The sequence below is a fragment of the Staphylothermus marinus F1 genome, from assembly GCF_000015945.1.
GTDB lineage: Archaea > Thermoproteota > Thermoprotei_A > Sulfolobales > Desulfurococcaceae > Staphylothermus > Staphylothermus marinus.
In genome coordinates, this window is record NC_009033.1 from 634,386 (window position 1) to 691,182 (window position 56,797).

The following is a 56,797-nucleotide window of genomic DNA, read 5'->3' on the forward strand; positions in this document are numbered from 1 at the left end:
ATAAAGGCTTACCATCTATGAATATATGGGAGAAATCTATTCTATGAATACCCTTAACTAGAACTGGGGATGCATTAGCTATCATTGGTGATAGATAATATTTTAGAAACCAATATATAAAATAATATTCTGGACTAATCATGTACCCACTCAATACCCTCACCACTTATTAGAAAATAATATGATTCACCAGAGTATTCCTCAGGCTTAACAATACGAGCCGCTCTCTTAGCATCTTCCCATCCAAGATAAATTATTGTTTTAAACCAATAATCCAAAATATTCATACCACTAGCAACAACCTCGTATTCTTCATCTTCATAACCCATTCTAACTTGTGCAGAAGCAAATAAGAACCCGCCACGATCAACCGTGTTTTTCCAAAGCATACCAAGCAATAATCCATACCTAGTAATAGATTCCTCCTCAGAAGCTATTACGCGGTAGAGAGAATTAATACTATCAATAAATACTCTCCTAAACTTTAAAATGGGTAGTTTGAAAACAATGAAATCAAATAATTCATCAAAATCATATATCTCAGTAAAAAATACATTAGCATATTTCTCCGGAGACCGAGCTACTCGGTCATAGTGAAGGGTTTCCTCAGTACTAATATAGAGGCATGGATCATTTTTATCAATGCATATATTAGAAGCAATAGTTAATAGAAGAGTAGTTTTACCAGAACCTGCCTCACCAAAAAACAAGACAGACCTAGATTCACCTATAACCCTGTCAAGACCCGGATTCCCCGTTACTATTGTTTTCCTCGACAAATAAGCAAACCTCACAACGATTCAACAATAAATGCGTATTTACTCAGAAAAAATAAAACCATTTTTAATAAATATATCTTCAGGACCATAAGCATAGTGTAAAATGCTCCGCCAATAATGATTGAATAAGATGAGGTTTTGCAGGAGATTTGATTAGAAGACCACTAGTTATAGCGGTATATGAGCCTAGATGGTTTATACGGGTAATTGATATTTTAAGAAATCGTAGAATAAACTACACCGTTTATGACAGGCCAGAGAATCTACCTTATTATAGTGTTTTATATACTGATTATGAAGAGTTTGTACGTGAAGCATCTATTAGGGAAGATATTAAAATAATATATGATCCAAATGATTCACTTAGAGGTCTGGAAGAATCAATACTGGCTACAATGTTTAAGACCGAGTATAGAGAGGTATCAATAGGCATTGATCCAGGTAATAAGCCCTACATAGTAGTTATTGGTGATGGAGAAATACTGTACCATGGATATGTTTCCCTGGATAAAGTTAGCGACCAAATACTAATGTACCTATCAAGTATTCCTGCTCATAGAAGAATTGTTAGAGTAGGCGCTGGATATAATGGGTTGGAAATAGCTACAAAACTTAGGAGAAAAATAAATATTAACATAGAAATTGTAGATGAGTATGAAACAACTCCTAGAAGCAATAGATCGTCTCAGACAAGCTCCTTGAACAAAAAATTGTTAGAAATACTTAAACCATACAGGAATAAGGATGCATATGCAGCGTTAAGAATAGCTTTAAGGAAAGGTATTAGAGTTGATTAGGAATGCCTATAGTTGAGCTGAGAAAAAATGAAGCAATCAAGATATTCGGTCCTGCAGCCATAAACGTTGCTTCCGGAACAGTAGAGGTTCTAGGTAAGAGATTCAATACAAACGATAAATTCATAGTTCACAAGACTAGAAGCTATATTGTCGTTGCTCTTACTGATTCAAAACTCGACATAAACCTGGGGTCTGAAGCATCTATACAAGCTGTTGAGGAAGATGATCCGTATCATGAATGGGTCTCTATAGCTAATGAAATACTTAGTAAAGATTATCGTAAAATCATGGTTATAGGAGGAATTGACTGCGGCAAATCTTCTTTCTCAATATTATTATCTAATAAGGCTCTCGACAATAATTTGGAGCCTGCACTAATAGATGCTGATGTTGGACAAGCAGATATTGGTCCTCCAGGCTTTATTTCAATGTCTTATCCTAAACAACAAGTTATATGGATGAGAACGCTTAAACCTTATAAACTCAGATTTATCGGGGACATTAAGCCTCAACACCATGTAGACTTAATTATTGATAAATTAAAGGAACTAATCGATATTGCAGAGAAAGAACATAGAACACCCATAATAATAGATACTGATGGATGGATCGGCGACAGCTACGCATTAATGTATAAGTATAGATTAGTAGAAGAAACTAAGCCTGATGCGACAATTGTTATTGGTGAAGAATACTGGGAGTTCTTCGATAAATTATCATTGCTGAGAACACATATTTATAAGATCAATGCTCCAAGGATCAGGAAACAACGCAGCCGTGAAGAGAGAAGAGCTTTGAGAAGCGATAAATACCGTGAATTCTTACTGGATTCACAAATAGTTAAGGTATCATTGAAAAATGTATTGGTAACAAATATGCCTTTGTTCATGGGAAAACCCATTAGTTTAGACTCTCTTAATGTCTCGCCATTAGAAAAAGTATTATATGCTGCGAAAACTCCTGACACATTATATCTTGTATTATCTGAGCCAGTAAAGCTTCAGGGATTCGATGAACTCAAAACTAGATTTAATGTACAGAAAATAAGGACATTGATCAGCGGGTTCGAGAAAAACCTTTACGTTGCAATAGTTGATAAGAATGGAGATGAATATCCTGGACAAGTATTGAAGATAGATTTCCGAAACGAAACCATACATGTGAAATCCAAATATAGAGTAGAACCTTCTATAATTAGGTTTTCACATATTAGATTAACAGAAGAATATACAGAGCAGATCATGGAGTAGATTTCCATGTATATAAACGAGTACTTGTTAAAGCTTGAAAAAGAAGGAAAAGAGTCTATTCATGTAGGAGAACTAAATAGAGAATATGAACCCACTAGGATTATCAGTAAGAACAAGGACAAACTAGTATTTTTCTCCTTGAATAATTCAGTTGCTGAATGTTATGCAAATATTCTAAGTAGTAGGAAAGACTTGTATAGATTGTTTGGGTTAAGTAATGATATCGAAGTATATAATAAGATACTTGATGCACTAAATAATCCTGCAGAACTTGATGTTCGCAGCTTCAATGATTATTATAGATCAACCGATTTTGGTTTACAACAACTACCATTTATAAAGTATTATAGGGAGGATGGCGGATACTATCTTACAAGCTCAATTTATATCTCATGTATTAATAATATATGTAATGCGAGCTATCATAGAACAATGCTTCTAAGCGATGAAAAAGCTGTTCTACGAATAGTTCCGAGACACTTAGATTATATTGTGAAGAAATACCATGAGAAAGGATATGATGCTCCTGTAGCCATAGTTTTGGGGGTAGATCCATACACTGAGATCGCTGCCGCCACAACTCCTCCACTAGGAGTATATGAGGTAGCGGTTGCTGCTAAGCTTTCAGGAGATAACCGTGTTGTCAAAACGCCTATTTACCAAATACCTGTTCCAGCAACAGCTAGTATTGTTGTTGAAGGAGTTATTACTCGTGAAACAGCGTGGGAAGGGCCGTTTGTTGATATATTGAGAATACCTGATAAGCGGAGGAAGCAACTAGTTTTCAAAATGGAGGCTATATATGTTCATCGAGAAATACCTCCACTATACCATGCTATTGTACCCGGGTTATGGGAGCATATATACTTGATGGGTTTCCCTCGTGAACCACTCATATATGATTCGGTGAGGAAAATATCCCCAGGCATTAAAGGTGTTAGGTTAACAATTGGTAGTGGTGGATGGCTCCACGCGGTTGTATCAATACATAAATCTAAGCCTGGGGAAGCTAGAAATATAGGTTTAGCCGTGATAAACGGTCATCCAAGCGTTAAACATGTCATAATAGTTGATGATGACATAGACATTGATGATCCATACATGGTTGAATGGGCTCTCGCTACAAGAGTTAGAGGAAGCGAAGACATTATTATACTGAGAAATATGAGGGGAAGCACACTTGATCCTAGAGGAAATGATGGAGTAGGTGATAAAGTAGTTATTGATGCAACTAAACCATTTGATGAACCATGGGATAAATACAGGTATGCGGGGATACCATAGTGTATCTTACTCGTGAACAGGAGAGAATGATTAATGGAGAATATGGATGGGTTACTGCTAGAGCGTTAAAAGTAATAGTTAAGGTTGGAGAAGCTCTGGGGGCAGAAAAACTTATTCCAATAAGTCATGCCCATGTATCAGGCATATCTTATAGTAACATAGGCGACCCCGGCTTATTATTTATTAAAGAACTATATGAGAAGGGAGGGAGAAGCAGAGTATATACAACAGTGAATCCTGGATGCATAGACTTACTTGGATACTCACGTATAATTAGTAGAGAATACTATGATAAACAACTAGTTATTAATAATTTTTTAGAAGGAATGGGGTTTAAACCAACATATACGTGTATCCCATATTTCCATAGAATACCTGGTGTAAACGAGCATTTAGCGTGGGGAGAGAGCAACGCTGTTATCATTGCTAACAGCTTCTATGGTGCAAGAACCAATAGGGAAGGAGGACCTCTTGCATTAGCAGCCGCTATTACGGGGTATACATACTATGCTGGGCTCCACTTGTTAAATAATAGAGTTGCTGAGAAGAAAATAGTTCTTCCAAAACATTTACCCGAAGATTATTATGGTGCATCTGGTTTATGGATAGGTGAAAATATTAGAGAAATACCGATATTAGAGAATGCTCCTACGAATATATATGATTTAAAAATACTTATGGCAGCAGCGGCGGCTAGCGGTAGTCATGGATTAATTGTTATAGATGGTTTAACACCTAAAGGAACATATAAGATTAGTGATCGTGTTGAGAAAATATTTGTTGAAAAAACTAGTTTAGAGAAATACTTGGGTGAAGAGCCAAGCTGTGATCAGAGAATTCTGGGATATGTTGGATGCCCACACCTGCACCCCTCAGAACTATTCTGGCTAGTAAGATATTTGTTAAAGAAAAGTTCTCCTAGGAGAGACAATGTATTATTAGTATCTATACCGAGGATCTATGCTGAAACATATAGGGATTTATTAGAGCTTCTTAGACTGCGAGGTGTAGATGTAGCTGTAGGAACATGTCCTATAGTGTCGCGTTTGAAAAACGGCTTTGACTTAGTTGTTACGAATAGTGGTAAAGCAGCTTTTTACCTGCGTAGACTCCACGGGTTAAAAGTGAGATTGTCTTCTTTCAAGAAGGTTGTGGAGGCTGTTTATAGTTGAAGCTTTTTCCTGTAAAAATAATTGTTGACGGCGACTGTGAAGGAGAACCTGTAGTTATCAATAGAAGTATTAGTTTCTTCGGCGAAGTAGATCCAATTAATGGAATAGTTAGACCCGAAAATATATCTATTACTGGGAAAGCTTTAATTTTCCGTGGAAGTAGGGGGTCAACTGTCGGTTCATATATTATTTATGCATTAAGATACTATGGAAAATCACCATCATGCATGATTGTTGAGAATGCTGAGCCAATATTAATTACTGGATGCGTGCTCTCCGATACTCCTTTATTTGTTACTGACAATTATAATGAACTCACGAGATACGTTATGGAGAAAACGAGAACTATAGTTCACGAGAAGGGGAGGGGATTCATAGTTGTCAGAGAATAATGGTTTCTTCCTCGTACTTGAAGGTATAGATGGAGCGGGAAAAACAAGTATTGCCTTTAAGCTTAGAGATTTCCTTGTTGAGAAAGGATTTAATGTTCACTATACATACGAGCCCTATAACACATTATATGTTGAAGCATTAAAGAAAAAATATAATGAATACCGGGATGCATATCTCGACGCACTAACATATGCTGCTGATCGACTAGTCCATATTAGAACAGAAATTCTCCCATATCTTCGCAGAGGATACATAGTCATATGTGATCGCTACTATTATAGTAGTGCAGCTTATCAATCAGCTCAAGGAGCCCCTATAGAATGGGTTCTCGAAATCAACAAATACGCTCTCAAACCTGATTTAACCATATACTTAGACGTCGACCCAGCCATAGGGGTTAAAAGGCGAAAAGGGTTAAACACTCGTTTTCCAGAATATGAAAAACTCGATTTCCTATATAGGGTTAGAGAGAACTATTTATGGCTTGTAGATAAGGGCTATATGGTTCTTGTTGATGCAAATAGAGAGTTCGATAAGGTATATCGTGATGTTGAGAAAATAGTTCTTGAACACTTGGTTTTCTAGTATTATTTTTCACTAATAAGCTTCTTTATCCTCCTTATACGTTCAAGTACTTCTAACCACTCTATAAGCTCTGAGGTTTGAGGAATAGTATTGTTTGAGAGATCGTCGAGGATCAATAATACTTTGTTCTCCAATTTATCCAAAACACTTCTCAGTGAAAGCTTCTCTTTCACCTCAAGTGCTTCCTCTTCTGTTTTGACCATGTATACTTTTCCATGAACAGGACAAACTATTTCTCCGCTTGGAAGCTTAAATAATGGGAGATTACATCCTTTAACAGGACATGTTTCTGCAAGCATTGTTGCACCACTCTTTAATAGCTCAGCCATTTTCTTTACTGGATCTATTTTTCCACTCATTTTCTTCACCAACACTTATAATACTAGTATTTTCTAGTATTCTTTATAGAGGAAAATATTTATTGTCTAATACATGTCGATGATTATTTAGTTTTATACTAGTAACATATATCTAGGCAGTATATGGTGGAGGTGTGGTATAAATGGGTGTTAGAATAATGGATAATGAAACCAAGATCAGGAATGCTATGTATATGTTAATGAGCATAATTAATGATACAGCTGTTCCAAGAAACATTAGGAGAGCAGCAACTGAAGCATTGAATCACTTACGAAACCCGAAGCTCACACCCGGTGTTAGAGCTGCTAATGCTATTAGTGTATTAGATTCTATCAGCCAAGATCCAAATATGCCTATTAATACTAGGACGAAGATATGGCAAATAATAGCTATACTAGAAACGGTTAGAGACTAATGATTCTCTTATCTAGGAAGGGGTTAGTAGGAGATTGTGTACGGGTGTTAGAGTTAGAGGTATTACTGCAACTGCAGTTTCCAAGATATTATTAGATAAAGGATATAGAATAGTTCAAGCAAGCAATATTATACGTGAAAGATTCAATCTTCCCCTAGACACTTCTCCAGCTGATGTGACCGTTAAAGATGCTGATAAGGACGAATTACTAGTACTGGGCTTCTATGGCCACGCTGATAAAGTATACAATGATCTCGTGGATGAGCTAGAGTATTCTTTCAAATGGGTTTCACCAGTAGGATTACACAGTATACATCTAGGCTTGATTAGGGATAGAGTAGGGGATAAATGCATAGTTGAGATAGGAAACAATGTTAAAGGAGTGCTTCCCCGGTGTAACATGGATATTGGCAAGAAGGTTTTAGTTGGAGTAGCTAAAGCCCCTATTAAGCCAGGCGAAGAAGCTTTACTAACACGTAGTATCCGAGTAGTTGGTAAATATGTTTCCATAATATATGGAAAACCTTCACTAACAATATCGGAGCACATACGTGACCATGATAAAAGAGAGTATTTACTAGCTATTGCCATGTCTAAAATAATGGGTTCAGGGCTAGGAGTTCATTTAAGAAGCAGTAGTCAATATGCTGGAAAAGATGAAATAGAAAGGGAAATAGATGAGTTAAAACAAAAACTAAGAGAACTACTAGATAAAGCTAAACACATAGAAGATGCTCCCACAATACTTTATGAGGGAGAATTCATAGGTTTAATAGGGCTAACCAGTCTAGCAAAAGAAAAGCTTGATTCATATAGAGACAAAGTAGTTCCTACAATTACTAGGCATCATAGCCTTAAAAGCTGTGATAATGTTATGAGCGATATAGTAGATTACTCGGAGATCCTTCTAAGGCACGGCATCTCTAGGAAAATAATATATGATGCATTATCGGACTATATTTTGGAGAAGAACAGGTCTCTCCCAAAAATAAGAATTATTCATATAAAACCAGATGGAACAACTCATACATTATCTCCAGGAACAATATATGAGATAGTGAAGTCTGAGAAAGGAGTAAAGATTGTTTTAAAGAGAACATTGAGGAATATAGGAGTCTATGATGGATTAGGCGTGGAGAAGAAGCCTGGAGATATAGATTATATGGTGATCGAGGAGAACTCATGGATTATAAGCCATAACTACTACCGCGGAAACGAATGGCTTGGTTCATATATAAACATAAATACACCGCCAGAAATACTTCCTGGTATCATTAAATATCATGATCTATTAATAGATGTTATTGTGAAAAATACTGGTGAAGCACGTATAATTGATGAAGAAGAGCTTAAAACATATTATGAAAAAGAGATTATACCCGAGAAACTATATGAGAAAGCACTAGAGGTAGCTAAGTCTATTCTGGAAAACCATAGATTGTTAATTTATAGACCGAACCAACAATAGCAACTGGTTATTCTCCATATAGAAGTATTGTTCTAATAATTTAGTAATTTAGATGGTGCGGGGGGTGGGATTTGAACCCACGCAGGCCTACGCCAGCGGATCTCCCCTGGGCCGAACCACTATATGTTGGCCCTGTCTTGAGTCCGCCCCCTTTAACCTGGCTCGGGCACCCCCGCTTTTCTCCATTATTTTTACTGGTCTATAATCCCATTTTAATCCTTACCTTTATCGATGATATTGTTTATTTATGGATTTATACAGTATTCACTTGTCGAGGAGTATATGTGTTTTTACATGGTGGATTACTGTGGAACTACTATATACAGTTAATCCAGGTATTGAGGATATTGCGTCTGAAGAGATTAGAGCTGAGCTAGGCGGTGTTACTAGTTTTGAAAATATGAGTGGGCATGTATATCATGTTGTTGATAATGTTAGTTTTGAAGCTATTTATAGGCTTAGAAGCATTAATCGCGCATTCATCTTGTTGTTTAAGAGCAGAATTGGTTCTCGAACAAATGATTTAATAAAGCTTAGGGAAGAACTGTTTTCTTCTCTTGAAACAATTCATTACTATATAACTCCCTATACATCATTTGCAGTTGATACAGAACGTCTAGGTAGTCACGAATATACATCTATGGATATTTCACGTATTGTTGGAGAAATAATTATTAAGAAAGTTGAAGAGAAAACAGGTATTAAGCCAGTTGTTAATTTGAGAACACCACATATCATAGTCCACGTATTTGTGAAGGATGAGAACTTCTTTCTCGGAGTTTCGCTAACAGGTTCTAGGAGTCTTCATAGGAGAGGATATAGAATATATGATCATCCAGCAGCTCTTAAACCCACACTAGCATATGCAATGCTAACATTATCAGGTACGAGAGATAAACAAGTAATTGTTGATCCAATGTGTGGTGGGGGAACTATTCCTATAGAAGCAGCTCTTCTCCATGAAGAAGCATACATTTATGGATACGATCGAAACCCGAGACATATTAGGGGAGCGAAACTTAATGCATATGCTTCAGGTGTCTATGGAAAAGTGGTTTTTGGTGTATGGGATGCTAGGAGATTACATGAGATCTTCGATGAACAAGTGGATCATATAGTTAGTAATCCACCATACGGCATCCGCTACGGGGATCCAGTAGCTATTAGGAAACTATATAGAGACTTCTTGGATTCAACATATAAATCATTGAAACCAGGTGGTCGATTAACTATTATAACAACAGAGTATAATTATGTGTTGAATAAAGCTAACTATATAGGTTTTAGAGTAGTCCATAAGAGAACAGTTCAACATGGAGGATTATATCCTAAAATAGTTGTTTTAGAAAAATAGTGGTTGCCCGTGCTTTATGATGCACGGGCTTCCCCCTCTTGGGTTGGGGCTTCATCCCTTCACGGAGGGGGCTATCGGGGCTCCACATAGACCACCTAGAGCCCTTCATCTGCGTTTTATTAACCATTATATTATAGGGGGTTTATAAAGCGAACGCATAAACATGAACACTACAAAACTATTATAGTTTTCATAATTTCCAAAACAACCATAATATCCAAATAAGCAAATAGTCTAGAAAATAGTAAAAGGTAAGTTTAAAATACTCGGTTAAAATCTACAAAAACGATAAAGAATAATGGTTGAATGATTAGGAGATGATGATATATGCCTCTAAGACCCGCTAGATGCTATACACATTTCAGCGGACCCCCATATACTAGGAGAGAATACATACCAGGCGTACCACAGCCTAAGATCGTGAAGTTTGAAATGGGCAATGTTCATGGAGACTATGATTATAGAGCAGAACTAGTAATGATCGAGGCTGGACAAATAAGGCATAATGCATTAGAAGCCGCACGTGTTATGGCTAATAAATATTTAAGCTCAACTGTTGGAGACCAAAACTACTTCTTAAAAATACGTGTATACCCACACCATGTGCTAAGAGAGAATAAAATGATGGCTTTCGCAGGAGCAGATCGTCTACAAGATGGTATGAGACAAGCATTCGGAAAACCCATAGGAACAGCTGCTAGAGTTTATCCTGGAACAATAGTAATGGAGGTTAGGGTTAGGAAGGAACATGTTGAACATGCTAAAGAGGCTCTTAGAAGAGCAGCTTCAAAACTACCATTACCGGCGAGAATAGTTTTCAAACCATTAAAGCCTGGTTTGAAACCCATATAAAATATTTCTCCTCTACTCCATAACCGAGTAGATCTTTATGAGTGAGAGTTTTTGTGAAAGCTATGAAGTTGATTATCAAGCATTAATCAATATTATTAGGGAAAAGAATGCTTCTAGGATTTTTATACAAGCTCCTGATGGTTTAAAAAAACTATACAGGTGCATCGGAGAATATATTACAGATAAACTATCCGATATCAAGATATATTATTCGGCATCCCCCTCATTCGGGGCATGCGATATTCCTTTAGAGGAGATAGAGGCTGTAAAGCCTGATCTAATTATTCATATAGGACATAATAAGTACCCGTTTCTAAGCAGAAAAATAAACTATGATATAATATATTTGCCGGCATATTATAAGTGGAAGCCTACAAACAATATTATTAATATGTTAATTAATGAATTCAAGAAATACAATGTTAAGAGAATAGGGTTGGTAGCATCTATACAACATGTTCACTCATTAGAGGAGGTAGCTGAAAAACTAGAGGAGCACGGATATATTGCTTATATTGAAAAACCCGCATATAATGTAATGATGCCTGGCCAGATCCTTGGATGCGAATACTCAGCTGCATTGAGAATATACAGTAAAGTCGATTTATACCTAGTGGTTGCAGGTGGGATTTTTCATGCTTTGGGTTTGTCCTTGATTGTTGATAAGCCTGTTATCATACTTGATCCGTATAGGCTACAAGTAATTAATCCTAGTAGTTACATTAAGCGTTTGAAGGCGAAAAGATACTATGTTTTATCAAAGCTCCGTAACGAATTGATCAGAAATGCTGGTATAATTATTGGTTCTAGGCCGGGACAATACAGACCTACATTGATCAAATATATTGAAAAGCTCCTAGAAGAACATGGCATTAAATATTACTTGTTTACCTCAACATATCTCAGCAGAGAACAATTGATCTCCATCGATAATTCGTACAACCTAGACTTATATATTATAACTAGTTGCCCCAGATTACCAATAGATGATTTCAACGACTTCTATAAACCCGTAATTACTCCTGGAGAATTAATTATGGTTTTGAAAAATATTGTGGAGAAATATGTTTATCCATGGTAAAGATTATCTTTCATGTTTACCGTGATAGTATGGGATGTGGGGCCTGGGAATATATTCTACACCCGGCCTTTGCTGTATTGCTTGCGGATATAGGTTCATTAATAAATAGACTTCTTGAGGAACATCTGTTTTAACAGGCAACCCCAGCTCTTTAGCGTGTTCAACTGTTATTGGGTAATCATGTGTATAATATCCTTCCGTAAGCTTTTTTGCAACTTCAAAAGCTTTCTCCTCCGGCATCTTATCCTTTAATAACTGAACTATAAACTCCTGTATTTCACGTAGAGCTTTCTCCGCAATATCTGCATAAATTAATGTATCGTCGCTTGCCTTATCCCCTTTCATCTTAGCTATTTTTATCAAGCTAGGTGCTGGGAATGTTCCCTTAGGTGTTTGTAGCTGGGGATCTAGTGGTCCTAGAACAGCGTCTGGATCCATTATTGTTTCATCAGCAGCTAACGCTATAAGGGTCCCGCCGCTCATAGCATAGTGTGGTACAATAACTATTTTCTTCCCCTTATGTGGTTGCCCGTGCTTTATGATGCACGGGCTTCCCCCTCTTGGGTTGGGGCTTCATCCCTTCACGGAGGGGGCTATCGGGGCTCCACATAGACCACCTAGAGCCCTTCATCCGCATTTCATTAACCATTACATTATAGGGGGTTTATAAAGCAAACCCAACAACCATAACCCTTCTCAAGACAACCATAATTTTCATAGTTCCCTAAATAACCATAGTCTCTAAATAAGCGAATAGTCTTTTCAGAGCCATAGCTATTTGTGAAGCTGCAAGAACTAATCCTCCGGGTGTGTGGAGGATTAAAGCTATTGGTTGATTCTCTGGAGTACTACGTATTGCTCTCAATACTGCTTCAGAATCCTCTATATCGATAAATCTATACATTGGTATTCCTAAGAAGCCTATTCGTTCCTATCTATGTATCATTGTTATTACTCTCCAACCATATTTCTTCTCCATGCCTCGTATGATCTTCAACCTAGCACTTTGAAGAGACTTGTATTGTAGTTGTGGATGAATTATTAAATATAATAGTATTAGCCAAAACAGAAAACTGATTATGTCACCATAACCATCCATGTTCTCACCCTTGATAATCTGGGAAAAACCTCTACCGAGAAGGTATATGCGGGTATATCAATAAATATTTAGTTTAACAAATAGTGTTTCGGCATTGGTGAAAAATATTTGTTAATAAACAAAGCAAAACTAGAAAGAATACTGAGCAAGTATCCATCTATTAGTAGACCCAAGAAACAATATGAACAATATGAAACCCCCTCATCAATTGCTGCCTCGATGCTATGGCATGCTTTTATTAGAAAGGATATAACAGGTAAGATAATAGCTGATCTGGGATGTGGTAATCTAAAACTGGGTTATGGCGCACTTGTTCTAGGAGCAAAACTTGTTGTTGGTATAGATATTGATGAATCCCTAGTTAAACAAGCAGAATCAATACTTAGGGATCTGGGCGGAGATTATTTGGCTAAAACACTACTGATAAATAGTGACATTAGAGATTTATCAATAAACTCTGTGGATACAGTTATTATGAATCCTCCGTTCGGAGTAGTTAGAAGAAACCATGGATTAGACATATTGTTTTTGAAGAAAGCAATGGAGATTTCAGAATCCATCTATACAATTCATAAATACTCCCCGGGGCTAACTAGGATTATCGAGGAGCTAGCCAGTGCTTTTGGTTTTAGAATAGTCTATAATGAACAATTATTGTTTCCAATACCAATGTTGTTCGAAACACATAGGAGGAAGATATATAGAGTTAGAGCAATCTTTTACGTTTTGAGGAGGAAATAGTAGGGTGAGGCATGCCATGGAAAGGATTAGGCAGGGAGTACTGGTGTTGCCTGGAGATGTTATAGGTGTGGAAGAAGAATATTTTCCAGGGCAAGGAGTTTATGTGAACGGTAAAGGATATCTACGCTCCCAACTAATTGGTAGAGTATTAATAGATATTGTTAAGAGAACAATAAATGTTAGGAATATTCATGGTAAACCATATGTTCCAAAAGCAGGCGATATAGTTGAAGGAATAGTATCAAGTGTATCAGAAGATCTAGCCTTTATCGATATATATGCTATAGAAGAAAAACCTACAAGAACAACTAGTTTTACAGGTATTCTCCACGTATCACAAGCTAGTTCAGAATATATTGAAACAATGTATGATGCAATGAGAATAGGCGATATAGTCAGAGCACGAGTAATAAATAGCAATCATCCATTCCAGTTAACAACTAAGGAGCCAAGACTAGGAGTGATCGCAGCTTTCTGTACAAAATGCGGATCACTATTGAGGAAACAAGATGATAAACTCGTATGTCCTATATGTGGGAATGTTGAGAAAAGAAAAGTTAGTGCATCATATGTTTTTCGGTGAATAACTATATGCCTCTTATTAAAAGATTCTTCTATATTCCATGCAAAGGCGATGAATGCTTTAAACTTGCAGAACTTATACGTGAAAAAGCTCCACAAGTAGAACTTGTAGAGATCGATATTACTGATACAGGCTTATATATAGAAATGTATGGGTATAGAACAGATATTAAAAATGCATGGGAATACATACGTAGACTTGTTTCATCAGCAAAAGCATCGGAACAATACGGTAAACAGGGTACTAGGAGAATTAAGATCGAATATTTAGTGGAGAAGAAAAAGAAAACTTTTTCACCAGTAGTCTTATCTGAAATATTAAAGCATAAAGGATTCAAAGCAGATCTAAGCGATTACAAAGACGAAATAGTCACGGATGCACCGCTAGAGGTAATAGAAGAAATAATAGATAATATGTGGGATATTCTCGAGAAGATCAAATATGATGTTCGCGGAACAACGACGAAATATTTCGTAACGATTGCTTCTATTCTCACAAATAAGGATCCTCAAGAAGTTATTATGAAAGCTTATAGTATCGGCTTATTATTTAAAGATGAAGATGAAAAATATAGGTTGAGAAAGGAGTGGAGAAAAGCTATAAGCGAGTTTCTCAATAAGGTAATGTCTAAGTAACTATTGCGTGGTGTAGATGATATGGAGCTTAAAGTATTAAAGAAAACCGATACGGAAATTATTATTGAGATTATAGGGGAAGACGATACTCTCGGAAACCTAATTGCTAAAGAAGCAATGAAGCATCCTAAGGTAGTATATGCATCTTATAGAATTCCTCATCCTCTTCAAAACAGGCTTGAAATAATAATTAATGTAGAGCCGGGAGCTAATATCAGTGAAGTATTGCTTGAAATAACTGAGAATATACGTAAATTTTTGAGAGAATTCAAGAAAGAAGTAGAGGAAAAACTATGAATAAGATTAAGCCTGAATCTAGGATCTTAGTATATGCATATAATAATATAACCCATATATATGCTGTATATAGGAGAAATTTTTAGAAGAGCTCAGAATATTTCATACGAATGAAATCTTAGATCATATTCATGGATTAAATAAATTATTCACTAAAGAAGAACTTTCATACTATATAATCTGTAGTGATAATAAATACGAGAAAATATTTCCTAGCCTAAGAATTTTGGAAGGCTCCAACTACATGGTTTTAAAAAACATGTATTGCAATATGATTAAGCCCTTCCTTAAATGTTTAGAGTATTTCTCGGCAAAACAAGTTGGTGTGAATTCTATTATACAATGCTAATTAAGCATCGCAAGATAATATTATTAGGTATTATTTTTATTTTCATAGAGAAGAATAGCAAGAGTATAATCTCTAAAATTACAGTAAGAGATGAGAAAAAATGCCTAAGTTTTGTCCACGATGCGGAGGAATTATGAAGCCTGTAAGGAAGGGAGACACATATTATTTAGTATGTACTAGATGTGGATATAGAGTAAAAGCTACGGAGAAGGATCTGAAACTTTACCGTATATCTGTTAAGATCGAGCATAGTAATAAGGAGAAAACTGTTGTTGTAGATGAGGAGGAACGATTACGGGGACTACCTATTACTAGAGAAGTGACTTGTCCTAAATGCGGTTATCATGAGGCATATTATTGGATAGTTCAAACAAGAGCTGCTGACGAACCACCCACAAGATTCTATAAGTGTAGAAGATGTGGTTATGTTTGGAGGGAATATGAATGACAAGGGATAATAGATGTATCGATAGAGAATTATTTGAAAAGTTTCTTGACCAGCTAGACGATATATTGTTGGAAGCATATTATTCTACTCCCCCATATATAGCTTCGAAAACACTTGTTAAGAGAGCAAAAGAACTTGTCCAATCACTACTTGAAACCCTCGGCTAAATAAATCCTGATAATGGATAAAAATAATACTTTCAACCCCATAATTTTATACTTGGTTACTTATCTAAAAATGAGGTGTTACATTTATGAGGCTTAGATTCGCTGATGCTCGTGCTTGGCGTTATGCTATGAACGCTATTGGTAAAATAATAGATGAGGGAGCATATAAGATCCAGGAAAACGGTATTAGGCTCCGAGCTATTGATCCATCAAGAATAGTTATGGTTGACTTCTATATTCCCCGCGAAGGACTACTAGAATACGAATTCGATAAAGAAGAAACTATAGGAGTCAATATGGAGGATTTAACAAAAATTCTGAGAAGAGCTGTTAAAGGAGATGAGCTAGAGCTTCGAACACTAGAGGCTGGAAGATTAGCAGTAATTTTTCTAGGACGTGGAACAAGAATGTTTATTATACCAAGCCTAGAAACAATCGCTGAAGAATTACCCGAACTAAAAATACCGTTTACAGTTAAAGCCAAAATGTTGCCTTCAACTTTTAGAGATGTGGTTAAGGAATTAGAGCCTATAAGTGATGCTATAGAGTTTAGAGCTATTAAGGATGAACAGAAAATTATAGCGAAAGCTTCGGGGGACATTGTTGAAGCGGAAATAGAATTAAGCATTGAAAATGGTGCGCTCATAGATTTTGAGGCTTCAGAAGATGCTAGAGCAATATATACTATAGATTACTTATCAGATATCTCCGGAGCATCACAAGCAGCTGAGGAGCTAACATTCGAGTTTGCAACAGCTGTTCCATGCAAAATAGAATATACTCTTCCACAAGAGGGAAGGTTAACATTCTATGTCGCGCCAAGAGTCGAGTAATAAGTTTTTCATCAAAAAAATCCTTAGAGAATATTATTCGCGGAAACCATTAGAGGAACCACTGTATATTCATAAGAGAGAAATAGCTATTCACAGTCTTGAGGATGAAGCATATATTAGGCATTTATCTTTTCCTTCAATAACTCATTTATATAATTTTATATTAAACGAGAAAACCCCTCTACATCTCTATTATTCATCAGCATATTATGAATCGCCATCAGTTAATAAAATGGAGCTTAAGGGATGGATAGGATCAGATCTAATGTTTGATCTAGACTCCGACCACTATCCAGGATGCGATAAGATCTTATCAATATGCATAGAAGAGAACACAATATATGATGGAAAAATAAAGACGTGCCCAAAAACAGAATCTAAACCAGTAATTCACCCATTAATTAAAACAGAATGCATTCAGAAAGCATACCGAGACGCATTAAGAATCAAGTATATATTAGAAGACGAGCTTGGATTAAAAAATATCAAAATATATTTTTCGGGAAACAGGGGATTCCATGTGAAAGTAATCGATGAGAAAATCTGGGATCTAGAAAGTGATGAAAGACGAGAAATAGCATCTTACATATCACTTGAAAACTTTGATATCAATAAATTATTTCCAGTAATAGGTAAGAGAAAAAAATACGTTATTATCACAAGGAATGAACATGGAATAAGAAAGAGAGTCCTAGACTATGTGATCAAAAACAATATAGTTAATGGAAATGAATTATTTATTAAACTCCCCCTAAAACTTCTGGAAGAAACAATCAATGACCTAACAATACCTATAGATATAGTTGTTACAATGGATATTTCTAGATTATCCAGGTTCGGAAACTCCATAAATGGAAAATCAGGATTAATAACGAAGCTTATAGAGCCATTGGATAATTACGAGTTCGACATAAATGATTTCTGTCCTTGGAGCGGTAATATAGTTGTTAAGCCTCTGATCGATATTTCTGGTTTACAAGTTTTTGATGAAAAAATTGATTTAAAGAGAGGTGTGAAGAAGATTCTCGATTCGAAGATTGCTGTTTATCTTACTTTAAAAGGTATTGTTAAAATAATTAGTGATGAAAAATTGGTGATTAAAAATGTATGATGTCTTCCTACGATTGATTAGAGAAGAGATAGGATCAGATAAGATAACATTGATTCATCCAGCAAAGATCCAGGAATATGAATCATTTATTAAGAATAATATGGGAGACTTAATATATATGAGTAAAGACTCTAAGAAGTTATTTAATAAGGTATTAGAAAACATTGTTTATGATGCAGAATTACTTATTAGATTAAGGCTTGCCAAGAAATCTCTTGGAAGCGATCATCCAGATGAAGCTATTGATAAGTTTATATTGGATAAAATTAACAGCATAGTTGATTTCGCAAAACTATATATTTCAAAGTTTCTTCTTGGAACAGGTGATAAATTAATTGTTAAGTGTAAGAAAGAATGCTACGTTGAAAACAGAAAATATATGCCAGGAGACATTGTTTTTATGAAGGCTGAGAAAGCACTTATCAATTATATAGAGGGTAATATAGAGTTATTTATTAATCCATATTTGGAACAAATACTACATCAATAACTGTGATACTAGTAAAACATATGATAGTATCGATAACGATAATAATGAAGCTATGAGAGCTAAATAGATCGATAATGTTCTTCTGTCCCTTAACATTCTGAACCCTCTAGGTCTCAGAGATGGTGCAAAGTGTGGTATTAAATAAGCTATGAAAGCGTTCACAAGCATCAACACGGTTATTAATATTGATGTTCCAATATATCTGACACCATATAATTGGGGATTAAGAGAATAGTTTAGGAAGGTTCTATACCAGTTTGGTATAACTATTATTGTTATTAGAAACACTATTGCGAGAATAAGCGTGGATACTTTCTCTATTACATACCCATATTCTAATAGATGACCTAGCAACTCCTTTTTTATCCTAGTCATTCCAACCACACTATCCATCGGTTTATTCCTTACCGGAATAAAATACGATTTCAAGATTAAAAATAATTGTTTTATCTTATTGAAGGAAACAATTTTAATTTATTACGGCTATTTCGTATTTACTAGTTGTTAAGTAGTTGTTTGGAAGAAGGGGATAAATGATGAAGAATAATAGGTTTGTTATTGAAGTGGTTGTAGGTATTATTTTATTAGCGATCGGTGTTTTTGGCTATATTTGGATTAGTTATTATATGAATCAGTACCGAGATGTTCCTGATGATATGGTTTCATGGTTTCATCTACATGTTATCCAGTATTTTAGCGGTGGCCATAATCCTGTATCTGATACTTATCTCAGATTTATTGATGGAAGAAACTTGTTATTGTCTCCAATACTTTTAGATTTATTTGTTGTGAAAATGAATTTGTCTCCTTGGATGACTGTTGTTATTTTATCACTAGTATATATTTTCCTAGTCTTCACTGTCTCGTATTTAATTTCTAAAAATATGTATGTAGCTGGTTTCTCAACGATGTTGTTCAGTTTTATGCCTGCTTTTATTTATTGGTTTAAATATAATATGTTTGGAGCGTATGTTTCACAGTCTTTATGGCTAGTTGTACCGATACTTCTAGGTTTAGGGCTTAGATATAATCGGTTATACTTAATTGTGTTAGGCAGTATATTGTCTGGAATATTGTGGCTTATGTGGCCTGGTGCTTGGATTATACTTGTGGTGTATTCTATTTATTTATCAGCTCTTATATATAAGGGAACTATTTTTCGTGAATCATTATTGACTGGGTTACTGTTACTGGTTTTCTCTCTACCATTAAATGTTTTAACTGGGTTCCTTTATCTTACTGTATATCATATTTTCAGCTTAGTTCTTCTAGTATCGAATATTGTGATAGGTTATATTGAGTATAGAGTTACACGTGTAGTTGGAGAATATTCTAGGTTTGCTTGGAGAATTATTGGTAGTATAATGGGTTATGCTATTGGGTTGGCATCGGCTTTTCTATTACTTGATTTTATTTCTGGTTATGGAGTCTATGAGGATTATTATAGACTTTATAATCCTCTATATGATTATGGTATCATAGGGATATTATCTATTATAGCGATCATAGCTGTTGTTCGTAGTCATATACTTGTTGATCTGAAGAATAACTTTTTAGAATTTGTTCTTATAGCTGGCTTCATTATAGGTTTGATAGCTTCATATTTTGATCCAACGCTCACAGTATTTACTGCATCATGCATAGTGCCATTTGTATCGTTGAGTTTAATAAGTATTGCATCTTTCTTATCGAGCACGAGTAGAGGCTGGCATAGAGTAGTTTACATAGTTGTCGCTGCATGGATACTGTTTGGAAGCATATTAGGCAATGCTATACCCTCATACGCGTTAATAACTACGCCTCCAAGCGTCTATTATGGTGATTTCACATATGAAATCCTCCATAACAAATCAATACCTGAAAGCCCATTACTGAAGGCTCTCAGCTATATCATGAATAATACTGATCGGGAATCATTGATTATATCGTATTGGGGATTCAGCTACTGGATTATCGGATATATTGGTGGTAAAGCACATACTCTTGCAGATTATAAGGGTAGTTTAAGAGGTCAAAGAATTATTTCATGGATTATGATGAGCGATGAAAATACAGCTTATCAATTGATAAAGAAGCTGATCGGAAACGATAGTAATATAGATGTATATGTACTTGTTTCAGAAGTTGTCAGTATTGAGAAAGGAGGAGCGACACCATTAGCTAATAATGCTCATATAGGCAGGCCAATTGTGATCCCCTCTCAAACAACTGGTCAAACACAAGTGTTATATCAGCCAGTAGGTGATATAGCTAGAATACCATTATATTTATCGCTTATTAACGCCTCTATACAGTCATATCTAGACTATACAAAGGCTAGAGCCTATTTCGAAGTACCTCTTGCATGGAAAGATAATACAAAACAATCACTTGTAGTCAAATTAGTAGTTGATGCTTTGAGAAGGGAATCATTAAGCGTTATCAATGATGTATTATCTCCTATACCAGTAGAGGGGGTTTCTCCGCCTCAATTCTTTAAGCATGTATCAACAATAATGCTTCCACTATACCCTGTCGATACAGGGACAACAACACTTAATGTCACATATATGGTTGCTCTTTATAAGGTTGAAACAAATATATCATAGAGAAAAACGCATAGGAGGGTTATAGAGATGCCTATACCCAGAAAAGAATTACCAAATGTTGGAGAATATGTTATAGCAACAGTTAAGGAGATCTTTGATTATGGAGCCTATGTTACGCTAGATGAATATAATGGTTTAGAAGCATATTTGCCGTGGAGCGAAGTGGCTTCTAGGTGGGTTAGAAATATTCGCGACGTTATACGTGAAAACCAGAAAATAGTTGTTAAAGTGATCCGAGTTAATAGGCGCAGGAAAACTGTTGATGTATCGTTAAAGAAGGTTCCTGAAAATGAGAAGAGAAGAAAAATGTTGTGGTGGAAAAGATATCTGAAAGCATCTAAGATAGTAGAGCTTGTTGCCGAGAAAATAGGTAAGAGCATTGAAGATGCTTATAGAGAGGTTGTGTGGAAACTTGAAGACTATTATGGTGATCCATTATTGGGGCTTGAAGAAGCTGTTATCAGAGGACCAGATGCTTTACGCGAGGCAGGTATTCCGGAAGAATGGATCGAACCATTATATAATGAGGCTCTAAGACATGTTAAAGTCAAGATGGTAAAGATAAGAGGATTAATGTTTCTGAGAAGCTATGAATCAGACGGTGTTGAGAGAATAAAGAAAATATTGTTATCAGCTAAAGAAATTCTTGATAAAGTAGGAGATAACGTGAAGGGGAGAATATACCTATTGGGATCTCCACGATATGTTATAGAGATAATAGCTCCAGATTATAAGGAGGCTGAAAAAGTATTAAAGGAAATATTGACAACCACCGAGAAATTAGCAAAGGAGTTAAAGGTAGAATTTAGGTTTGAGCGTGAAAGGAAATGAGATGGTTAATGCGTAAATGCATTAGATGCGGCAGATATACTCTTAACCATGATCGTTGCCCATATTGTGGCGGAGAACTTATTGTTCCCCATCCTCCAAGATTTAGTCCTGAAGATAAATATGTTGCTTATAGGTTAGAAATGAAAATAAAAACTGGGATACTAGACCTAAATAAGATTCCTGTATATGATCCCTGAACACTTATAGCTTTTGATTTATCCCATCATTATCCCACATAATCATATTATAGTAGACGGATAAAATTTATTACCTTGAACAAAAAGACTCTTAACATAGTGTCTTTTATTAGTCTAACCTAACATTGATGGCGTGAGATAAAATGGTCTACCAATCAGTTGCGGTTGTAGCAGCCGCTTTAGCCCCATTATTAGCTGTGATTTCCGCATTTATGCTTCCACTTCTTTCATCTTTATTATCTAATAAGAGATCATTATTTGCATTTATTTATTCAGAAACCGTATTTCTAATAAATGCATTTCTTACAATACTTGTTTACCTATATATACATGGTACAAATAATATTATCGTATATTTATTTGCAGGTTTTCCAGCCCCCTTCGGCATAATATATGAAGTAGATGTTCTTGGTGCTTTCTTCGGCTTATTAATTGGTTTGATCTTTCCATTAATAAATATTGTCTCATATAGTTATCTTGAGAGAAGCTCTAAGCATAATGAATGGTATTATACCTTATATCTAGGTTTACAAGCTGGAATGCTGGGAATAGCCTATACAGGTGATCTCTTCAACTTATTCGTAATGTTAGAAGTAATGAGTATTACAGCGTATGGTTTAACAGCTTATTTCAGAGAAAAAGGTAAGCCCTTAAACGCTACTATTAAGTATGGATTATTCGGAGCTGTCGGATCAACTATTTATTTCTTAGCCGTCGTATTCCTATATAGCGGTATAGGAACCCTGGCTATGCCTGATGCAGCCGCTGCTAGTATGGGTTTAAGCTATTTCGGAGAAACTACTGGTTTAGCTCTTAATCCTTTTCCCGTTCTCATATTATTTGCTGGACTAGCTGTTTGGGCTTTCATGATTGAATCAGCTGTTTTCCCTCATCATTTCTGGTTGCCAGATGCTTATTCTAATATGCCCTCATCCGTTGCCGCGACAATGGCTGCAGTTGCTGAGGGGATAGGGGCATATGTGATTATAAGAATATTATATGTTATTGTGGGGATTGATAAGGTACTGTGGCTCTTATCTTTGCTAGTAATCCTAGGCACAGTGAACATTATTGTTGGAGGATACTTGATGGCTGTATCCAGGGATGCTAAAAGGATAATTGCATATAGCACTATTCTCGATATGGGATACGTAATGATCGGTATTGGCTTGGCTACCAATATGGGGTTACAATCTGCGCTATTCTATATTCTTGCGCATACAATAGTTAAGCCACTATTATTTATTGCTGTTGGTGAAGTTGAAGCTGAATACAAGACTACAGATATTGATAAATTAGAGGAGATCGGAGGAGTTGATCCATATATTGCTTCAGCATTATTATTTGGTGGACTTGCAGTTGTAGGTATACCTCCACTTAACATGTTCTTTGCAAAGTTAATGTTGTTTGAAGCGGTTCTTGATTCAGGAATTTATCCATTACTTATAGTTATCTTACTTGGATCAGCGTTATCATTCGTAGGCTTCTCTAGATTATGGTTTGTGGCGATAGGTTATAGGAGGCGCAGTATTGTTGGAAAAATAGCTAGAGCCTCGTATTCTGCTAAAGTATTGATTATATTATTGGTTTTAGCAACTATATTAACCGGTATTTTCTATAATTACTTAAATGAACAAGTATTGTCTCGGATAGTGGAATCAATGTTTTCTTCACAGTTTAGATATGAATATGTTAAAACTGCTTATGATTATCTATCTCAAATGCTTCTAAGAGGTGGTTAATTATAATGAGTGGAAAGAAAAAGTTCAAGCTAGGATTCGCTGAATGGGTTAGGAGTAGAAGTATTTGGATGATACATTACTGTTCAGCATGTGGAGCAATAGAGTTGCCACCCAATATGATGGCTCCACTAGATGCTGAAAGATGGGGTATTATGCCTGCGCCTTCTCCTAGGCAAGCAGATGTTCTAGTAATAATGGGTTATGTTACGAAGAAAACCTTAAAGGTCCTGATGAGGCTTTATCATCAAATGCCCGAGCCCCGATATGTTATGGTTGGATGTAACTGTCCAGCAACCGGTGGATTATACTGGGATAGCTACTCAACTGTTAAAGCTGTAGATGAATTTTTGCCTGTTGATGTATGGGTTCCAGGTTGTATGCCTAGAGCAGAGGATTGGCTTCAAGGATTTTTAAAGTTGAGAAAGAAGATCAGTGAGGGCAGAATAGTTAATCCTAGACCGGTGGAGGAGCCTGGAGAACTCGAGGAGCTCATTTATAGAGAGATTGAAATGCGTGAAAAGATGATGGCTAAAGTAAGGGGTTAACGATGGAGATAGATAAGGAGCTTATAGAGAAGTTGCCGGATAAGTATAAGAATAGTTTCTCTATTGAAGGCACTGATACAGGTAAGCGTATAGAGATAACTATTGAGCCTCAAGACTTGTGCAAGGTTCTTCCAGCTATTAAGGATGCTGGGTATGATCACTTCATCGGGATAACTGTGATTGATTATCCTGACGAGAATGTTTTCGAGCTTGTATACTTAATAGATTCTATATCTAAGAATGGACAATTAGTAGCTATTAGAACAAAATTGCCCAGAGACAATCCAGTTATCGATACTGCATCCTTTATTTATCCTTTAGCATATTATCAAGAAATCGAAGCATACGAGTTCTTCGGTGTAAGATTCAATAATCATGATGGTCTCCGTAAATGGATTCTAGAAGATAATTGGCAGGGACCCCCGCCTTTCAGAAAAGATATTGATACAAGAGATATTGTTTTGAAACTCTACTATGGTGGCAAAAGATATGAAAGACCTGTTCAGAAAAGGAGCCTCGGCGGATATAGCTTAATGGAGAAGGGTGGAGAGAAATGAGTAAGGCTAAGGTTTTAACAGTATTTCTCGGCCCACAACACCCCGGCGCACCCGGTAATGTTGGGTTTAAATTATTGCTTGATGGAGAACGTGTTCTAGACATAGATCTAATCCCAGGTTTTCTGCATCGTGGATTCGAGAAGATGATGGAATATCGTAGATGGGACATGGATTTAGTTATGAGTGCTCGTATATGTGTTGAGGACCCTGATCATATAGAGCTTACATATACTCATGCAATGGAGCAAATATTCGGTATAGAGCCGCCTGAGAAGGCAAAATATGTTAGAGTAATAGTTGCTGAATTCAGTAGATTGGCTAGTCATCTCTTATGGATGATGTATTTCGCAGGACCTATTGCTGCTAGATATGCTACATCATGGGCTATTGCGGCTCGTGAAGAAATACTTAAATGGTTCGACTATGTTTCTGGGCATAGAATTTATCATCACTATATTTTCCCTGGAGGAGTAAGATGGGATATACCCAGTGATTTCAAGGAGAAGACTCTGAAAGTTTTGAAGGTGATTAAGCCATTAATAGATGATATAAGAGACGGGTTCTTCTATCACCCAATATTTGAGAAGAGAGCTAGAGATATGGGTAGATTAAAACCAGGAGATGCTATAAGACTGGGAGCCACAGGTCCTACACTACGTGGAAGCGGTGTTAAATTTGATTTAAGGAAGGTTCTAAAATATGATGCTTATGGAGAAATAGATTTCGAGATTCCAAGTGGAGAATATGGAGACTCCTATGATCGTGCTCTAGTTAGACTCAGGGAAATGTATATTAGTATGGAGATTATCAGGCAAGCCGTTGAAAAAATGCCTACAGAAGGACCATATAGGTATAGACTACCAGCTACAATACCAGCCGGCGAGGGTATAGGTAGGGTCGAGAGCGCTAGGGGAGAATTCTTAGCACACATTCTTCAGAGACCTCCAGGAGCGCGTAGATATTCTAAACCTTTAAGCCCTTACCGGATAAAATTCCGTGGACCAACAATGGCTCATTTAACAACTGTGTTGAAACACATTGTTCACAACGAGGAAATAACTATAGCTGACTTACCCGTGCTTATTGGAAGCTTTGATCCATGTCCCCCAGATATTGATAGGTGATGGAAATGGTGTTAAAAGCTGTGCTCTTAGGTTTTAAGTATTTGTTTAAAAAACCATATACACGTATGTATCCCTATAAGGAAGAAGCTTATGTCACGTCTAAGACTAGAGCTAGGCATATACTCTATATGGATAGATGTATAGGTTGTCGTGCATGCCAACTAGCATGTCCAGCTGATGCTATTAAAATGTATCATGTTGAAGGAGATTATCCTAAGAATAGGAAGAAGATCTTTCCAGGAATAGATTATAGTAGATGCACATATTGCGGCTTATGTGTTGAAGCATGCCCTGTGAACGCATTAGCGATGACTAATTATACTATGGAGCATTTGATAACAGAGGATAAAGCAACAACATTGTATACACCGGAAATGCTGGCTAAGCCGCCTGAAGGAAAATATGTTATCACGCTGAGCAAAGATACTTGGAAGCCTCCCTTAACTCCTCCACCCAAGAAAAAATAAGAGGTGTTGATATGTCTCTATTGCCTCCTCAAGAAATAACGTTGTATCTCTTATCTTTTGCTACTGGATTATTTATTTTGGCATCAATATTTTATTTTATACGGGTAGTTAAAGGGCCTTCTCTGCCTGATATAGTGTTGGCTGTTGATACTTTATCTTATGATCTAGCTGTTTTCATAGTATTGTTTAGCTTACTATGTAATTCACCGCTACTAGCAGTTGGAGCATTACCCTTAGTGTTATGGGCTTATCTCCTAGACATGTATGTTTCAAAGTATCTGGTCAAGAGGGAGCTGGGTGATTAGGTGTGGATGTAGGCGTGGTGTTAGAAGCTATAGCTTACTATGTTGGTTTGGCTCTAATACTGGTTGGAGGAGTACTTGACCTTATAGCTTCAATAGGTATGAATAGGTTTAGGAATTTCTATCTCAGACTACATGCCGCAACAATTGGAGCTATTGGTGGAGGATTTTACCCACTTATAGGTTTGGGATTAATAGCATTAACTTTTGACTGGTTGGGAAATGTGAAGTATTATATTTCAGGCATAGCTTTTACTACAGCATTTTTCCTAGTCTTAACTGCCCCTGTTGGGAGCCATGCACTTGCTCAAGGTGCTCATAAGTCTAGGATAGTTATGCCTGAACCCATAATTGCTGATAAGCTTTTAGAAGATGAGGAGAGGGAGGTTGGTAAGCAATGATACCTAGTGTTCCATTATGCTATATTTTATTAGCATTATTCATGACTTATGCATTAATACTTACATACATGACTCTGAAAGCTAAGAATTTAGTAAAAGCAACTATTTATTCTGCTGGCCAAGCTGTTGCGTATACATTGGCTCTTACATTGTTAGCCGCTCCAGATCTCGTATTAGCCTATGTCGCTGTTGGTGTAGGTATGTATACTGCTTTATTCCTCTTCATTATTTCGCGTACAGAAGATACGGAGTATGAGTCTTTGAGTGAAGCATTGGAGAAGAGTGGTGGTAAGTGATGGCGGAGAGAAAAGTTTCCGGTAGAGATATTTTCTTATCTATTGTGGCTGTATCAATAGTTGTTATATTATCTTATATGCTCGTATCATTTCTTGTTATAAGTGTTCCTCCACAGGAAACTAATAGATGGCTTGCTAACTGGTTTTTGACAACTACGTATAATTGGGAGAATAAAGATTGGTGGAGTGGGAGTCCGGAGGTTGTTACTAGTATTTTATGGGATTATCGTGGTTTAGACACTGTATATGAGACAAGTGTATTCTTCTTCGCCATAATAGGTGGTTTAATGCTTGTTAGGAGTGTGAAGATAGATAAGGGATCATTAGGTATTAAGGGTATGAGTGTTATTTCTAAAACAATAACGAAAATAATACTTGTAGCTGTTCCAGTAGTTGCTGCTAGCGTTGCTTTACACGGACATTTGACTCCTGGTGGAGGATTCCAGGGTGGGAGCATATTTGCTGTGTCTTCACTACTAGCTATAATAGCTCTTGGAACAGGTTTTCTCTATGGTAGAGGATGGACTAAGATGAGATTACTAGGTTTTAGAACTCTGGGATTACTAATAATCTCAATTACTGTTACAGCACTATTTGTTGTTGGATTCTTTAGCGGTGTCACAGCTTATATTGTGCAGAATCAGTGGAAGCCTTGGGCACCTATTGGTATGGGGTATCTCGCTGATTTAGGCGTTTTCGGTAACATACTCTATAGTGGTTCCCTTATATTCCTAAATCTGGCCGAGTTTTTGGCTGTGTCGGCTGGTCTTAGCCTTGCATTTATAATAATGGCTCTGCCGAGGAAGAAGCTTGTTGAAGGGGGTGATATAGAGTGATTGATGCTTCAACACTTATATGGAGCTACATATACGCTGTTACTATAACAATAATTGTAATCACAGTATATGGAATGGCTACTCGCCCCAATATTGTTAAGAAACTAATACTTCTAAGCATACTTGGCGACACAGCTAATCTAATAGCAGTCATGATCGGTGTGCATGCAGGCATGATTAAACCACCAGTATTTCCAGGAATATCATTCACAGATCACCCGGTTGTAGGTTATAATAAATTATTGAATTTCGCGGGAGAAGCTGTTGATCCGGTTCCACAAGTCTTGGTTGTTACAGCTATAGTTATTGGGTTAGCAGTTCTTGTATTCCTTGGCTACGTAGCATTGCTTCTCTACCAAAAATATGGAACTCTCGATGTGAGATTGTTGGAGAAGAAAATGAGGGGTGAGATGAGTGAATAAAGTGAAAGCGATTATAGGGTTAATTATTCCTTTGATAATTATTTATCTAGTCTATACTGGATCATATAGTTTGTTCGAGTTATTATTGGGAATAATTGTTGCTATACTTGTAGCTTACCTATTTGGTGATGCTGTAGTAAGGAATGCTGAGAAGATATATAGTCCTATTAGATGGTTTTGGGGCTTAGTCTACGCAATACTGTACTTTACCATAATAGAAGCGAAAGCTCACTGGGAGGTTATCAAATTAATATTTAAACCATCAAATGTTAAGCCGGCAATTGTGAGAATACCGTATAGTGTAGAAACAGACTATGCAGTTACAACTATAGCTAATTCAATAACAAATACACCTGGAACAATTACTGTCGACGTTGATGAGAACAATAAATACCTCTATGTTCACTGGATAAGAGCGGTTGATTTAACAGATGAGGGGGCACGGGAGCATATATCTCGTGTTTTCGAGAAATACGCTAAGAAAATATTTGATTAGAGAGGTGAGTGTGAATGAATGAGCTAGATATATATATGGCAACTTTATTGGTGACGGGATTAGCTGTTCTGAATGGAACGGTTGTATATTTGATCTTCTATAGATTGTTAGGCAAAATTTTTTGGGAGAAGTTGAGGAGCCCGAGTAGGTTAAAAGAAGAAGTTGTGATGTGTGGACAAGAATATTTGGAGGAGACTTTGTCTGCTCCCGTCTCACGCGTGTTCACCGATATTGTTAAAAGGTCTCTTCCAAAACTCTCTAGGATTATTGAGGAGGGTGGTGGAACCAGTATTTTAAATAATTGGTTTGCATGGATGCTTGTATTGTTATTAATAATTATTGTTCTAGCATATGTTTATGGGTGATCATAGATGATGTGGGTAGATCTAGGTAACTATATTTTACAATCTCTATTGTATCCCGGTTTATTATTCATAATAATAATGATAATATTCACACAGTGGATCTATAGAAAGGTTACTGGTAGAGTACAGTATAGGAGGGGACCAACATATGTTGGACCATTTGGTTTATTACAACCATTTGCTGATTTCATGAAGTTGTTGCTTAAGGAAGATGTTGTATCGAGGTATTCGGCGAAGATAGCTCCCGTTATTGTTGCTGCTCTAGGTGTTGGTGCAATAACTGCACTAACATTGATGACACCGTTAGCATATGATCCTGTTCACGCACCATTTGATATCATAGTATTCTTCTACTTGGCTTTATGGACTAGTTTATCAATAATGTTTCTAGGATTAGCGACGCCTAACCCATATACGAGTCTTGGTGTTGGCAGGTATATGGCTTTGCTGGTTAGTGCTGAGCCTGCTTATGTTAGTAGTTTCTTGGTACCAGTAATTATTGCTTCAAAAATAGATCCGAGCATAGAATATAGTTTGTATGGATCATCACTAATATCTTATCAGTTATGGACCAGTAATGTATTCTCCTTTATAGCGATGCTAATTGCGGCGATCGCAGGTTTTCTCGCAATGATGGGGATATTGGAGATTAAACCTTTCGATTTTCCAGAAGCTGAGGGCGAAATATATTGGGGTGTATTCACAGAGTATGGTGGGCCTAGGCTTGCATTAGCATTCTTTATATTATTTGCTGAGAGAATAGTTATTCCAATAATATATGTTTTGCTATTCCTAGGTGGTTCATGGCCTATTGATATCTCAACAAATTATTTAGGAGGCTTATTAGTGATCTTTGCTAAGTTCATAGTGGTATTCATATTATTATCTGTAATAGACAATGTTATGCCAAGGTTTACACCTGCTCAAGGAGTTAGGTTTCTATGGAAATACCCATTAATACTTGCTATTGCTGCACTAATTATAGCGTTGTTAATATAGGTAGTATAGTTCTTTTTAATTCATTCTATAGAATAAAATATTGTATTCGTTTCATGTTTAGAACCATACTATCCAAAAAATAATGTATAGTAGCCATCCTATTAGTAGGTTGGATATGTTGAATGGTAGGCTTTTCTTTATGAAGTCTGTGAATGTGATTTTGTAGCCCTTGTTTTCTAGTAGTCTAACTGCTACTAGGTTTGCTGATGCCCCAATATATGTTATTCCGCCCCCCAGTGTTGCTCCTAGTAGGAGTGCCCACGCGATTCTTAGTGGTTCTACACCTAGGTTTTCAGCAATATTATCTATTACTGGAATCATTGTGGTTACGTATGGTGTATTATCTATTACTGCTGAAAATACTACCGATAACCATATGAGTATACCTGTTATTATGAATATGTTTTCTCCACTGATTTCAAGCAATGCCTCTGCAAATTTATTTGCCAACCCATGTTTGGCAAATGCGCCGCTGAGAGCAAATACTCCTATTAGAAATACGAGGAGTTTCCAGTCAAATCCTTCTCTTATACTTTTCTTTGCTGATTCAGTGTCTTGGTGTAGAAGTATTCTTGTTGCTATTAATCCTCCTACACCGATTACTGCTATGAGCGTTAGTGGGAGTTTTATTATTTCTCTAATGCTGAGTAATGTTATTTTTATTGATAGGAATACTAGTGCTTCTACTAGGAAGAATTTGTCTTTTATAATATTGTTTGGTTTTTCCCAGTTGTTTTTGTTTGTTTGGTTTATATTGGTTCTTGGCTCTACTATCTCGTGTGTCGATAAAATAGTGTATATATATGTTGATATTATCATTGGTATAAGTGTTATAAAGAACATGGATGGTTTACCATTGTGTATTATGAAGTCTGTGAACGATAAATCATAGTGGCCCGCTACTATTATTGCTGGTGGATCCCCAATCATTGTTGCTGAACCAGCCATATTTGATGCTAGAGCTATACCTATGATCATGTATGTTGGGTTTATTCCAAGTTTTCTCGCTATATTGAATGCTATTGGTGCAAATAATAATACTACTGTAACGTTTTCTAATGCTATACTTATGAGCCCTGCTGTTAGAGTTAGTAGGAATAATATGTTTTGGGGAGACATTGTTTTTCTAAGTATGTGTGTTGAGACTAATTCTATGATTCCTGATTCTTCTAGAAGTATTGAGAACATGCTCATTCCAATAATTAAGCCTAGAACATCCCAGTTCACATATGATACGAATTCTTTGATGCTTATCGTCCTTGTTACTAGAAGTGTTATTATCAATATTAATCCGATATATTCTCTGCCGGGTTTACCTATCGCTACCAATATAATCATTAATGTGAGCAGTAATAATACTAGTATGCTATACACTTATATATGTTCACCTTGTCTTCGTTGTTTTTCTCATTAATTTCTCCATGACTAATACTATTTTAGGCTTAAATTTTAATGGATCATATTGTGGTCCATGCGAGTAAACATATTTTAGTATTGGCGGAGTTAAAAAGTTGGTTGCTACTATTATTAGTAGTGCTGCTAAATATACATCTGCTCCAATAACATGGTATGTATAGCCCATGTATGCTGCTATGATGCAGAATTCTGCTCTTGGAAACAATCCTACTCCTATCCTGAACGAGGCCCATGCTGGGTAGCCTACTAGGAAAGATGTCAGACCACCCCCTAGTAATTTGCCTATGAAGGCTGCTATGATCATTGTTGTATAGAATGGTATGTATTGTGGTACGATTGCTGTTTTCAAGTCTATTTCTGCAGTAGTTGTTATGAAGAATAGTGGTGAAAATAGTACTGCTAGTAACCTAACTTTTTCAGCTGCTACTTTTGAGCCCCATGCCTCTGAGAATCCTAGTCCTGCAGCGTATGCTATTACTAGTGGTGATAAGTTGATGTATTGTGATAACAGTGTTAATCCAAGTACCGTTGCTAAAATGGAGACTAGGATGGATTCATCTGTGTGTAGGTGGCTGGCTAGTCTAGATATGTAGCTTCCATATCTGTGTAGGAGTACTACGATTATGAGCCATGCAGATATAGCTATTAATAATATCTCGGATACTGTTTCGAAATTAATAGTGCCTGTTTTTACTAGGGATGCACCCACAACAATTGTTATGAGCGCTGCTAAATCATCTAAGACAGCTATCCCCATAACAGTGTATCCTTCCAAGGTATGAAGCTTTTTTATCTCAACGAGAGACTTAACAGATACGCTAACACTAGTAGCTACGAGAACTGTTCCAACAAAATAAGCGGATTTAGGAGGATAACCAAACGAGATACCTATAATGTATCCAAGACTGAAAGCAGCTAATACCTCGCCCAACGTAATAATACCATAAACAGGCAAACTACGCATAAACTCAGAATACCTAGTCTCAAGCCCAGCATAAAATAAAAGCAAAAACACGCCAAAAACAGAAAAAGCCTTGACAACATCATTAACAGGATACCAACCCAATAAACTAGCACCAAAAACAATACCGACACTCAAATCACCCAAAACAGAAGGAACACCCAAACGAGAAAAACCCTCCTCTAACAAACGACCAATACTGAAAGCCAAAAACAAAGCCAAAACAAGATCAATAAAACCCTCCACAAAACACCACCTAAAATAAAAATATAATATAGAAACAATAAAAACAACACCCATAAAACATAAAAACCCAAAAACAAAAACAATAAAAACACAGAAAAGCCCCCGTAGTATAGCCCGGCCTAGTATGCGGGCCTGTCGAGCCCGTGACCCGGGTTCAAATCCCGGCGGGGGCGCTATCAATTCTCTATTATTTTTGAAAGACTTATGTATCATTTTCTTGATACTATGATTATTTTATTGTTAATAATGAGTAGGTTTAGATTATTTAGTACCGTAAAAGAATAGGTTGCCTAATGAATTCTAATGTAGCAACTATGAAGCATAAGATCGTGGTTATACAGCTTAATTCCAATCTAATTCTCTTCATATGAAAATATTTTCTGTCAATAGATGCATCACCTATGTTGAAGCCGAGTAGCTAAGCATATAGCTCGTCATACTCCTATCTTGACCCCTTTTGATGTAAGTATGCTAGTGGTGTTGCAAATAGTTTCCTTATCAATGTCTTAATTTCATCTATTTGTTGAGAAGGGGGAACTCTCTGAGAAAGTTTTATTTCGGCTTCGTTCATTTTCTAATTTTTATTTTTACGTATATTATTCAGGAGGTATTGGGGTTTATGCCGGTTACGTTTGTTGAACATGTTAGGTTATTGTTTAAGGCTTCACCTGTTATTGGTAAGGACAGAGAGGTTAGTATGAGCAGGTTAGTCGAGATTTTGAGTTAGAATAGGCCTCAAATATATACATTGATTAAAACATTAGAGTCTCTAGGCTTAGTGGAGCGAGAGCGAATAAGAGCTATACCTCCCAGGACAATTATTAGGTTAACAAATAAGGGTAGAAGGCTCATTGAGCATTTGGGGAAGTTGATTTTGTTTGAGCTGAGTTAGTTTTTGTGTTAATTAGGTGTTTGGGTTTGTTTTGCAGTTGTAGATGCGTGTTGTGGTAGGGGTTCCTTTTAAGGCTTGGATTGCTAGCTTTGTAGATGTTGCCTCGATACTTGTGGGTTGCTCTTTTACTCTATAATCGAATTTATTTATAAACTTCTTCATTATGTCTAAGAGCTTGCTAATCTTATGTAGCTGTATTTCCCTGAGTTTCTCAGCAAGATCTTTTCTCTTCTTCAACAACTCCATATATACGTCTCTAAAATGATGCATACATAAAATACTATAGGTGTTAGCCTCGTATTCTTGGAGAAGATCGGTCTCAATAATTTTCTCCGCAAACTTCTCAACAAAAATACGATTATACTCCACTAGATCCTTGCATAGAAAACACTTCCCAGAAAACTTGGCAGGGTTAACTATGCCTTTCTTCTCAAGCATCTCATAATATGTCTCAAGCATATCCTGATAAATAATAGCAGGACCAGGCTCACCTATAAGGGGATCTCCGTATGAATACTTGTACAAAAGCCATGCATGATAACCACACAACCCCAAACTCTCCCTAAACTTACTCCTTGTATCAGGATCATTTACATGTTCATATAGAATATCAAATATCAGATCGTATTCAACCTTCTCAACAATACCACAAATAGGGCAACCAGGCTTTTCAAGACTAGATGATAACTCCACATAGAATAAATCCCTAGGATTCCTTTTCTCCTTCTTCCCAAACAACACTATTCATCACACCACAAAGCCCATCCAAAACCCCTATACTATTTATTTTTTAACTAATAACAATATAAAATTAAGCAATCTATCATAAAACTCCTAAAAATCATCACCTATGAAACAAAACAAATAATAAATCTATAGAGGGGTGAATTTTTTAAGCAAATATGGCTATGTAAATAAGTTGGCTGGTCATAGATGTTTATATATTGTTTCTTTTAGGACTGTATTTAATCCATGGCTAGTTAGTTGTTTCTCTATAAACTTATGCACATAAGTTACATGAAAAGTTTATTAGTAAGTATGCATATGCACATATATGATGAAAATTATAAGCATATGAACATAAGATTGGGTGAGCAAAATGAATATAAGAAATGTACAGAAGAACTTAGCCAACAATATCCCACTGCATTCAACTCTAGCAATAGCCTCGGGATTGGTTACAGGATATTATCTTAACCTATCAAAATTATCTGGACTTATTATCCCAGCAGTATTCATAATGATTTATCCAATGGTGGTTAACTTATCACTTAACAATATCAAGAAGATTAAAAGCACAGTAAAGCCATTAGTAGAAGCAATGATACTTAACTTCCTAATAGCGCCAGGTTTAATGTTCTTATTGACAACAATAGTTCCTGTCTCGATCTATATGAAAATATCACTACTACTCTTATCTATTGCCCCAGCATCCAGCATGGGCCTGGGCTATCTCGGATTATCGGGCGGAGACATATTAGCAGGAGCAACAATAGTAGCACTAGCATTTATTCTATCATTAATAGTGTATCCAATAGCAGGATACTATTTCGCTTCAGGAACCCCCCTCTCCAAGTCTCACCGGGCTTAATTATTAAAAATCTCCTATTAGTCTTGATTACGCCACTAATACTTGGCATATTAACTAGAGAAATTATTGAGAAAAAACATGGTATCAAAAAATTCATTGAACTAAAACCATACTTCTCAACAATAACGCTGACAGGTCTCTATATTCTTCTATACCTAATCTTCGCCTCCAAAGCGAAACTTGTAATAGCACAATATGGATATATTATTACTATCACCCATAGCTATATTATTCTATGGAACAACAATCTTCATGCTCATAATACTTAACAAGAACCTGTTCAAACTCGAATACGGGCATCACCAAGCAGTAGTATTCACTACAGCAAGCAAAAACGTATCAATAACAATAGCAATACCAATATCAGTCTTTGGAAAAACAGGACAATTCATGGCTGTATACCCAGCAATAAGGGCGATCTTTCAAACACCTATACTAATAACATATCTAAGATACAGTGACAAAATAAAGAACCTGTTCGAAACAATAGAGAAAGAAACACGCATAATTCCAAAAACAGGCATCACCAAGATTTAATTAATCACATAAAAACACGTTATATAATCAGCGATCATAGATACACAATCAAAAATAAGATAGAATAAAAATGTTGATGAGAACCGTATAAAAGTCCACATTATTTTTCTTAATGTTTCTTTTTTACTTGTATCTTAATCCTTGAGGCTGTCTTGTTTTCTTCTATTAGTTTATTCCAGTATTTAATGTTATAGAGACAGCCAGGATCAGGTGCCATGGGATCGTTGAAGTATGCATATGCTCTTGCTCTGCATCCTCCACATATGTTTTTATACGGACACACAGCACATGCTCCTTGAAGCTTAGATCTATCCCTTAATAATTTGAAGAGAGGAGCATTAATCCATAGATCCCAGAATGTTCTCTCACGCAGATTCCCTACTGGTATGGGAAGGAATACACAGGGTATAAGTGTTCCATCAGGCTGTATACCAGCATATATTCTCCCAGCACCACATCCGCCAACAAATTCCGCAACCGCTTTAACTATAGGATCTTCTCCAACATAGAAATGTGTTGGAGCAACATCTCTGCCACCACTTAATTGTAGAGATACTCTTCCATACTGTGGTGCTGTGCTGACAATCTCCATTTTACGCCTGCTCATCTCCTTATATATTGTTCTAAGAAATTCTTCTCTTTCCAAAGGATCAAGGTCTAACCATATATTATCCTTCCCTCTACCAACAGGCACGAAATTGAAGAACACTACTCTCTTAACACCTATGGACTCAGCTAGATCAAGTATATCCTCTACTTCATTAATATTCATCTTAGTAATAGTTATAGCCATTGCATGGTTTATGCCCAGCTTAACAGCATTTTCTAAAGCCTTCACAGCTCTCTCCCATGATCCTTGAACACCTCTAAACCAATCATGCTTCTTAGGATCAGCACTATCAACTGATACCTCTACATATCTAAGCCCAAGCTTCTTCGCTTCCCTCAACTTCTCTATATCAGCAAATACCCAGCCATTAGTTGCTACAGCTGCATACATTCCTCTCGAAGCTATCTCATATAGGATTCTGCGAAAATGTGGATGAATAGTGGGTTCCCCACCGCTCAACGCTATTGCTGCAACACCAGCGCGATCAAGCTGATCAACAACCATAAGCTTCTCCTTCAAAGAGAGCTCATTGGGCAATGGCTTATCTGCTCTTTGATAACAATGCTTACATCTTAGGTTACACATGTTAGTAAAGTTCCATACTATGAGGAATGGTGCGGGAAGTTCTTGGGGAACAGTTACTCCGTAAAGACCCAGCCCCTTTAAGATTAGTGAAACCCCGCGTCTAAGCGCTGGATCCTTTAATGCCTCAATAACTTCCTCTTCTCTACCCTTTAACAGTTTTATACCAAGCTTCATAATAGTGTTAACAATTGATCCAATAAACCTAGCTGTTACTGTACAGGAACTAACTGGTTCACCTGCATACATTGATAATGCATGATATATTATTGGCGCCGCAACTTTTCTACCATTGTACTTGCACTCCGACTCTATAGTGGCTGTTCTCAAGAATACTCTTGATATAGGGTTATCGAAGAGAGTTCTAAGCCCTGCTAGTAATGCTCCAACACCGCCTCTCTGATCAGATTTAGAATTATCTTGTGATTCATTATTCATTATTTCCACCTCAAGAACTCATAGATTTTATCTCTCATCCAGGAAAAGATCTCTCTCATGAGAATACCCGAGAGATCTTTAAGCCTACCCGCTTTAAGCTCTCTTATGATAAACTTTGATCTTAGATAGAATTTACGATAAGCATACTTGATCATCTTTCCAAGTTCTTTCCTTGTGAAGTGGAAACCTCTCATAACGGGTTTAACAGTGGTATAGTGTTCCCAATTCCAATCCTCTATTAAATTATGTTTTTTAGCATATTCAAAGAGTGGTGTTCCGGGATATGGTGTTAATGCTGTGAACTGTACATAGTCTGGATCAAGTTTTATTGCGAAATCAACTGTTTTCTTCATATCATCAATTGTTTCCCATGGAAATCCTAGTATGAATGATCCTAGAGCGAAGCCTTTAAGCTCCTTAACCCATTTAAACACTCTCTCAGCTTGTTCGAGAGTTATTCTCTTACCTATACGATCCAGTGTTTCCTGACTAGCTGATTCTACACCGAAGTATAGTGCTGTACAACCATTATCGTAGAGGGTTTTGAGGATCTCCTTATTTATATGGTTAACTCTGGAACCACATGAGAACGTTATATCCAGTCCTCTCTTCTTAATCTCATCTATGAATTCACGCACGAATCTCTTATTAATAACTAAGTCGTCATCGCTAAACGCTATATGGTTAGCTTTATACTTGTTCACCAGGAACTCTACTTCATCAGCAACATTCTTTGCTGATCTAAACCTTATTCTGCGTCCCCAGAAATAACTTGTTATACAATATATGCATCCATATGGGCATCCTCTACTAGCCATTACATGTGCTATCCTTATAGGTTTACTGAAAAGCGTATACTTATCCATTGGGAGCAGGTGCCTCGCAGGCCATGGAAGCTCATCTAGGTTTTGTATAAATGGTCTAGGAGGAGTTACAACAACTTTACCGGAATAATCTCTAAACGCTATACCTTTTATATTCTTCAAAACATTCTTGTTTAACCCGTGTTTCTCAATAGCATTAACGAGTTCTAACGTAGTATATTCGCCCTCACCTCTAACAACGATATCTATATTATTACTAAGTGCTTCCTCATACATATATGTTGGATGAGGACCACCAGCTATGACTATTACATCATTGCCCAACTCCTCCTTTACAAGTTTAGCTGCAACATATCCTTTAGGTGCTAGAGGGGTTAGCATAGATATACCAACAATATCGGGATCCCAAGACTTAACCTCGCTAATCCAGTCTTGGAAACTTATTTTGAGAGTTGGAGAATCTATTATTTTTACTTTATGACCTGCATTTTCGAGAACTGCACCAATATATGCTAAGCCCAGAGGAGGAGCACTCATACCAGTGACCTTGTATATTTCAAGCTTATGTACTTCTGGCGGTAGAGTTAACAGTACTTTCAATAGTATCACCTGATAGCTAAAATATATTATTTTTTTAGGATAAAATAAAACTTTCACAGAATAACTTATTAGCAAACATAATATTGAATCTCCGATAATTATCTTAGTTATAATCTGTAATATTATTTCTCTTCTGTGACATTTCTTATATCAGGATATAAAACTAGAATTATAGAGGATAAAACTAGAATTATCAGGAATATTTGAATAGTAGTAATTATTTGTCCAAGAAAAATATATGCTAATATTGATGCACCAACAGGTTCCCCTAAGGCTATTGATGTTGCAGAACTTGTTTTTATGTATTTTAAAACATAATTCAGTAATGTATGTCCGCCAAGCATCGGAATTATTGCCAATAAAAAGAAGTATACATAGCTATTGAGACCATAATGTATCAAATTAGCACCTGAGATTAGAGAATATATTAGCAAAGTTATAGCTGCACTAGAGTATGCAATAGTAGTATATTCTAATAAATCAACAATCTTTCTAACTCTTCTACCAATACTGAAATAACCCGTGGCGGCGACAGCACCTAATAATGCCAGAATAACACCATATATACTGTATCCATCAATAAGTCTTGGCTCCATAAACAATGCTATACCTATAAATCCCATGATTAATCCTATATACTGGATTCTATAGATCCGTTCATTATATATGATCTTGTCAACCACTAGTGAGAACAATGGATAAGATACAACAATAGTGGTACTAACCGCAACTGGCACTAAAAACAAAGATTCCATCCAAAAAAGAAAATGAGCAGCAAGAAAAACACCGGATAATACAATGAGAGATAAAACCTTATAGTCTCTTAAACCAATCCATGATCTATTCAACAATAACTTCATAAACCATAAAATAATAGCTGATAAGAACGTTCTCCAAAAAGCACAAGCTACTGCTGATGCTTTAGAGAGTAGTACAAGTATTGATGCAACAGATATACTTAGAAATATTATGGTAAAAACTAATGCATAAAAAGCAATTCTACTAATATTTATTGGAGAGTTTTCAGATAAGTTATCTATTGAGAACTTCAAACCATGTCTTCCCACATAGTAGCATATATTCCAGTATCGAGCATTTAACATTGATGTCATTGTAAAATACCATGGTATTCTATTATTTTTGATTTCAATGTTTATTCATTCCCGAACCTAGAAAGCTTATCTATCCCCCTGCTGCGGGAGGAAAGATTGCGATTTCGTCGCCATCATTCAATACTGTATCCATTCCATTCAGAAACTCTATGTGTTTACCATTAACTAGAATTATAAGTCTCCAACCCTTCTTTTCCAAATCGTCCTTGATCTTCTTAATATCTTCTAATTTATCTAGTAAATCTCTAAAAGTAGATTTATCTCTGGGTAACTCGATTATTTTCTCCTTCCATCCAAGGGTTTCTGGGAGCGTCATGTATACTTTTATTTTCACTTTTACAGATCTATTCATAATGGACACCTAGTCATGTCTCTTGAGTATGGACAGTGTGCACATGTTGGCGAGTTCCCCCAACAATCATATTCGTTTGTTAGCGTAATTGTACAGTATGGTTGTAGGGGACAGTCTAGACAAGATGGTTGATGCATGAAATACGTTATTGCTCTAAATCTTATATATTCTGGTTTCCTCCATATATTTATTAATTTCTCCTTGCCTACGTATCCGAAAATTACAGGTTTTATTTCCCGCTGTACTCCAGCTAAATAGTTTTTCCAGTGATGCGCATAATAAATGCATGGAGCTACTCCACCATCATATCTAATAAACAATGCATATTTACTTATGAAAGGACATATTCTTTCACTATATGCTTTATTAAAGTTAGGGAGACTGATCTCCACTCCATATTCAAGCTCTATTCTAGCTAATTCCTCCGTGATCTTAGATACTTCTTCGAGACATTTAGGGTCAGAGTAGCATGAAACGTTTTCTTCATAGTACTGGTTTAGCGGTATAACATTAGATACAATTATCTTGGATGCTCCAAGGGTGTGTGCTAGTTTAGTTGTTGCGAGAAGATTTCTATAGTTATACCTGTTAATAGTGAACTGTATATTAACTCTTGGATAGAACATGTTCTTCTTAATCTTCATATCTTTAAGTATAAGTAAAGCCTCAATAACTCTAGCAAGGTCTCCTCCACGCCTAATAAGCTTATATACATCATCTTCTGCAGCATCAATACTCACAATTATATCATCCACTCCTATCCTAGCAATGTAATCAACATATTTTATGAGAAAATAACCATTAGTATTTAATAGTATTTCAAGTCCCTTAGACTTAGCATAGTATAAGAAATCAATAATATATGGATGTATCAGGGGCTCCCCCCATCCAGAGAAACTGATCTTAGAAACACCTATTTCAACTGCTTCATCTATTATTTTGTAGAACAAATCTCTATCCATATCATGGAAGCCTTCGCCAACAATTGTTCTCCGAAAACAGTATATACAGTCATAATTGCATCTGGTAGTTACCTCAACCATTATCTCTTTAGGATGCGATTTTTCATCAAGGGATATATTCCAATCACCAATGATGATCGACGAAGAGTTCTTTTCCATCAACAAAATTATTCACCGAGGAATAGTGAGGCTTATTGATCTATGAATTTTTATTTACTTCCCATAATATATATTTTAATTTAATATGTTAGGATTTCCTAACATTTCTATTAAAAGTCGAATTCTGCTCATTTAAGAAATCCTTATATAAATAATCTGTTGGTAGAATACTATGTGGGAAAAATGTGTTCTGGTGTACATATTGCTTGGCGGTTATATGGGTAGAATCCTGCGTGTCAACTTATGGAGAAATAAATACTATATTGAGCCATTACCTCCAGAGACTGTTCTTAGAAGCTGGATCGGCGGAAGAGGATTAGGCGTTTACCTTGCACTAAAAGAGATTGATCCAAAAGCTGACCCCCTTGGTCCAAGGAATAAAGCATTTGTTATGACAGGGCCGATAACAGGTGTTGCAGGCGTACCAGAGTCTGGTAGATGGTGTAGTGTAACTAAGTCTCCGCTAACAGACACAATACATGATTCTCAGAGCGGTGGAAAATTTGGCCCTGAACTAAAGTTTGCAGGGTTTGATGCTGTTATATTAGAGGATGTTAGTGAGAAACCGGTGTATCTATGGATACATGATGGCAAAGTTGAGATCAGAGACGCTACTCATTTATGGGGTAAAGATGTGCATGCAACCACTGATATAATCCAAGAAGAACTCGCACCCGAGATTGGTAGAGATGAAGCAAAGAAGATCAAGGTTCTAGCTATAGGGCCCGCTGGAGAAAACCTTGTAAGATTCGCTGCACTGATCAATGACAAGAGCAGAGCTGCTGGACGCGGTGGACACGGTGCTGTATGGGGTAGTAAAAAGATTAAAGCAATAGCTGTACGAGGCCATATGAAGCCTAAAGTTGCCAAAGAGGAAGTGTTTAAAGAAGTAGTCGCTAAAATGGTTAAGAAACATCGTGAAAGTCCTGTCACCTCAGAGGGATTACCCAAGCTGGGAACAGCTATACTTGTCAACATTATCAATAAAGCAGGTATCTTCCCAACAAGAAACTTCCGCACAGGAGTATTCGAGGGGGCAGAGAAAATCAGTGGCGAAACACTTGCAGAGAAATATCTTGACAAAAAGAAAAGCATTGAAGAATCATGCTGGGGCTGTGTAATTACTTGTGCAAGATATACTAAGATAAAGAATTCCCCGTTCAGCGGTGAAGGAGGAGGCCCAGAATACGAGACAATCTGGGCGTTCGGAGCACAGACGGGAACAGATAATCTAGAAGCAATTAGCAAGGCTAATTTTCTATGTAACGAGCTAGGACTCGACACTATAAGTATGGGACATACTATCGGCACACTCATGGAGCTTGTCGAGATGGGCAAGATCCCTCCAGAGAAGCTTCGCGGACTAAATGTTAAATGGGGTTCTCCAGAGGCCATAGTTGAGCTTGTGTGGAGGACAGCTTATAGGAGCGGTATAGGTGATGAATTAGCTGAGGGTTCTTGGAGGCTAGCAAACAAATATGGTGCACCAGAAGTATCAATGAGTGTTCGTAAACAAGAGCTTCCAGCATATGATCCGAGAGGAGCGCAGGGTCATGGTTTAGCATATGCTACAAGCAATCGTGGAGGCTGCCACTTGAGAGCCTACATGATATCTCCAGAAGTTTTAGGAGTCCCATCACTAGTGGATAGGTTCTCAACTAAGGGTAAACCAGCTCTAGTTAAAGAGTTCCAAGATGTCTTCGCCGTTATAGACTCTATGGTTGTATGTAAATTCTCCAGCTTCGCCATATGGGACGAAGACTATGCTGAAATAATAAGTGCTGTAACAGGCTGGGATATCTCCAAGGAAGAAGTACACAGGATCGGTGAGAGAATATATAATGCTGAAAGAGCATTCAACGTGCTAAGTTTTGGTGATGGAAGAGAATATGATACATTACCAAAGAGACTCCTAGAAGAACCAATGCCGGAGGGACCAGCAAAAGGACATGTTGTCAGGCTAAACGAGATGCTAGACGAATACTATAAGCTAAGAGGATGGATAGATGGAAGACCAACAAGAGCAAAACTAGAAGAACTAGGGCTTAAATGGGTAGCGGACAGATTAGAAGAAGAAGGCCTATTACCCGGCTAAATAAAAACAATATTTTTTTTCCACTAAAATCATCCTATTAGACTGTTTCCAAATAATTATTTACCAAAGTATTAGTAATTCTCTCAAGAACAAGAGAGGCTCCTAGGTAAGGTAGTTAAGAGTGAGTAAAAATAATATGGAAACACATAAGTTAAGCAACGGGTTTATCTCTGAAGAAATTGTTAGGGCTTATGCAACATACCTTATAGTAAGAGGAGATGCTGAGAAAGCTTTATCAATGCTTTCAATATATTATAGGATAATAACTCCCAGGATCAGAATAGGTTTGCCTAAAAAGCATTCTAAAGCTTTAGGATGCTATGATCCTGTTAAGAAAACTATATGTCTTCGAAGCAGTGAAGAATATAGGAATCCATTTGTAATTCTCCACGAATATTATCATCACTTGAGGAATTCGAGAAGAGAATATCTTGGAAACGAGAAATACGCTGATAGATACGCATTAAAATCTATAATGTATTTTAAAGAATTATTAAGAACAAGTATTCGTTTAGATAAAGTATTTAATTCTTTATAAGCTTTCTAGATTCTCACTGCGAAATACATGTATTCTTCAAGCCAAGATCATGGGGAAACCTTTATATCTTTCTAAAACATATCTATGTGAATAATACATTCGGCTATTTAGGAGTATGTATAAGTAGTTATACTATATACAGGTATGGGTAGGTAATAGTAATGGACCTACTATGGTTTACTATAGGGGTTTTAGCGGCTTTCTTCGTTGCATGGAATAATGGATCGAACAATGCACCAAACGCTATTGGAACAGCTGTTGGTGCAAAAGTACTTGATGTTAGGAAAGCATTAATGATAGCTACAATAGCTAGTTTCGCTGGATCCATTAGTTTAGGAATATACGTAACAGATACTGTGATGAGAGGTATAGTTAACACTCTCAATATGCCTGCACCATATGTTGTTAAAGGAATGGTCTCTGTATTGTTAGCAACCGGTGTATGGACATTGATCAGTACATATCTTAAGGTGCCTATGAGTGTTCATGTAGAAATAATTGGTGGCATAATTGGTTTTGGCTTATCAATTGGTTCCTCCTTTATAAGCTGGGGAACAGTATTGAAGATCATGGTTGCATGGTTAATTGTTCCATTTGCGGCAGCAGGTATAGCTTATATATTGTATCCAGTATTCAGCCGTTCATTCAGGGAGAAAAGACTTGCAAAAACCTCTCTAATAGCCGCATCATATATTACAGCTACAACCCCTACTATTCTTATATTGGTAAAAACTATTAGTGTATCAAGCATAGTTTACGCATCAATTACAACAATAATTATTGGCACATTAGCAACAATCATAGTATATCTATACTGGAAAAGAAGAATAGCTGAAGGAGGCTCGCCCCTGCATGAGGCATCCAGGATATTATTAATAATGGTTGCTGCCGCTATGGCTTTCTCCTTCGGATCAAACGATGTAGCCAACTCTGCTGGGCCCTTAGCAGCAATACTATATGCTCTGGGAATCAAGGAATCCTTAACAGCTATGTGGATTGCAATTATCGTAGCATCAATAGGTCTCTCAGCAGGCATTATTATGTGGGGATCGAAGATCATAGATACCATTGGAGAAAAAATCTCTCCCCTAACACCCCCCACAGCCTACGTAGCACAATTGTCAGCAACACTAACTATGTTAGTCGCTTCAAGACTAGGACTACCAGTATCAACATCAATGGCAATCGTTGGAGGAGTAATGGGTGTAGGATTCTCGAGGGGGACACGAAGCGTTAACCTAAAACTACTAGCTAGAATCTTTACTCTATGGCTAATATCCCTTCCAGCAACAATGAGCATAGCTTATTTACTCACAATCAGCCTACTCATCTAGCTCTCCTGCATATAAAATCTTAGAATGATTAATTAACCCTGTACAACAGCATTGTATCAAAGCGAAAAACACTAAAATTTTGCTCTTTGATAACAATCATTAATTATCTCAATTTGACTAGTTAAATAATGAGCTAACTCATAATCCCATATATGAGAAATACTTAGGTGATATAATGTCTTTTGAGGAAGCAGATATTATTAAGAGGAGAGCATATGCTTTCCTACGAAATGCTAAAAGACTTATTAGTGAGGGAGAATATGACCTAGCTGTTTTCTGCCTAGAACAATATTGTCAATTGATCTTAAAATACCAACTACTTATTAAAAAAGGATCATATCCTAGAACGCATTCACTTAGAAGACTGATCAGAGAACTCGGAGAATTTAATAGAGAAATACTAGTGCTTGTAGATGATATTAAAAATCTCCATTACATAGCAAGACTTGAAGAAGCATATATTGCATCAAGATATCTACCAATAACATATGAGGAGAAAGAATCAAAAGATCTTATAAGATTCGTTGAAGAGGTGTTTAAACCTATTGTCGAGAAAATATGAAAATAAAATATATGATCAATTAAAAAATTATAGACGCATAGCAGAAGAAGTGAAAAAAATTATTAAAAAAATAGATCCAGAAGCCAAAATATACGTCTTTGGATCTGTTGTTCGAGGCAAATTTACAGGAGCAAGCGATATAGACATCTTAGTAATAACATACAAAATCGATAAGAAATACGACATAATGGTTAATGTATATAGAGAAATAGATGCACCAATAGAATTACACATAGTTACTCAGGAAATGTATGAGAGATGGTATAAAAAATTCATTAATGAAAAAGAACTAGTAAATATTTAAACACAGAAGTTTCCATATACTAATATTCTATATAAACACCATAGTGAACATATATGGTTAATAGTACACTTATAAGCGTCTAAACGATTCCTTCAGCTAGCTTCTTAGTAACCTTCACTATACTCATACAACATGATATTACTACCATATAAAGGTACTACTCGACAAAAGTAACAATATATAGTGATGTAGCTAAAACATCTTTATATTTATATTATTTTAGAGTAAAGCACTCCTATGATTTTAAATGCTGTCATAGCCTGTGGAAACTTTTCTTCACATATATCTTGTATCTTGATATGTTATTGTAAAATCCATAAATGCTTCTGTTTCGAACTCTATATAATATTTTACTATCTCTGCTTAAACACTGTATTCATGTCGAGAAGATATAAGGATATTGATGAACTATATGGGATACTGTAGTTAACTTTATTAGTTTACAAATGGATGTTTGTAGTTGGTGTTAACGTATGGGGGATACTGTAGTTATTGGTATTAGGATTCCTAGGTGGGTTAGGGATGAGCTTAAGAGGCTTGGTATTGATTATTCTAGGGAGATACGCGAATATCTTATCAAACGCGTTAGAGAGGAGCGTGGCAGGAGGCTTATAAGAGAGATTAATGAACTTATGGAAAGTATTGGTCGTGTAGAAGGTAATCTATCAGCACGCTTCATTAGAGAGGATAGGGATAAGAGTTGGAGCGAGTAGTTGCTGACTCAAATGTTTTAGTAAAATGGTTTATACCCGAAGAATACAGCGAATACGCCAAACTTATGAGGGACAACCACCTCCTTGGGCGAATAGAAGTGGTTGCCCCCATCTATGCTCTTCTCGAAATATATAATGCCCTAACAAAATATTATATTAGAAAAATCCTTGACAGAGAAAAACTATCTAAAATAATACATCTCCTACATGAATCAAGGATCAACTTCATAAATATTGAGAGAACAATCCTAGATAAAGCATTAAAATATAGTTTAGAAAACCATGTAACAATATATGATGCATACTATATCGTTCTAGCTTACGAGTTAAAAACAATAACTTATACAGCAGATGAAAAACTATTAAAAAACCTTAAAAACAAAGAGCCAAGGCTGAAACACATAAAGGATTACAGATATGAAGACAAATATAAATAATACAAAAATCACGAGCTTTTCTAACAATAATCTATAAATAATGCTTCAACTAAATTCTTAAAATAATTATTACCTTGTTTAATAATATTGGACAAGATATCTTTTTAATATATCATTAACCATTCACCATTCAATATATTTATTCAATTTCTATATTATCTATTATGGGAGGGATGGGAAGGAGTGGTGCAACCTTAATGATGAATGATCCACTTAGTCGTTTTAATAATGTTGTTGAGGAGAAACTGGGTTTTACTCTTAGAAAGTATCAAGAAGTTGTAGCAAGTGAAATAGTTGAATCTGTCAGAAAGGGATGTAAGTTTATCATTGTTTCCATGCCTACTGGTAGTGGTAAGACGTTGGTCGAGATGTTTACTGCATTTTATGGTTTAGAGAGTGGGGTCCCCCGCATATTGGTTTTAGAACCTACTAGGTTTCTATGTGATCAAATGTATTCTGGAGCGAGCGGGAGTAGTGGAGGTGGGTTGTGGAGGATAGTGTTTGGGGATGCTGTGGGAAGAGAGTATGAAGGGGATTGTAGTAGTTTCTTAGAGCCGGGTAAAAAATCATTATATCAACTCCTCAAACAGCTTTGAAATGTGTTTCAATGTTTAGGAGAGATTTTAGAATGGTGATCATTGATGAAGTCCATCATGCTTTCGGGGGGAGGTATTATTCAGAGCTATTAATGAATCTTAAACCAGACATTATAGTTGGGTTTACAGCTCTACTACCAAGTTATAAGAAATATAGGTTGGACCCTAGAGTTGAGAGCATTACTGGTGAACCATATCTGTTAACATATGATTTCAAAAAGTTGAAGGAGATCGATCAGGGCTATAATCCTCCAAAAGCCATAGCAGACATGTTTGATTCTGAAATGAATGATCTTGAGAATAAAGTGTATGAGAAGCTGTTCAGATCATTAATTAGCGGAGAACCCAGGATAATAAAGTTTCTAGAACTAACACTCGCACGTTATGGTAAAGAAGCTTTCTGCGAAAGCTATAAGAGAGCGTTGGATAAGGGTAAAATAATACGTAGCAATGATCTTGATAGCCTATGTGGATCAAAAAGTTATTCACATAAAGCTAGAACACTAATAGATATCTTAACAGTTTATGATGCATGGGAGAACAATAAGCTCAAACCAATCCTAATATATACCTCGCGTAAACCTACCGCATACGAGTTTGAGAAAGCCATAATACAGCATGGGAAAACACTACCTCTCAGAGTAGCTGTTCTAACAAGCGATATGAGGAGAGAGGAGAGGAGAAAGTTAATGGATAAAGCTAAGAGTGGAAACATAGACATTATAATCTCTACTCTTGTAGGTGAGGAGGGTATTGATATTCCAGAAGCAGGACTGCTAATAATGACGGATACACCGAAAAACCCTCTCAGATTCTATCAACGCATAGGACGGTTAATAAGAGGGTCTAGACGGCAGGAAAAAATAAAGTATCTCATCATAACACTTACACCTAAAACTATTGAGTACGGAGATTTAGAGGAAGCTTTATGGAATCTTTGTTTTAGAGAAGGAGTTGATCTCAGCTATGTAGTGATCAATATAGAGAAGAAAACTCTTAGTGAGAAAGTGCTAGATATAATTAACAGGTTCTCCAAGATCTATCATAACATATCCATCCCATACACCCTCCTAGCCTTCGGGCAAGAACTCAGCGATCCACTAAACTATATTTTCAACCTAGTTAAGAGCCGAAAAGAATACGTGGATAAAATCAAAAAAGCTCTGGAATGGAGAATGCGGGTAGAGTCAGATGAGGATCTTGATGAAGCTATCTTCACCATCCTCACCTTCTACATGATCCGTTCAGACGATGTCAAGGAGATCTTTAAACCAATCGATAAAACTGTTAATAAGAGCACATTCAGCAAGAGCTTTAACCAAGCTATTAGAGAGGGGAAAATATTTTACATCTACAACGTGGAAGCTGTTGCAGAAATAATTAATAGAAGGCTTCAAAAACTCTACAAGGACTATATATCTGGTGGGAAGAAATATGCTCATGATAAATTCTTTAGAATTGACCGTAAATCAATCCTAAGATTATTCACCGAAGCATTCCCATACAATAATATCAATCATATAATTGATAAGCTTAGTGGAAGAAGGAAAAAGCATGAAGAGTATTTAGACCGAATGGTGAAGAGTAAGCTTCTCGAAAAACCCCATATATGGGTGGATATGGGGAAGTATAATCAGAAAAATAAGAGTCTTTCACCACAAGTAATAATATCTCTTAGCTTAAACAACATATGGATCGAGTTAAATACTCTAATAAACTACTATGATTTAAGCGAGAAACTATACGGGGATAAAGCCGTTAAGGAATTAATTGAGGAAAACCTGTATGCAATAGGTTATGAAGCTGTTCGGAAATTCATTGACTGGTACATTGAAGAGGAGATTAGTGGAATGGTGGATGAGGGTTGAAATTAATTGTTTAGGAGAAGCTATAAGTTGATCTTCTACTCTATCCTCCTACTTAGAATTATGTCTTCATATACTTTTCTTATATCTAGTTTTAATATGCAACTTGTATTTTCTGGTAGTTTTATAGGTTTATCTGTTTCAAAATAGACTGTATCCCCATTTATTCTAATCTTCCTTATCCCTTGGGATAGGTAGGAATTGTTTCCGTATTAAGATCTCGATCTATTACTAGTAGGTGTTTATTCGGTATTAGTTTCCAGTATGGTTCTTCGCTTATTTTCTCTGAAGCCACGATCACTGCTTTTTCTCCATGTAATAGCTTCATTAGTATGAGTTGCCGTGTTTCTCGAGACAGCTTTCTTAGTTCGAGTTTTTCCCTTGGTCTCTCTAGGTAGTAGAGTGTATAATAGTCTAGACTGGTTGTAGCGTATCTTAGAGCATATAGTTTTCTACCGTCACTTGCGATAAAGTTTAGTGATGAGAAACTAATACCTTTATCAATTATCTTCTTAATAGTGCTCCTAATACCCTTTATAGGGTCTCCCATGTTCTCGGTCTCCTGGATTATTAGGTGAAATAATGCTTCAGAATCAGTATCTCCTTCAAGGTCTTGGTATTCTCTATGGAGAAGCCTCAATAATCGTCGCCGACCATGAATTGTTCCATTATGTGCGAAAACCCATCCTCTATATAGCCATGGATGAGTATTCTCCCTCCTAACCCTTCCAGCTGAGGCTAATCTAACATGTGAAACAATTATTTTTCCACGAACAACTTTCTCAATAAGCCTTTCAGCTTCCCCAGAACTATATAGAGCTCTAGGCTCCTTATAGATCCTCCATTCCTCCCCGTTAAACCAAGCAATACCCCAACCTTCAGGGTTCCAAACAGATTGCTCAACAAAACTCTTCACAGGTGTCTCGTAAAAACTAAACCTTACATCAACAGGTTTATTAGCATATAAGCCAAATAATCTACACATATCCAACACCATTATCTAGGATCCTAAATTATAATGATAGGAAAAATAATTTGTCTAATTATAGATTATGATAGAGGTTAGCAGGTGAAGCGGCCTCCATTAATTGATAGTATTTGTCCAGTAATGAATCTTGATTCTTTAGTTGCAAGGAAGTATATGGCGTTAGCAATGTCTTCGGGTTTAGCTATGTCTTTTAAGGGGTGAAGCTCGGCAACTCTCTTCCGTTTTTCCGGAGTATCTATGAATTCCTTCACCATATCGGTCTCAACAAAACTTGGTGCTACAGCATTAACTCTTATATGTGGTGCTAGCTCAACAGCTAGTCTACGTGTGAACCCTATAACTCCAGCCTTTGATGCACAATAAGCTGCGGATGCAAACACGTTTCCTGTCTGACCAGCTACAGATGCAACATTCACTATTGAAGCCCACGGAGCTTTCCTGAGCAGGGGGAGGGAATACTTGGTAACCAAGTATACTCCAGTTAAGTTTATCTTGATTATACGCTCCCATTCCTCAATAGAAGTATCCTCGAACCTGCTTATAGAAAAAACCCCAGCATTATTTACTAGCACGTTTAAATATGGAAACTTGTTGGAGAATTCATTTAAGGCTTTAGCAACGCTTTTCTCATCACTAACATCCATTTGTGTATAGAAAACCTCGACTCCCTTCTCAGATGCTTGCTTAGCGGTTTCAACAGCCTCATCCCTCCTACGATAATAAGTAAATCCTACATTGAATCCTTCACTAGCAAACTTGAGAACAGTAGCCCTCCCTATTCCCCGATCACCACCTGTAACTAATACATAGTTTTCACTCAACACAATCATCTCCACATAATATGATTCCACTACATAAATATATTAATCTCATAATTGATTTAAACAATATTCTTATGATAACCACTTATTCCACCAGAAGCTATACTATGGAAAATTCATAAATAATTAGAATATCCTTTAAGCCTCGAAAACATAGTTAAATTATAATAATCAAGTCGAATCTTATGGTAATGATACTAACATTATAATACGAACTATCCTCTATTCTTACTCCTATACATGATTGTGGCCGGTATAGTTATTGATGCTACCATTATGAATGCTATTATGCTCCATAACATGTTTGTGTTACTAGTATCTTCTGATATGGGAAAGTAGGCTCCCTGCGGTCCTTTATCATATATTTCGCCGGTATCCGCCCATATGGTAACAGAGTATGCGAAAATATCGTTCTTTATCTTATCATATGTAAACCATACCTGCCACACAGGATATACTGCGAAACAATCTCCTCTAACACCTCCCATATCCCTCTCAAACCTGAGCGTAGCATTTATAGATACTATTTTCTGACCATGTTCTCGACCATATTCTTCAGCATATGGAAGAGCCATTTGTATGGCTTGATCCTTGGAGATACTGATCTTTGTTGTTGCAACATAAAACATTGAAGTATCAAAGAGACGTGTTACCAAGCCATCACTGGATACGGCAAGCGTTGTTGCTATTGGGAGCTTAGTGCCCCACATCTTCAAACAAAAGTGGATGATTGTGTTCTCAACATGGTTATTGGGGTTATGGGAAATGTTCAAGATGAAATTATTATCTGTGAGCAGAAGCTTCTTCTCACTCATAGCCTTCATAACCATTTCCGCAAACCTGCCATAATAGGAGTTATTAGTGAATTTTTGGAATGCTTTGAGAAACCTGTAAGCAATAGCTAAGTGATCATGTAGAGACAGGTTGCTCTCATTAAAAACTCCATTTAACCAATAAGACCTTATCCTCCCATCAATCATTGTTACAACAGCATCATACCGAGAACCATTAACAACAAACACCACTCTAACATCAGTCTCCCTATGAAGCTTAGAGAAAGGAATGGTATGAGTAGATGAATGAATAGAAACAATACTAGAATTCTCCACATTGATCCCAATAACACTCCTCAAAAAACTCAATACAACTCTACCAGCATCAAAACCGATACCGGTAGAAGTAATACTTTGACTATTTAGAATATTGGAAGAAATAATATCTATAGAAGCAACAATATCACTAAACAATGATGCGAGGAAAATAACAAGAACAAATACGATAATTTTACTCAATATTCCTCCCCACTACTTCTTTATAAACACTATCTAATATTCTTAATCTAAGGAGTACTAGATGATCGACACATTATTTTGGATATTATTCATGTTTTTAATGGAGAACTAGCTAGGGATGGAGGTATAGATGTTTTCTGACAATGAACTCTGTTCTAAGTACTAGTGTTTCATAGAGTTAGCTTATATGATTTTTTCAACCACCAGGTATAGGGTGGTTTGGTTAGTTTATTTTTATTGATTATGTGTAGATCGATCATATATGCAATCTCTCCTAGTTTCTCCTCTAGTATTTTGGCTAATAATATATATGTTTTTAATTCATCATATTTTTCAGGGATAACTATTAATAAGTCTAGATCACTTGCACCCGTAAACTTACCCTCAACAACGCTGCCAAAAACATATATTTCCATAATATCTGGCATAGCCTTTTTTAGAATATATGCAATGGATTTTGCTATGCTATTCCAATTCCTTAACAGCTGTCTCCTCTTAAACAACCATTTCCCAAAGTTTTTCGACAACACCGAGAACCTCCCTAGCAGTATTTACTGCTATCTCTGCTTCATCACGATCAACATCTGATGCTCCATACTGCCCCACAATCCTAGCTCTTTCAAGGATTATTAGTTTTTCACGGTTCTTTTTAACATAGTTCCTGATGATATTTAGCATATTTTCTGGCAAGAGCCTATTATCTATTATAAATGAGAATAACTGCCTAACCATATGCGTTCTAGGAGGTTCAAAACCTATTTTGGCTATTAAAGCCTTCAAAGCAAGCTGAGAAGCTATCTCTGCTTCAACAATTGCCACATCAAATCTATTACTCAATAAATTATTCAATGCTGACTCCAAATACCTTTTAGCACGACTTCGCAATAAATCAACATATTCCATACTCATAGAGAGTTACACCAATTATGTCTTAAACAATACTATTAATAATTTTTTAACAATCTATATAGTGATTCTTTAAAAAGTATGAGTTATAAGGTTAACTAATTATATTGAAACTAATATTTTCTATAAATATTTTATATTATATTCGATAAACACTGTTGATGCAGTACTAGTATTGTTATCAGTATTTCCAGCTATGCACCTATAGGATATGATGTGTAGAACATGTATTATTTTTCGGGCTCCACTTTTACAAGGAGTAGTGTTTAGTAGTAGAAGACTTGTTTCTCCACAAGTATTTTGAGCTCCGCCACACATTATTGCTCTCCAGATCTACAAGTTTGAACTCGAACACCGTCCTAGTTGCCTTCTCTGATGGGTTGAACAGCTAAGCCCATATCTTAACATATCCATAACCATCCTTTTAGTGGTTGCCCGTGCTTTATCTTTTGGATATTATGGTTGTTTTGATTGTTGTTTGTACGGGCTTCCCCTTCTTGGATCGGGGCTCCACACAGACCACACAAAGTCCTTCATCCGCAGATACCTGAGTACTAGATCCCATTAAGCCCTTTAGTGTAGGTTTACCTGCCTCACAAGCACCGCTTAAGACATTCTATAGTAAGGTCTAGGCTTAGATAGATCCTCTAGAGCAATCTCTTCACAAATCGTTCGAAGCCTTTGTCGAATGTGTATATTTCCGTGATTCCCTTATCTCTCATGATTTTGAGAGCTAAGCAATCGTTTGCATCTAATCCAGTTTCAGCCATCATGGAGATGGCTGCAAGATATTCTTCAGCGCAAACACTAAGTATTTTGAGGTCTTCAAGCGAGTAAAGTTCTAAGAAGAGATTCTGTAGAGACTCGGATCCATGAATTTCTTAAGGAAATTAATGACTTCAGATAAGTGCACAACTGTTGTTAATACCTCTTCTTTTCCATCATTTATCCTCTTCAATATTTTCTATTCCTCCTTCATCCACTTAGCTTTTTCACTAGGCTCTTTTCTCGGCTTATAAAATGCATAGATAAATATGTTTGCATCAAGAAATCTCAGAAAATTTCCTCTCAAATTCATCCCATTTCTCAATAAAATCCACACCTAAATCGACTTTATCAAAATATTTAGTAAGATCAGGCTTTCTCTTCGGCATTATCTTTAAAACCCCCTTTCCTTCACTATAAAGACCTCATTATTTCCTCTCAGCTCCTTTCTCCTCCCATCTAGTGGCAGGACTATCTCCCCTGCTTATCCACCTTTTTAACCTCTATACCATAATTCATAGAGGCTCACCATTATATTCTATACAAATGGAGAATCATAAATAATCTATGGAAGGTTCTTTATATGAGAACCTGTTTCTTCTACATTATGGCTTTATTAAACATATGCATTCCAGAAGAGAGTAAGATCGGCTGAAACAGGCTAAATGGAGATCGAATATTTAAGTGTAGTGTTGTGGATAAAAGAAATACTTCTTTCAAAGATTTTTCAATTATATATTATATATTAAGGATTATCCATGTATGTTTTGAAGGGAAAGATTTAGTGGTATATGATACTATTTTGCTTAATATTCTTTAGTGTACTAATTATGTATTCTAGCTAGTTCAAATTATTTATTGGGGATAAAGATTTAAGAATGCTGTTGCTATAAATAACAGTGTTATAAATAAGCGGGTGGATGTTTTGAGTGAGAAAAGGTTTATACTAAAAGTGTTCCGTAACCCTATGGAAATGCTACCTCATATATGGCCTACTCCTCTAGTATTCCTTCCTAGCTTATCTGACAAAGATAGGGAAGTTTATGGAAAACTAGAGTACTTCAATCCTTTCAGCCATAGTATTAAAGATCGTGCTGTATGGAATATGGTAGTAAAGGCTTACCAAGAGTGTATTGAATGCAAGAAATTGTATGAGGCAACATCAGGTAATGTCGGAATAGCTCTTGCTTGTATATCAAATTTATTAGGTATAAAGTTTAGAGCATATATCCCAAAGAATACACCTAGGATAACTGAAATTCTTCTTAAAATGCTTGGAGCGGAAGTTATTCGCACAGAGTATGAAACTATAAACCAGGAGTTTATCGAATATGTAAGAAACGCCGCAGAGAAGGATAATGCGTTAAATCTTAACCAATTTACAAATGACAACAATTTTGAAGTACATTATAAGTATACTGCAAGAGAATTGGAGGAGCAATTAAAAGTTATAAATAAAGTACCTCCTACTGCTATAATAGCTTCAATCGGGACATCTGGCCATATAGGCGGAATATCAACTTACTTTAAGGAAAAATATGGGAATAGTGTTAAGATAATAGGTGTAGTGCCAGCAAAAGGAAGTGTT

The 56,797-nt window shown here is 36.4% G+C and carries 70 protein-coding genes, 2 tRNA genes and 2 pseudogenes (2 of these 74 only partly in view); 51 read left to right on the forward strand and 23 right to left on the reverse strand.

Features of this window, described 5'->3' with window-relative positions; translation table 11 throughout:
- Positions 1–154 carry the 5' end (the start) of a CDP-2,3-bis-(O-geranylgeranyl)-sn-glycerol synthase gene (locus SMAR_RS03150; RefSeq protein WP_011838915.1) on the reverse strand. 377 nt of this gene lie to the left of the window's left edge, so only the first 154 of its 531 coding nucleotides appear in the window; its start codon is at positions 152–154; its stop codon lies off the left edge, out of view.
- Positions 135–779 (reverse strand): RAD55 family ATPase, encoded by a 645-nt coding sequence (locus SMAR_RS03155; RefSeq protein WP_011838916.1) that lies wholly within the window; start codon positions 777–779, stop codon positions 135–137. The genes SMAR_RS03150 and SMAR_RS03155 overlap by 20 nt, the downstream gene beginning before the upstream one ends.
- 149 nt (positions 780–928) lie before the next feature.
- Between SMAR_RS03155 and SMAR_RS03160 the strand changes: the two genes are divergently transcribed.
- The 6 genes from SMAR_RS03160 to tmk are packed head-to-tail and all read left to right on the forward strand — an operon-like array spanning position 929 to position 6,260.
- A complete protein-coding gene (locus SMAR_RS03160) occupies positions 929–1,576 on the forward strand; it encodes a hypothetical protein (protein WP_011838917.1) in 648 nt (215 codons plus the stop codon).
- 2 nt (positions 1,577–1,578) lie between these two features.
- On the forward strand, positions 1,579–2,826 hold the full coding sequence (locus SMAR_RS03165) for a Clp1/GlmU family protein (RefSeq protein WP_011838918.1): 1,248 nt from the start codon (positions 1,579–1,581) through the stop codon (positions 2,824–2,826).
- A 6-nt stretch (positions 2,827–2,832) separates the two neighbouring features.
- Positions 2,833–4,110 carry a UbiD family decarboxylase gene (locus SMAR_RS03170; RefSeq protein ID WP_011838919.1) on the forward strand — a complete coding sequence of 426 codons (1,278 nt, stop codon included), beginning with the start codon at positions 2,833–2,835 and terminating at the stop codon, positions 4,108–4,110.
- Positions 4,110–5,282, forward strand: coding sequence for an aconitase X catalytic domain-containing protein (locus tag SMAR_RS03175; RefSeq protein ID WP_011838920.1), 1,173 nt, complete (start codon positions 4,110–4,112; stop codon positions 5,280–5,282). Before SMAR_RS03170 ends, SMAR_RS03175 begins: the two co-directional genes overlap by 1 nt.
- On the forward strand, positions 5,279–5,674 hold the full coding sequence (locus SMAR_RS03180) for an aconitase X swivel domain-containing protein (protein ID WP_011838921.1): 396 nt from the start codon (positions 5,279–5,281) through the stop codon (positions 5,672–5,674). Before SMAR_RS03175 ends, SMAR_RS03180 begins: the two co-directional genes overlap by 4 nt.
- Positions 5,661–6,260 (forward strand): dTMP kinase, encoded by a 600-nt coding sequence (gene tmk, locus SMAR_RS03185; protein ID WP_011838922.1) that lies wholly within the window; start codon positions 5,661–5,663, stop codon positions 6,258–6,260. Before SMAR_RS03180 ends, tmk begins: the two co-directional genes overlap by 14 nt.
- 2 nt (positions 6,261–6,262) lie before the next feature.
- On the opposite strand, the gene SMAR_RS03190 is transcribed toward tmk, so the two are convergent.
- Positions 6,263–6,619 carry an Sjogren's syndrome/scleroderma autoantigen 1 family protein gene (locus SMAR_RS03190; protein ID WP_011838923.1) on the reverse strand — a complete coding sequence of 119 codons (357 nt, stop codon included), beginning with the start codon at positions 6,617–6,619 and terminating at the stop codon, positions 6,263–6,265.
- A gap of 143 nt (positions 6,620–6,762) precedes the next feature.
- Between SMAR_RS03190 and SMAR_RS03195 the strand changes: the two genes are divergently transcribed.
- Entirely contained in the window at positions 6,763–7,035 is a 273-nt protein-coding gene (locus tag SMAR_RS03195; RefSeq protein WP_011838924.1) for a stationary phase-response protein, read from the forward strand.
- 34 nt (positions 7,036–7,069) lie between these two features.
- Entirely contained in the window at positions 7,070–8,503 is a 1,434-nt protein-coding gene (locus SMAR_RS03200) for a ribonuclease FAU-1 family protein (protein ID WP_011838925.1), read from the forward strand.
- 53 nt (positions 8,504–8,556) lie between these two features.
- Here the strand turns inward: SMAR_RS03200 and SMAR_RS03205 are convergent.
- Positions 8,557–8,679 (reverse strand) — tRNA-Leu (locus SMAR_RS03205).
- 131 nt (positions 8,680–8,810) lie between these two features.
- Between SMAR_RS03205 and SMAR_RS03210 the strand changes: the two genes are divergently transcribed.
- The 3 genes from SMAR_RS03210 (at position 8,811) to dph2 (ending at position 11,790) form a co-directional block, all read left to right on the forward strand.
- A complete protein-coding gene (locus SMAR_RS03210) occupies positions 8,811–9,857 on the forward strand; it encodes a THUMP domain-containing protein (RefSeq protein WP_011838926.1) in 1,047 nt (348 codons plus the stop codon).
- Positions 9,858–10,184: 327 nt separating this feature from the next.
- On the forward strand, positions 10,185–10,709 hold the full coding sequence (locus SMAR_RS03215; RefSeq protein ID WP_011838927.1) for a 50S ribosomal protein L16: 525 nt from the start codon (positions 10,185–10,187) through the stop codon (positions 10,707–10,709).
- Positions 10,710–10,746: 37 nt separating this feature from the next.
- Complete coding sequence (gene dph2 / locus SMAR_RS03220) at positions 10,747–11,790, forward strand: diphthamide biosynthesis enzyme Dph2 (RefSeq protein WP_011838928.1); 1,044 nt, start codon at positions 10,747–10,749, stop codon at positions 11,788–11,790.
- A 3-nt stretch (positions 11,791–11,793) separates the two neighbouring features.
- Here the strand turns inward: dph2 and SMAR_RS03225 are convergent.
- Together SMAR_RS03225 and SMAR_RS03230 are read right to left on the reverse strand one after the other, a co-directional pair.
- A pseudogene (locus SMAR_RS03225) lies at positions 11,794–12,333 on the reverse strand (SDH family Clp fold serine proteinase); the annotation flags it as partial.
- A gap of 217 nt (positions 12,334–12,550) precedes the next feature.
- Positions 12,551–12,889 (reverse strand): annotated as a pseudogene (locus SMAR_RS03230) (SDH family Clp fold serine proteinase); the annotation flags it as partial.
- A 108-nt stretch (positions 12,890–12,997) separates the two neighbouring features.
- Between SMAR_RS03230 and SMAR_RS03235 the strand changes: the two are divergent.
- From SMAR_RS03235 to SMAR_RS03270, 9 genes are all read left to right on the forward strand, one after another.
- Positions 12,998–13,630, forward strand: coding sequence for an METTL5 family protein (locus SMAR_RS03235; protein WP_011838930.1), 633 nt, complete (start codon positions 12,998–13,000; stop codon positions 13,628–13,630).
- A gap of 16 nt (positions 13,631–13,646) precedes the next feature.
- Positions 13,647–14,213, forward strand: coding sequence for an exosome complex RNA-binding protein Csl4 (locus SMAR_RS03240; protein WP_011838931.1), 567 nt, complete (start codon positions 13,647–13,649; stop codon positions 14,211–14,213).
- Between the two features lie 8 nt (positions 14,214–14,221).
- Complete coding sequence (locus SMAR_RS03245; protein ID WP_011838932.1) at positions 14,222–14,848, forward strand: DUF2067 family protein; 627 nt, start codon at positions 14,222–14,224, stop codon at positions 14,846–14,848.
- A gap of 21 nt (positions 14,849–14,869) precedes the next feature.
- Positions 14,870–15,145: a DNA-directed RNA polymerase subunit L gene (locus tag SMAR_RS03250; protein ID WP_011838933.1), complete on the forward strand. Its 276-nt coding sequence runs from the start codon at positions 14,870–14,872 to the stop codon at positions 15,143–15,145.
- A 482-nt stretch (positions 15,146–15,627) separates the two neighbouring features.
- Positions 15,628–15,942: a transcription factor S gene (locus tag SMAR_RS03255; protein WP_011838934.1), complete on the forward strand. Its 315-nt coding sequence runs from the start codon at positions 15,628–15,630 to the stop codon at positions 15,940–15,942.
- Positions 15,939–16,109 (forward strand): hypothetical protein, encoded by a 171-nt coding sequence (locus SMAR_RS08540; RefSeq protein ID WP_169696935.1) that lies wholly within the window; start codon positions 15,939–15,941, stop codon positions 16,107–16,109. Before SMAR_RS03255 ends, SMAR_RS08540 begins: the two co-directional genes overlap by 4 nt.
- A gap of 86 nt (positions 16,110–16,195) precedes the next feature.
- Positions 16,196–16,942: a DNA polymerase sliding clamp gene (locus SMAR_RS03260; protein WP_011838935.1), complete on the forward strand. Its 747-nt coding sequence runs from the start codon at positions 16,196–16,198 to the stop codon at positions 16,940–16,942.
- Complete coding sequence (locus SMAR_RS03265; protein WP_011838936.1) at positions 16,920–18,053, forward strand: DNA primase small subunit domain-containing protein; 1,134 nt, start codon at positions 16,920–16,922, stop codon at positions 18,051–18,053. The genes SMAR_RS03260 and SMAR_RS03265 overlap by 23 nt, the downstream gene beginning before the upstream one ends.
- Entirely contained in the window at positions 18,046–18,543 is a 498-nt protein-coding gene (locus SMAR_RS03270) for a hypothetical protein (protein ID WP_011838937.1), read from the forward strand. Before SMAR_RS03265 ends, SMAR_RS03270 begins: the two co-directional genes overlap by 8 nt.
- Here SMAR_RS03270 and SMAR_RS03275 read toward each other — a convergent pair.
- Entirely contained in the window at positions 18,532–18,918 is a 387-nt protein-coding gene (locus SMAR_RS03275; protein WP_148676732.1) for a hypothetical protein, read from the reverse strand. The genes SMAR_RS03270 and SMAR_RS03275 overlap by 12 nt on opposite strands.
- A 161-nt stretch (positions 18,919–19,079) precedes the next feature.
- Between SMAR_RS03275 and SMAR_RS03280 the strand changes: the two genes are divergently transcribed.
- From SMAR_RS03280 to SMAR_RS03355, 16 genes are all read left to right on the forward strand, one after another.
- The gene (locus tag SMAR_RS03280) at positions 19,080–21,131 is read left to right on the forward strand and encodes a hypothetical protein (RefSeq protein ID WP_148676733.1); all 2,052 of its coding nucleotides are present in this window, start codon (positions 19,080–19,082) and stop codon (positions 21,129–21,131) included.
- Positions 21,132–21,158: 27 nt separating this feature from the next.
- Positions 21,159–21,962 carry a translation initiation factor IF-2 subunit alpha gene (locus tag SMAR_RS03285; RefSeq protein ID WP_011838940.1) on the forward strand — a complete coding sequence of 268 codons (804 nt, stop codon included), beginning with the start codon at positions 21,159–21,161 and terminating at the stop codon, positions 21,960–21,962.
- A complete protein-coding gene (locus SMAR_RS03290) occupies positions 21,959–22,159 on the forward strand; it encodes an RNA-protein complex protein Nop10 (protein ID WP_011838941.1) in 201 nt (66 codons plus the stop codon). Before SMAR_RS03285 ends, SMAR_RS03290 begins: the two co-directional genes overlap by 4 nt.
- A gap of 143 nt (positions 22,160–22,302) precedes the next feature.
- On the forward strand, positions 22,303–23,901 hold the full coding sequence (locus SMAR_RS03295) for a proton-conducting transporter transmembrane domain-containing protein (RefSeq protein WP_011838942.1): 1,599 nt from the start codon (positions 22,303–22,305) through the stop codon (positions 23,899–23,901).
- Positions 23,902–23,906: 5 nt separating this feature from the next.
- Positions 23,907–24,446: an NADH-quinone oxidoreductase subunit B gene (locus tag SMAR_RS03300; RefSeq protein WP_011838943.1), complete on the forward strand. Its 540-nt coding sequence runs from the start codon at positions 23,907–23,909 to the stop codon at positions 24,444–24,446.
- 2 nt (positions 24,447–24,448) lie between these two features.
- Positions 24,449–25,003, forward strand: a complete 555-nt coding sequence (locus SMAR_RS03305) for an NADH-quinone oxidoreductase subunit C (RefSeq protein WP_011838944.1) — start codon at positions 24,449–24,451, stop codon at positions 25,001–25,003.
- The gene (locus tag SMAR_RS03310) at positions 25,000–26,127 is read left to right on the forward strand and encodes an NADH-quinone oxidoreductase subunit D (protein WP_011838945.1); all 1,128 of its coding nucleotides are present in this window, start codon (positions 25,000–25,002) and stop codon (positions 26,125–26,127) included. Before SMAR_RS03305 ends, SMAR_RS03310 begins: the two co-directional genes overlap by 4 nt.
- Before the next feature lie 5 nt (positions 26,128–26,132).
- The gene (locus SMAR_RS03315) at positions 26,133–26,594 is read left to right on the forward strand and encodes a NuoI/complex I 23 kDa subunit family protein (RefSeq protein ID WP_011838946.1); all 462 of its coding nucleotides are present in this window, start codon (positions 26,133–26,135) and stop codon (positions 26,592–26,594) included.
- Between the two features lie 11 nt (positions 26,595–26,605).
- Positions 26,606–26,899, forward strand: a complete 294-nt coding sequence (locus tag SMAR_RS03320) for an MrpF/PhaF family protein (protein WP_011838947.1) — start codon at positions 26,606–26,608, stop codon at positions 26,897–26,899.
- Between the two features lie 2 nt (positions 26,900–26,901).
- The gene (gene mnhG / locus SMAR_RS03325) at positions 26,902–27,297 is read left to right on the forward strand and encodes a monovalent cation/H(+) antiporter subunit G (RefSeq protein ID WP_011838948.1); all 396 of its coding nucleotides are present in this window, start codon (positions 26,902–26,904) and stop codon (positions 27,295–27,297) included.
- On the forward strand, positions 27,294–27,593 hold the full coding sequence (locus tag SMAR_RS03330) for a Na(+)/H(+) antiporter subunit B (protein WP_011838949.1): 300 nt from the start codon (positions 27,294–27,296) through the stop codon (positions 27,591–27,593). Before mnhG ends, SMAR_RS03330 begins: the two co-directional genes overlap by 4 nt.
- Positions 27,593–28,429, forward strand: coding sequence for an MnhB domain-containing protein (locus SMAR_RS03335; RefSeq protein ID WP_011838950.1), 837 nt, complete (start codon positions 27,593–27,595; stop codon positions 28,427–28,429). Before SMAR_RS03330 ends, SMAR_RS03335 begins: the two co-directional genes overlap by 1 nt.
- On the forward strand, positions 28,426–28,851 hold the full coding sequence (locus SMAR_RS03340) for a Na+/H+ antiporter subunit C (protein WP_011838951.1): 426 nt from the start codon (positions 28,426–28,428) through the stop codon (positions 28,849–28,851). The genes SMAR_RS03335 and SMAR_RS03340 overlap by 4 nt, the downstream gene beginning before the upstream one ends.
- Positions 28,844–29,347, forward strand: coding sequence for a Na+/H+ antiporter subunit E (locus SMAR_RS03345; RefSeq protein ID WP_011838952.1), 504 nt, complete (start codon positions 28,844–28,846; stop codon positions 29,345–29,347). Before SMAR_RS03340 ends, SMAR_RS03345 begins: the two co-directional genes overlap by 8 nt.
- A gap of 14 nt (positions 29,348–29,361) precedes the next feature.
- A complete protein-coding gene (locus tag SMAR_RS03350; protein ID WP_011838953.1) occupies positions 29,362–29,712 on the forward strand; it encodes a hypothetical protein in 351 nt (116 codons plus the stop codon).
- A gap of 6 nt (positions 29,713–29,718) precedes the next feature.
- Positions 29,719–30,711: a complex I subunit 1 family protein gene (locus SMAR_RS03355; protein WP_011838954.1), complete on the forward strand. Its 993-nt coding sequence runs from the start codon at positions 29,719–29,721 to the stop codon at positions 30,709–30,711.
- Positions 30,712–30,768: 57 nt separating this feature from the next.
- On the opposite strand, the gene SMAR_RS03360 is transcribed toward SMAR_RS03355, so the two are convergent.
- The gene (locus SMAR_RS03360; protein ID WP_011838955.1) at positions 30,769–32,085 is read right to left on the reverse strand and encodes an ArsB/NhaD family transporter; all 1,317 of its coding nucleotides are present in this window, start codon (positions 32,083–32,085) and stop codon (positions 30,769–30,771) included.
- A 10-nt stretch (positions 32,086–32,095) separates the two neighbouring features.
- Complete coding sequence (locus SMAR_RS03365; RefSeq protein ID WP_148676734.1) at positions 32,096–33,334, reverse strand: cation:proton antiporter; 1,239 nt, start codon at positions 33,332–33,334, stop codon at positions 32,096–32,098.
- 98 nt (positions 33,335–33,432) lie between these two features.
- Here SMAR_RS03365 and SMAR_RS03370 point away from each other — a divergent pair.
- Both SMAR_RS03370 and SMAR_RS08720 read left to right on the forward strand, forming a co-directional pair.
- Positions 33,433–33,507 (forward strand) — tRNA-Asp (locus tag SMAR_RS03370).
- Positions 33,508–34,112: 605 nt separating this feature from the next.
- On the forward strand, positions 34,113–34,226 hold the full coding sequence (locus SMAR_RS08720; protein WP_169696936.1) for a hypothetical protein: 114 nt from the start codon (positions 34,113–34,115) through the stop codon (positions 34,224–34,226).
- Positions 34,227–34,238: 12 nt separating this feature from the next.
- On the opposite strand, the gene SMAR_RS03375 is transcribed toward SMAR_RS08720, so the two are convergent.
- Positions 34,239–34,967 (reverse strand): DUF6062 family protein, encoded by a 729-nt coding sequence (locus SMAR_RS03375; RefSeq protein ID WP_052833803.1) that lies wholly within the window; start codon positions 34,965–34,967, stop codon positions 34,239–34,241.
- A gap of 358 nt (positions 34,968–35,325) precedes the next feature.
- On the opposite strand from SMAR_RS03375, the gene SMAR_RS03380 reads away from it, so the two are divergent.
- Genes SMAR_RS03380 through SMAR_RS03385 form a run of 3 tightly spaced genes read left to right on the forward strand, consistent with a single transcriptional unit; the run spans position 35,326 to position 36,354 of the window.
- Positions 35,326–35,817: an ACR family transporter gene (locus tag SMAR_RS03380; protein WP_011838958.1), complete on the forward strand. Its 492-nt coding sequence runs from the start codon at positions 35,326–35,328 to the stop codon at positions 35,815–35,817.
- Positions 35,818–35,840: 23 nt separating this feature from the next.
- Positions 35,841–36,086: a hypothetical protein gene (locus SMAR_RS08725; RefSeq protein ID WP_425277385.1), complete on the forward strand. Its 246-nt coding sequence runs from the start codon at positions 35,841–35,843 to the stop codon at positions 36,084–36,086.
- Complete coding sequence (locus SMAR_RS03385; protein ID WP_011838959.1) at positions 36,013–36,354, forward strand: hypothetical protein; 342 nt, start codon at positions 36,013–36,015, stop codon at positions 36,352–36,354. Before SMAR_RS08725 ends, SMAR_RS03385 begins: the two co-directional genes overlap by 74 nt.
- Positions 36,355–36,463: 109 nt before the next feature.
- On the opposite strand, the gene SMAR_RS03390 is transcribed toward SMAR_RS03385, so the two are convergent.
- From SMAR_RS03390 to SMAR_RS03410, 5 genes are all read right to left on the reverse strand, one after another.
- Entirely contained in the window at positions 36,464–37,984 is a 1,521-nt protein-coding gene (locus SMAR_RS03390; protein ID WP_011838960.1) for a radical SAM/SPASM domain-containing protein, read from the reverse strand.
- A complete protein-coding gene (locus SMAR_RS03395; RefSeq protein WP_011838961.1) occupies positions 37,984–39,408 on the reverse strand; it encodes a B12-binding domain-containing radical SAM protein in 1,425 nt (474 codons plus the stop codon). The genes SMAR_RS03390 and SMAR_RS03395 overlap by 1 nt, the downstream gene beginning before the upstream one ends.
- 122 nt (positions 39,409–39,530) lie before the next feature.
- On the reverse strand, positions 39,531–40,520 hold the full coding sequence (locus SMAR_RS03400) for a DMT family transporter (protein ID WP_148676735.1): 990 nt from the start codon (positions 40,518–40,520) through the stop codon (positions 39,531–39,533).
- Between the two features lie 70 nt (positions 40,521–40,590).
- A complete protein-coding gene (locus SMAR_RS03405; RefSeq protein WP_011838963.1) occupies positions 40,591–40,872 on the reverse strand; it encodes a MoaD/ThiS family protein in 282 nt (93 codons plus the stop codon).
- Positions 40,869–41,993, reverse strand: a complete 1,125-nt coding sequence (locus SMAR_RS03410; RefSeq protein WP_011838964.1) for a tungsten cofactor oxidoreductase radical SAM maturase — start codon at positions 41,991–41,993, stop codon at positions 40,869–40,871. The genes SMAR_RS03405 and SMAR_RS03410 overlap by 4 nt, the downstream gene beginning before the upstream one ends.
- 217 nt (positions 41,994–42,210) lie before the next feature.
- Here SMAR_RS03410 and SMAR_RS03415 point away from each other — a divergent pair, with 217 nt between their 5' ends.
- The 9 genes from SMAR_RS03415 to SMAR_RS03455 all read left to right on the forward strand — a co-directional run bounded on the left by SMAR_RS03415 (position 42,211) and on the right by SMAR_RS03455 (position 50,440).
- A complete protein-coding gene (locus SMAR_RS03415; RefSeq protein ID WP_148676856.1) occupies positions 42,211–44,088 on the forward strand; it encodes an aldehyde ferredoxin oxidoreductase family protein in 1,878 nt (625 codons plus the stop codon).
- 121 nt (positions 44,089–44,209) lie between these two features.
- A complete protein-coding gene (locus SMAR_RS03420; RefSeq protein ID WP_244372481.1) occupies positions 44,210–44,626 on the forward strand; it encodes a hypothetical protein in 417 nt (138 codons plus the stop codon).
- 161 nt (positions 44,627–44,787) lie between these two features.
- A complete protein-coding gene (locus tag SMAR_RS03425; RefSeq protein WP_011838967.1) occupies positions 44,788–45,960 on the forward strand; it encodes an inorganic phosphate transporter in 1,173 nt (390 codons plus the stop codon).
- A 175-nt stretch (positions 45,961–46,135) separates the two neighbouring features.
- Positions 46,136–46,522 carry a HEPN domain-containing protein gene (locus tag SMAR_RS03430; protein ID WP_011838968.1) on the forward strand — a complete coding sequence of 129 codons (387 nt, stop codon included), beginning with the start codon at positions 46,136–46,138 and terminating at the stop codon, positions 46,520–46,522.
- Positions 46,506–46,826: a nucleotidyltransferase domain-containing protein gene (locus tag SMAR_RS03435; protein ID WP_011838969.1), complete on the forward strand. Its 321-nt coding sequence runs from the start codon at positions 46,506–46,508 to the stop codon at positions 46,824–46,826. Before SMAR_RS03430 ends, SMAR_RS03435 begins: the two co-directional genes overlap by 17 nt.
- A 473-nt stretch (positions 46,827–47,299) precedes the next feature.
- Positions 47,300–47,539, forward strand: coding sequence for a type II toxin-antitoxin system VapB family antitoxin (gene vapB, locus SMAR_RS03440; protein ID WP_011838970.1), 240 nt, complete (start codon positions 47,300–47,302; stop codon positions 47,537–47,539).
- Positions 47,527–47,976 (forward strand): type II toxin-antitoxin system VapC family toxin, encoded by a 450-nt coding sequence (locus SMAR_RS03445; RefSeq protein WP_011838971.1) that lies wholly within the window; start codon positions 47,527–47,529, stop codon positions 47,974–47,976. Before vapB ends, SMAR_RS03445 begins: the two co-directional genes overlap by 13 nt.
- A 197-nt stretch (positions 47,977–48,173) precedes the next feature.
- Positions 48,174–48,572, forward strand: a complete 399-nt coding sequence (locus SMAR_RS03450) for a DEAD/DEAH box helicase family protein (protein WP_052833806.1) — start codon at positions 48,174–48,176, stop codon at positions 48,570–48,572.
- Between the two features lie 11 nt (positions 48,573–48,583).
- Positions 48,584–50,440, forward strand: a complete 1,857-nt coding sequence (locus tag SMAR_RS03455; RefSeq protein WP_148676737.1) for a helicase-related protein — start codon at positions 48,584–48,586, stop codon at positions 50,438–50,440.
- 175 nt (positions 50,441–50,615) lie between these two features.
- On the opposite strand, the gene SMAR_RS03460 is transcribed toward SMAR_RS03455, so the two are convergent.
- The 8 genes from SMAR_RS03460 to SMAR_RS08690 form a co-directional block, all read right to left on the reverse strand.
- Positions 50,616–51,422: a class II glutamine amidotransferase gene (locus SMAR_RS03460; RefSeq protein WP_011838972.1), complete on the reverse strand. Its 807-nt coding sequence runs from the start codon at positions 51,420–51,422 to the stop codon at positions 50,616–50,618.
- Between the two features lie 77 nt (positions 51,423–51,499).
- Positions 51,500–52,255 (reverse strand): SDR family NAD(P)-dependent oxidoreductase, encoded by a 756-nt coding sequence (locus tag SMAR_RS03465; protein ID WP_052833808.1) that lies wholly within the window; start codon positions 52,253–52,255, stop codon positions 51,500–51,502.
- Between the two features lie 206 nt (positions 52,256–52,461).
- Positions 52,462–53,538, reverse strand: coding sequence for a hypothetical protein (locus tag SMAR_RS03470; protein ID WP_011838974.1), 1,077 nt, complete (start codon positions 53,536–53,538; stop codon positions 52,462–52,464).
- Between the two features lie 170 nt (positions 53,539–53,708).
- Positions 53,709–54,068: a nucleotidyltransferase domain-containing protein gene (locus tag SMAR_RS03475; protein ID WP_148676738.1), complete on the reverse strand. Its 360-nt coding sequence runs from the start codon at positions 54,066–54,068 to the stop codon at positions 53,709–53,711.
- Positions 54,034–54,447: a HEPN domain-containing protein gene (locus SMAR_RS03480; RefSeq protein ID WP_011838975.1), complete on the reverse strand. Its 414-nt coding sequence runs from the start codon at positions 54,445–54,447 to the stop codon at positions 54,034–54,036. Before SMAR_RS03480 ends, SMAR_RS03475 begins: the two co-directional genes overlap by 35 nt.
- A 120-nt stretch (positions 54,448–54,567) precedes the next feature.
- Complete coding sequence (locus SMAR_RS08390; RefSeq protein ID WP_148676739.1) at positions 54,568–54,762, reverse strand: hypothetical protein; 195 nt, start codon at positions 54,760–54,762, stop codon at positions 54,568–54,570.
- A 329-nt stretch (positions 54,763–55,091) separates the two neighbouring features.
- On the reverse strand, positions 55,092–55,322 hold the full coding sequence (locus SMAR_RS08730; protein WP_212577004.1) for a type II toxin-antitoxin system VapC family toxin: 231 nt from the start codon (positions 55,320–55,322) through the stop codon (positions 55,092–55,094).
- A gap of 86 nt (positions 55,323–55,408) precedes the next feature.
- On the reverse strand, positions 55,409–55,534 hold the full coding sequence (locus tag SMAR_RS08690; protein WP_280097293.1) for a hypothetical protein: 126 nt from the start codon (positions 55,532–55,534) through the stop codon (positions 55,409–55,411).
- Positions 55,535–56,134: 600 nt separating this feature from the next.
- Here SMAR_RS08690 and SMAR_RS03485 point away from each other — a divergent pair.
- On the forward strand, positions 56,135–56,797 hold the 5' portion of the coding sequence (locus SMAR_RS03485) for a PLP-dependent cysteine synthase family protein (protein ID WP_011838976.1). Its footprint extends 285 nt past the window's final position; the window shows 663 of its 948 coding nt (coding positions 1–663); the start codon lies at positions 56,135–56,137; the stop codon falls past the right edge of the window.

Excerpts from the sequence above, each read along its gene's own strand:
- SMAR_RS03275 (WP_148676732.1), bottom strand. The coding sequence starts at position 18,918 with ATGACTAGGATAAAAAAGGAGTTGCTAGGTCATCTATTAGAATATGGG.
- SMAR_RS03310 (WP_011838945.1), top strand. The coding sequence starts at position 25,000 with ATGAGTAAGGCTAAGGTTTTAACAGTATTTCTCGGCCCACAACACCCC.
- SMAR_RS03250 (WP_011838933.1), top strand. The coding sequence starts at position 14,870 with ATGGAGCTTAAAGTATTAAAGAAAACCGATACGGAAATTATTATTGAG.
- SMAR_RS03480 (WP_011838975.1), bottom strand. The coding sequence starts at position 54,447 with ATGAGTATGGAATATGTTGATTTATTGCGAAGTCGTGCTAAAAGGTAT.
- SMAR_RS03260 (WP_011838935.1), top strand. The coding sequence starts at position 16,196 with ATGAGGCTTAGATTCGCTGATGCTCGTGCTTGGCGTTATGCTATGAAC.
- SMAR_RS08540 (WP_169696935.1), top strand. The coding sequence starts at position 15,939 with ATGACAAGGGATAATAGATGTATCGATAGAGAATTATTTGAAAAGTTT.
- SMAR_RS03265 (WP_011838936.1), top strand. The coding sequence starts at position 16,920 with ATGTCGCGCCAAGAGTCGAGTAATAAGTTTTTCATCAAAAAAATCCTT.
- SMAR_RS03425 (WP_011838967.1), top strand. The coding sequence starts at position 44,788 with ATGGACCTACTATGGTTTACTATAGGGGTTTTAGCGGCTTTCTTCGTT.
- SMAR_RS03410 (WP_011838964.1), bottom strand. The coding sequence starts at position 41,993 with ATGGAAAAGAACTCTTCGTCGATCATCATTGGTGATTGGAATATATCC.
- SMAR_RS03215 (WP_011838927.1), top strand. The coding sequence starts at position 10,185 with ATGCCTCTAAGACCCGCTAGATGCTATACACATTTCAGCGGACCCCCA.
- SMAR_RS03285 (WP_011838940.1), top strand. The coding sequence starts at position 21,159 with ATGCCTATACCCAGAAAAGAATTACCAAATGTTGGAGAATATGTTATA.
- SMAR_RS03255 (WP_011838934.1), top strand. The coding sequence starts at position 15,628 with ATGAAGCCTGTAAGGAAGGGAGACACATATTATTTAGTATGTACTAGA.
- vapB (WP_011838970.1), top strand. The coding sequence starts at position 47,300 with ATGGGGGATACTGTAGTTATTGGTATTAGGATTCCTAGGTGGGTTAGG.
- SMAR_RS03390 (WP_011838960.1), bottom strand. The coding sequence starts at position 37,984 with ATGAATAATGAATCACAAGATAATTCTAAATCTGATCAGAGAGGCGGT.
- SMAR_RS03460 (WP_011838972.1), bottom strand. The coding sequence starts at position 51,422 with ATGTGTAGATTATTTGGCTTATATGCTAATAAACCTGTTGATGTAAGG.
- SMAR_RS08390 (WP_148676739.1), bottom strand. The coding sequence starts at position 54,762 with ATGTGTGGCGGAGCTCAAAATACTTGTGGAGAAACAAGTCTTCTACTA.
- SMAR_RS03315 (WP_011838946.1), top strand. The coding sequence starts at position 26,133 with ATGGTGTTAAAAGCTGTGCTCTTAGGTTTTAAGTATTTGTTTAAAAAA.
- SMAR_RS03330 (WP_011838949.1), top strand. The coding sequence starts at position 27,294 with ATGATACCTAGTGTTCCATTATGCTATATTTTATTAGCATTATTCATG.
- SMAR_RS03405 (WP_011838963.1), bottom strand. The coding sequence starts at position 40,872 with ATGAATAGATCTGTAAAAGTGAAAATAAAAGTATACATGACGCTCCCA.
- SMAR_RS03400 (WP_148676735.1), bottom strand. The coding sequence starts at position 40,520 with ATGACATCAATGTTAAATGCTCGATACTGGAATATATGCTACTATGTG.
- SMAR_RS03415 (WP_148676856.1), top strand. The coding sequence starts at position 42,211 with ATGGGTAGAATCCTGCGTGTCAACTTATGGAGAAATAAATACTATATT.
- SMAR_RS03320 (WP_011838947.1), top strand. The coding sequence starts at position 26,606 with ATGTCTCTATTGCCTCCTCAAGAAATAACGTTGTATCTCTTATCTTTT.
- SMAR_RS03280 (WP_148676733.1), top strand. The coding sequence starts at position 19,080 with ATGAAGAATAATAGGTTTGTTATTGAAGTGGTTGTAGGTATTATTTTA.
- dph2 (WP_011838928.1), top strand. The coding sequence starts at position 10,747 with ATGAGTGAGAGTTTTTGTGAAAGCTATGAAGTTGATTATCAAGCATTA.
- SMAR_RS03450 (WP_052833806.1), top strand. The coding sequence starts at position 48,174 with ATGATGAATGATCCACTTAGTCGTTTTAATAATGTTGTTGAGGAGAAA.
- SMAR_RS03270 (WP_011838937.1), top strand. The coding sequence starts at position 18,046 with ATGTATGATGTCTTCCTACGATTGATTAGAGAAGAGATAGGATCAGAT.
- SMAR_RS03195 (WP_011838924.1), top strand. The coding sequence starts at position 6,763 with ATGGGTGTTAGAATAATGGATAATGAAACCAAGATCAGGAATGCTATG.
- SMAR_RS03350 (WP_011838953.1), top strand. The coding sequence starts at position 29,362 with ATGAATGAGCTAGATATATATATGGCAACTTTATTGGTGACGGGATTA.
- SMAR_RS03170 (WP_011838919.1), top strand. The coding sequence starts at position 2,833 with ATGTATATAAACGAGTACTTGTTAAAGCTTGAAAAAGAAGGAAAAGAG.
- SMAR_RS03430 (WP_011838968.1), top strand. The coding sequence starts at position 46,136 with ATGTCTTTTGAGGAAGCAGATATTATTAAGAGGAGAGCATATGCTTTC.
- SMAR_RS03240 (WP_011838931.1), top strand. The coding sequence starts at position 13,647 with ATGGAAAGGATTAGGCAGGGAGTACTGGTGTTGCCTGGAGATGTTATA.
- SMAR_RS03385 (WP_011838959.1), top strand. The coding sequence starts at position 36,013 with ATGGATATATTATTACTATCACCCATAGCTATATTATTCTATGGAACA.
- SMAR_RS03465 (WP_052833808.1), bottom strand. The coding sequence starts at position 52,255 with ATGATTGTGTTGAGTGAAAACTATGTATTAGTTACAGGTGGTGATCGG.
- SMAR_RS03355 (WP_011838954.1), top strand. The coding sequence starts at position 29,719 with ATGATGTGGGTAGATCTAGGTAACTATATTTTACAATCTCTATTGTAT.
- SMAR_RS03165 (WP_011838918.1), top strand. The coding sequence starts at position 1,579 with ATGCCTATAGTTGAGCTGAGAAAAAATGAAGCAATCAAGATATTCGGT.
- SMAR_RS03290 (WP_011838941.1), top strand. The coding sequence starts at position 21,959 with ATGAGATGGTTAATGCGTAAATGCATTAGATGCGGCAGATATACTCTT.
- SMAR_RS03305 (WP_011838944.1), top strand. The coding sequence starts at position 24,449 with ATGGAGATAGATAAGGAGCTTATAGAGAAGTTGCCGGATAAGTATAAG.
- SMAR_RS03380 (WP_011838958.1), top strand. The coding sequence starts at position 35,326 with ATGAATATAAGAAATGTACAGAAGAACTTAGCCAACAATATCCCACTG.
- SMAR_RS03300 (WP_011838943.1), top strand. The coding sequence starts at position 23,907 with ATGAGTGGAAAGAAAAAGTTCAAGCTAGGATTCGCTGAATGGGTTAGG.
- SMAR_RS03295 (WP_011838942.1), top strand. The coding sequence starts at position 22,303 with ATGGTCTACCAATCAGTTGCGGTTGTAGCAGCCGCTTTAGCCCCATTA.
- SMAR_RS03245 (WP_011838932.1), top strand. The coding sequence starts at position 14,222 with ATGCCTCTTATTAAAAGATTCTTCTATATTCCATGCAAAGGCGATGAA.
- SMAR_RS03190 (WP_011838923.1), bottom strand. The coding sequence starts at position 6,619 with ATGAGTGGAAAAATAGATCCAGTAAAGAAAATGGCTGAGCTATTAAAG.
- SMAR_RS03455 (WP_148676737.1), top strand. The coding sequence starts at position 48,584 with ATGTTTAGGAGAGATTTTAGAATGGTGATCATTGATGAAGTCCATCAT.
- SMAR_RS03335 (WP_011838950.1), top strand. The coding sequence starts at position 27,593 with ATGGCGGAGAGAAAAGTTTCCGGTAGAGATATTTTCTTATCTATTGTG.